The sequence below is a fragment of the Aquabacterium sp. genome (assembly GCF_041915145.1).
Lineage (GTDB): Bacteria > Pseudomonadota > Gammaproteobacteria > Burkholderiales > Burkholderiaceae_C > Aquabacterium.
Genome location: NZ_JAYSBZ010000003.1, coordinates 1 through 56270 on the forward strand (window position 1 = coordinate 1; position 56270 = coordinate 56270).

51 protein-coding genes are annotated in these 56270 nt (G+C 65.9%); 33 read left to right on the forward strand and 18 right to left on the reverse strand.

Annotated features, from left to right (window positions below; translation table 11 throughout):
• Window positions 1-597 (reverse strand): SAM-dependent methyltransferase (locus ACE3SS_RS00900; RefSeq protein ID WP_374590308.1); only part of this gene is annotated, 597 nt, incomplete at its 3' end.
• 24 nt (window positions 598-621) lie between these two features.
• On the opposite strand from ACE3SS_RS00900, the gene ACE3SS_RS00905 reads away from it, so the two are divergent.
• The 5 genes from ACE3SS_RS00905 (at window position 622) to glmU (ending at window position 4981) form a co-directional block, all read left to right on the forward strand.
• Window positions 622-1473, forward strand: coding sequence for an SDR family oxidoreductase (locus ACE3SS_RS00905; RefSeq protein ID WP_374590310.1), 852 nt, complete (start codon window positions 622-624; stop codon window positions 1471-1473).
• 11 nt (window positions 1474-1484) lie between these two features.
• Entirely contained in the window at window positions 1485-1856 is a 372-nt protein-coding gene (locus ACE3SS_RS00910; protein ID WP_374590312.1) for a dihydroneopterin aldolase, read from the forward strand.
• Between the two features lie 5 nt (window positions 1857-1861).
• Complete coding sequence (ttcA, locus tag ACE3SS_RS00915; protein WP_374590314.1) at window positions 1862-2890, forward strand: tRNA 2-thiocytidine(32) synthetase TtcA; 1029 nt, start codon at window positions 1862-1864, stop codon at window positions 2888-2890.
• A gap of 5 nt (window positions 2891-2895) precedes the next feature.
• Window positions 2896-3507, forward strand: coding sequence for a DUF4136 domain-containing protein (locus tag ACE3SS_RS00920; RefSeq protein ID WP_374590316.1), 612 nt, complete (start codon window positions 2896-2898; stop codon window positions 3505-3507).
• 76 nt (window positions 3508-3583) lie between these two features.
• The gene (gene glmU, locus ACE3SS_RS00925; protein ID WP_374590318.1) at window positions 3584-4981 is read left to right on the forward strand and encodes a bifunctional UDP-N-acetylglucosamine diphosphorylase/glucosamine-1-phosphate N-acetyltransferase GlmU; all 1398 of its coding nucleotides are present in this window, start codon (window positions 3584-3586) and stop codon (window positions 4979-4981) included.
• 18 nt (window positions 4982-4999) lie between these two features.
• On the opposite strand, the gene ACE3SS_RS00930 is transcribed toward glmU, so the two are convergent.
• The gene (locus tag ACE3SS_RS00930; protein WP_374590320.1) at window positions 5000-5500 is read right to left on the reverse strand and encodes an Lrp/AsnC family transcriptional regulator; all 501 of its coding nucleotides are present in this window, start codon (window positions 5498-5500) and stop codon (window positions 5000-5002) included.
• Between the two features lie 188 nt (window positions 5501-5688).
• Here ACE3SS_RS00930 and glmS point away from each other — a divergent pair, with 188 nt between their 5' ends.
• Window positions 5689-7569, forward strand: a complete 1881-nt coding sequence (gene glmS / locus ACE3SS_RS00935) for a glutamine--fructose-6-phosphate transaminase (isomerizing) (RefSeq protein WP_374590322.1) — start codon at window positions 5689-5691, stop codon at window positions 7567-7569.
• 342 nt (window positions 7570-7911) lie between these two features.
• On the opposite strand, the gene ACE3SS_RS00940 is transcribed toward glmS, so the two are convergent.
• The 4 genes from ACE3SS_RS00940 to ACE3SS_RS00955 form a co-directional block, all read right to left on the reverse strand.
• Window positions 7912-8508, reverse strand: coding sequence for a hypothetical protein (locus ACE3SS_RS00940; protein WP_374590324.1), 597 nt, complete (start codon window positions 8506-8508; stop codon window positions 7912-7914).
• A gap of 66 nt (window positions 8509-8574) precedes the next feature.
• Window positions 8575-9915 (reverse strand): N-6 DNA methylase, encoded by a 1341-nt coding sequence (locus tag ACE3SS_RS00945; RefSeq protein ID WP_374590326.1) that lies wholly within the window; start codon window positions 9913-9915, stop codon window positions 8575-8577.
• A gap of 144 nt (window positions 9916-10059) precedes the next feature.
• The gene (locus ACE3SS_RS00950) at window positions 10060-10554 is read right to left on the reverse strand and encodes a hypothetical protein (RefSeq protein WP_374590328.1); all 495 of its coding nucleotides are present in this window, start codon (window positions 10552-10554) and stop codon (window positions 10060-10062) included.
• A gap of 6 nt (window positions 10555-10560) precedes the next feature.
• Window positions 10561-11628, reverse strand: a complete 1068-nt coding sequence (locus tag ACE3SS_RS00955; protein ID WP_374590330.1) for an ImmA/IrrE family metallo-endopeptidase — start codon at window positions 11626-11628, stop codon at window positions 10561-10563.
• 93 nt (window positions 11629-11721) lie between these two features.
• Here ACE3SS_RS00955 and ACE3SS_RS00960 point away from each other — a divergent pair, with 93 nt between their 5' ends.
• The 10 genes from ACE3SS_RS00960 to ACE3SS_RS01005 all read left to right on the forward strand — a co-directional run bounded on the left by ACE3SS_RS00960 (window position 11722) and on the right by ACE3SS_RS01005 (window position 21652).
• Window positions 11722-11955: a DUF2188 domain-containing protein gene (locus ACE3SS_RS00960; protein ID WP_374590332.1), complete on the forward strand. Its 234-nt coding sequence runs from the start codon at window positions 11722-11724 to the stop codon at window positions 11953-11955.
• Window positions 11952-12173 carry a hypothetical protein gene (locus ACE3SS_RS00965; RefSeq protein WP_374590334.1) on the forward strand — a complete coding sequence of 74 codons (222 nt, stop codon included), beginning with the start codon at window positions 11952-11954 and terminating at the stop codon, window positions 12171-12173. Before ACE3SS_RS00960 ends, ACE3SS_RS00965 begins: the two co-directional genes overlap by 4 nt.
• A 14-nt stretch (window positions 12174-12187) precedes the next feature.
• Window positions 12188-12469, forward strand: coding sequence for a hypothetical protein (locus ACE3SS_RS00970; protein WP_374590336.1), 282 nt, complete (start codon window positions 12188-12190; stop codon window positions 12467-12469).
• Between the two features lie 31 nt (window positions 12470-12500).
• Entirely contained in the window at window positions 12501-12863 is a 363-nt protein-coding gene (locus ACE3SS_RS00975; RefSeq protein ID WP_374590338.1) for a metal-dependent hydrolase, read from the forward strand.
• Window positions 12864-12920: 57 nt separating this feature from the next.
• The gene (locus tag ACE3SS_RS00980) at window positions 12921-13766 is read left to right on the forward strand and encodes a hypothetical protein (protein WP_374590340.1); all 846 of its coding nucleotides are present in this window, start codon (window positions 12921-12923) and stop codon (window positions 13764-13766) included.
• Window positions 13763-15199 carry a Wadjet anti-phage system protein JetA family protein gene (locus tag ACE3SS_RS00985; RefSeq protein WP_374590342.1) on the forward strand — a complete coding sequence of 479 codons (1437 nt, stop codon included), beginning with the start codon at window positions 13763-13765 and terminating at the stop codon, window positions 15197-15199. The genes ACE3SS_RS00980 and ACE3SS_RS00985 overlap by 4 nt, the downstream gene beginning before the upstream one ends.
• Before the next feature lie 13 nt (window positions 15200-15212).
• Window positions 15213-15932 carry a DUF4194 domain-containing protein gene (locus tag ACE3SS_RS00990; protein ID WP_374590344.1) on the forward strand — a complete coding sequence of 240 codons (720 nt, stop codon included), beginning with the start codon at window positions 15213-15215 and terminating at the stop codon, window positions 15930-15932.
• Window positions 15929-19606 carry an SbcC/MukB-like Walker B domain-containing protein gene (locus ACE3SS_RS00995; RefSeq protein ID WP_374590346.1) on the forward strand — a complete coding sequence of 1226 codons (3678 nt, stop codon included), beginning with the start codon at window positions 15929-15931 and terminating at the stop codon, window positions 19604-19606. Before ACE3SS_RS00990 ends, ACE3SS_RS00995 begins: the two co-directional genes overlap by 4 nt.
• Before the next feature lie 55 nt (window positions 19607-19661).
• Window positions 19662-20813, forward strand: coding sequence for a hypothetical protein (locus ACE3SS_RS01000; protein ID WP_374590348.1), 1152 nt, complete (start codon window positions 19662-19664; stop codon window positions 20811-20813).
• Window positions 20814-20962: 149 nt separating this feature from the next.
• Window positions 20963-21652: a hypothetical protein gene (locus tag ACE3SS_RS01005; RefSeq protein ID WP_374590350.1), complete on the forward strand. Its 690-nt coding sequence runs from the start codon at window positions 20963-20965 to the stop codon at window positions 21650-21652.
• Between the two features lie 134 nt (window positions 21653-21786).
• Here ACE3SS_RS01005 and ACE3SS_RS01010 read toward each other — a convergent pair whose 3' ends face one another.
• Genes ACE3SS_RS01010 through ACE3SS_RS01020 form a run of 3 tightly spaced genes read right to left on the reverse strand, consistent with a single transcriptional unit; the run spans window position 21787 to window position 25223 of the window.
• Window positions 21787-22788, reverse strand: a complete 1002-nt coding sequence (locus tag ACE3SS_RS01010; protein WP_374590352.1) for an NAD-dependent epimerase/dehydratase family protein — start codon at window positions 22786-22788, stop codon at window positions 21787-21789.
• Between the two features lie 3 nt (window positions 22789-22791).
• A complete protein-coding gene (locus ACE3SS_RS01015; protein ID WP_374590354.1) occupies window positions 22792-23628 on the reverse strand; it encodes an SDR family NAD(P)-dependent oxidoreductase in 837 nt (278 codons plus the stop codon).
• Window positions 23625-25223 (reverse strand): GMC family oxidoreductase, encoded by a 1599-nt coding sequence (locus ACE3SS_RS01020; RefSeq protein WP_374590356.1) that lies wholly within the window; start codon window positions 25221-25223, stop codon window positions 23625-23627. Before ACE3SS_RS01020 ends, ACE3SS_RS01015 begins: the two co-directional genes overlap by 4 nt.
• Before the next feature lie 131 nt (window positions 25224-25354).
• On the opposite strand from ACE3SS_RS01020, the gene ACE3SS_RS01025 reads away from it, so the two are divergent.
• The gene (locus ACE3SS_RS01025; RefSeq protein WP_374590358.1) at window positions 25355-26392 is read left to right on the forward strand and encodes an AraC family transcriptional regulator; all 1038 of its coding nucleotides are present in this window, start codon (window positions 25355-25357) and stop codon (window positions 26390-26392) included.
• A gap of 33 nt (window positions 26393-26425) precedes the next feature.
• Here ACE3SS_RS01025 and ACE3SS_RS01030 read toward each other — a convergent pair whose 3' ends face one another.
• From ACE3SS_RS01030 to metE, 3 genes are all read right to left on the reverse strand, one after another.
• On the reverse strand, window positions 26426-27196 hold the full coding sequence (locus ACE3SS_RS01030; protein ID WP_374590360.1) for a crotonase/enoyl-CoA hydratase family protein: 771 nt from the start codon (window positions 27194-27196) through the stop codon (window positions 26426-26428).
• 50 nt (window positions 27197-27246) lie between these two features.
• The gene (locus tag ACE3SS_RS01035) at window positions 27247-29319 is read right to left on the reverse strand and encodes an FAD-dependent oxidoreductase (protein WP_374590362.1); all 2073 of its coding nucleotides are present in this window, start codon (window positions 29317-29319) and stop codon (window positions 27247-27249) included.
• Window positions 29320-29427: 108 nt separating this feature from the next.
• Window positions 29428-31722 carry a 5-methyltetrahydropteroyltriglutamate--homocysteine S-methyltransferase gene (metE, locus tag ACE3SS_RS01040; protein ID WP_374590364.1) on the reverse strand — a complete coding sequence of 765 codons (2295 nt, stop codon included), beginning with the start codon at window positions 31720-31722 and terminating at the stop codon, window positions 29428-29430.
• 104 nt (window positions 31723-31826) lie between these two features.
• Between metE and ACE3SS_RS01045 the strand changes: the two genes are divergently transcribed.
• Window positions 31827-32720 carry a LysR family transcriptional regulator gene (locus ACE3SS_RS01045; RefSeq protein ID WP_374590366.1) on the forward strand — a complete coding sequence of 298 codons (894 nt, stop codon included), beginning with the start codon at window positions 31827-31829 and terminating at the stop codon, window positions 32718-32720.
• Window positions 32721-32726: 6 nt separating this feature from the next.
• On the opposite strand, the gene ACE3SS_RS01050 is transcribed toward ACE3SS_RS01045, so the two are convergent.
• The 3 genes from ACE3SS_RS01050 to ACE3SS_RS01060 all read right to left on the reverse strand — a co-directional run bounded on the left by ACE3SS_RS01050 (window position 32727) and on the right by ACE3SS_RS01060 (window position 35007).
• Complete coding sequence (locus tag ACE3SS_RS01050) at window positions 32727-33143, reverse strand: hypothetical protein (RefSeq protein WP_374590368.1); 417 nt, start codon at window positions 33141-33143, stop codon at window positions 32727-32729.
• Window positions 33144-33162: 19 nt separating this feature from the next.
• Window positions 33163-33399: a hypothetical protein gene (locus tag ACE3SS_RS01055; protein ID WP_374590370.1), complete on the reverse strand. Its 237-nt coding sequence runs from the start codon at window positions 33397-33399 to the stop codon at window positions 33163-33165.
• A gap of 81 nt (window positions 33400-33480) precedes the next feature.
• The gene (locus ACE3SS_RS01060; protein WP_374590372.1) at window positions 33481-35007 is read right to left on the reverse strand and encodes a flavin-containing monooxygenase; all 1527 of its coding nucleotides are present in this window, start codon (window positions 35005-35007) and stop codon (window positions 33481-33483) included.
• A 202-nt stretch (window positions 35008-35209) separates the two neighbouring features.
• Between ACE3SS_RS01060 and ACE3SS_RS01065 the strand changes: the two genes are divergently transcribed.
• The 5 genes from ACE3SS_RS01065 (at window position 35210) to ACE3SS_RS01085 (ending at window position 40363) form a co-directional block, all read left to right on the forward strand.
• Window positions 35210-36115: a lysophospholipase gene (locus ACE3SS_RS01065; RefSeq protein ID WP_374590374.1), complete on the forward strand. Its 906-nt coding sequence runs from the start codon at window positions 35210-35212 to the stop codon at window positions 36113-36115.
• A 2-nt stretch (window positions 36116-36117) separates the two neighbouring features.
• The gene (locus tag ACE3SS_RS01070) at window positions 36118-36723 is read left to right on the forward strand and encodes a TetR/AcrR family transcriptional regulator (RefSeq protein ID WP_374590376.1); all 606 of its coding nucleotides are present in this window, start codon (window positions 36118-36120) and stop codon (window positions 36721-36723) included.
• Between the two features lie 218 nt (window positions 36724-36941).
• Window positions 36942-38234 carry an AAA family ATPase gene (locus tag ACE3SS_RS01075; RefSeq protein WP_374590377.1) on the forward strand — a complete coding sequence of 431 codons (1293 nt, stop codon included), beginning with the start codon at window positions 36942-36944 and terminating at the stop codon, window positions 38232-38234.
• On the forward strand, window positions 38227-38742 hold the full coding sequence (locus tag ACE3SS_RS01080; RefSeq protein ID WP_374590379.1) for a hypothetical protein: 516 nt from the start codon (window positions 38227-38229) through the stop codon (window positions 38740-38742). The genes ACE3SS_RS01075 and ACE3SS_RS01080 overlap by 8 nt, the downstream gene beginning before the upstream one ends.
• Window positions 38743-39178: 436 nt before the next feature.
• On the forward strand, window positions 39179-40363 hold the full coding sequence (locus tag ACE3SS_RS01085; protein WP_374590381.1) for an MFS transporter: 1185 nt from the start codon (window positions 39179-39181) through the stop codon (window positions 40361-40363).
• Here the strand turns inward: ACE3SS_RS01085 and ACE3SS_RS01090 are convergent.
• Entirely contained in the window at window positions 40302-41189 is an 888-nt protein-coding gene (locus tag ACE3SS_RS01090) for a class I SAM-dependent methyltransferase (protein ID WP_374590383.1), read from the reverse strand. The genes ACE3SS_RS01085 and ACE3SS_RS01090 overlap by 62 nt on opposite strands.
• A gap of 46 nt (window positions 41190-41235) precedes the next feature.
• On the reverse strand, window positions 41236-42519 hold the full coding sequence (locus ACE3SS_RS01095; RefSeq protein WP_374590385.1) for an O-acetylhomoserine aminocarboxypropyltransferase/cysteine synthase family protein: 1284 nt from the start codon (window positions 42517-42519) through the stop codon (window positions 41236-41238).
• A gap of 299 nt (window positions 42520-42818) precedes the next feature.
• Between ACE3SS_RS01095 and ACE3SS_RS01100 the strand changes: the two genes are divergently transcribed.
• Window positions 42819-43484 (forward strand): carbonic anhydrase, encoded by a 666-nt coding sequence (locus ACE3SS_RS01100; protein ID WP_374590387.1) that lies wholly within the window; start codon window positions 42819-42821, stop codon window positions 43482-43484.
• Between the two features lie 112 nt (window positions 43485-43596).
• Window positions 43597-44724 (forward strand): PQQ-binding-like beta-propeller repeat protein, encoded by a 1128-nt coding sequence (locus ACE3SS_RS01105; RefSeq protein WP_374590389.1) that lies wholly within the window; start codon window positions 43597-43599, stop codon window positions 44722-44724.
• Window positions 44725-44739: 15 nt separating this feature from the next.
• Here the strand turns inward: ACE3SS_RS01105 and ACE3SS_RS01110 are convergent, their stop codons facing one another.
• The gene (locus tag ACE3SS_RS01110; protein ID WP_374590391.1) at window positions 44740-46125 is read right to left on the reverse strand and encodes a DUF3422 family protein; all 1386 of its coding nucleotides are present in this window, start codon (window positions 46123-46125) and stop codon (window positions 44740-44742) included.
• A gap of 147 nt (window positions 46126-46272) precedes the next feature.
• On the opposite strand from ACE3SS_RS01110, the gene ACE3SS_RS01115 reads away from it, so the two are divergent.
• The 8 genes from ACE3SS_RS01115 (at window position 46273) to ACE3SS_RS01150 (ending at window position 56109) form a co-directional block, all read left to right on the forward strand.
• Complete coding sequence (locus ACE3SS_RS01115) at window positions 46273-46749, forward strand: hypothetical protein (RefSeq protein WP_374590393.1); 477 nt, start codon at window positions 46273-46275, stop codon at window positions 46747-46749.
• A gap of 18 nt (window positions 46750-46767) precedes the next feature.
• Window positions 46768-47886: a M14 family zinc carboxypeptidase gene (locus ACE3SS_RS01120; protein WP_374590395.1), complete on the forward strand. Its 1119-nt coding sequence runs from the start codon at window positions 46768-46770 to the stop codon at window positions 47884-47886.
• Between the two features lie 51 nt (window positions 47887-47937).
• Window positions 47938-48930: a recombination-associated protein RdgC gene (locus ACE3SS_RS01125; protein ID WP_374590397.1), complete on the forward strand. Its 993-nt coding sequence runs from the start codon at window positions 47938-47940 to the stop codon at window positions 48928-48930.
• 85 nt (window positions 48931-49015) lie between these two features.
• Entirely contained in the window at window positions 49016-51049 is a 2034-nt protein-coding gene (locus ACE3SS_RS01130; protein ID WP_374590399.1) for a type IV pili methyl-accepting chemotaxis transducer N-terminal domain-containing protein, read from the forward strand.
• A 213-nt stretch (window positions 51050-51262) separates the two neighbouring features.
• Window positions 51263-51700, forward strand: a complete 438-nt coding sequence (locus tag ACE3SS_RS01135; RefSeq protein ID WP_374590401.1) for a cytochrome c — start codon at window positions 51263-51265, stop codon at window positions 51698-51700.
• 10 nt (window positions 51701-51710) lie between these two features.
• Window positions 51711-53171, forward strand: coding sequence for a cbb3-type cytochrome c oxidase subunit I (locus ACE3SS_RS01140; RefSeq protein WP_374590403.1), 1461 nt, complete (start codon window positions 51711-51713; stop codon window positions 53169-53171).
• Between the two features lie 217 nt (window positions 53172-53388).
• The gene (locus tag ACE3SS_RS01145) at window positions 53389-54228 is read left to right on the forward strand and encodes a CbbQ/NirQ/NorQ/GpvN family protein (RefSeq protein WP_374590405.1); all 840 of its coding nucleotides are present in this window, start codon (window positions 53389-53391) and stop codon (window positions 54226-54228) included.
• Between the two features lie 30 nt (window positions 54229-54258).
• Window positions 54259-56109 carry a nitric oxide reductase activation protein NorD gene (locus tag ACE3SS_RS01150; protein WP_374590407.1) on the forward strand — a complete coding sequence of 617 codons (1851 nt, stop codon included), beginning with the start codon at window positions 54259-54261 and terminating at the stop codon, window positions 56107-56109.
• The last annotated feature ends 161 nt before the right edge of the window (window positions 56110-56270 follow it).

A 56270-nucleotide genomic window follows, 5' to 3' on the forward strand; every position in this document is an offset into this window, starting at 1 on the left:
GGCCACGCCGCGCTCCTGCCACGTCTGCCCGTCGAACGTGATCAATTTCACGGGCATGGCGTCGAGCACCTCGTTGCCGACGACCACCCCGCTGAGATCATCGGGCAGACGGTCGGCCCAGACCACGCGGTCGGCCCATTGCGGCACCTTCGCCTGCAGCGTCTGCCGCTGACGCTCGCGCAGCGTGCCGGACACATCGACGATGGTGTAGCGGCGCGGTGGCTGCCCCAGCTCGCCCAGCGTCGCCAGCAGTTGCGCGGCCAGGATGCCGGAGCCGGCGCCGAACTCCCACACCTCGTCGGTGCCGGTGACGCTCAGCGCCTGGGCCACCTGCCGGGCCAGCGCGCGACCGAACAAGGGGCTGAGCTCGGGGGCAGTGATGAAGTCGCTGCCGTCTTCGGGGCGGGCGCCAAACTGCTGGCTGCCCCGGCTGTAATAGCCCAGGCCCGGGGCGTAGAGCGCCAGGCTCATGAAGCGGTCGAACGGCATCCAACCACCGGCGGCCTGCATCTCTGCACGAATCAGGGCCCCCAGGCGTTCGCCCAGGGGGCTGCGCGGGTGGGGGGTGGGCACTAAACTGGAGGGCTGTTTGTTCACCCCCCGGATTGTAGGAACCCCGCCATGCCGGCCTCTGCCGACCTCACCACCGCTGCGGAGCCCGACACCGCCGTGCAGACCGCCCCGCAGGCCGCTGCCCGGTTGCCGCGCCGCGTGGCCCTGGTGACGGGCGCGGCCAAGCGCCTGGGCCGCGAGATCGCGCTCGACCTGGCCCGCCACGGCTGGAGCATCGCCCTGCACTACCGCCACTCGGCCGCCGACGCCCACGACACCGCCGCCGAGCTGCGCGAGCTGGGCGTGCACGTGCACCTGCTGCAAGCCGACCTGGCCGACGAGGCCGCCTGCCGCGCGCTGTTGCCGCTGGCCGTGGCCGCGCTCGACCAGGTGGACGCGGTAGTGAACAGCGCCTCAACCTTCGAGTACGACAACGCCGCGCGCTTCAGCTACGACCAGCTCGACAAGCACATGCGCGCCAACACGGCCCCAGCCATCGTGCTGGCGCAAGCCCTGGCCGAGCATGTGCAGGGGCGTGCGTCCGCCAACTCAGCGCGCGGCGTGGTGGTCAACCTGCTCGACCAGAAGCTCTGGAACCCCAACCCCGACTTTCTGAGCTACACGCTCTCGAAGGCCGCGCTCGAAGCCGCCACCACGCTGCTGGCGCAATCGCTGGCGCCGCATGTGCGCGTGGCGGGCGTGGCGCCGGGCCTCACGCTCACCAGCGAGTGGCTGCAGGGTGCGGCCTTTGATGCCGCGCACCAGCTGTCGCCGCTGGGCCAGTCGTCCACCGCGGCGGACGTGGCGCGCAGCGTGCGCTTCGTGATCGAGACCGAGTCGATCACCGGCACCACGCTGCTGGTCGATGGCGGCCAGCACCTGCTGCGCCTGCCGCGCGATTTTTCGATGATGAAACCCTGAAGGCGCGACACATGTCGGTCACCAAAGGCAACCAGATCCTCACCCTCACGGGCCTGCGCTTCAACGCCAACCTCGGCGTGCTCGACCACGAGAAAGACGCGCCGCAACCCATCGAAGTCGATGCCGAGCTGAACCTCGGCACGCAGCCCCTGCTGCCGCGCGACGACGATCTCTTTCACGTGCTCGACTACCGTCGCGTGCGCACCATCATCATTGAAGAATGCACGGCCGAGCACGTGAACCTGCTCGAAAGCCTGATCGGCAAGGTCGCCAAGCGCCTGCTCGATCTGCCGGGCGTGCTGGGCGTGCGCGTGCGCATCGCCAAGCTCGAGATTTTTGACGACTGCGAAGTGGCCATTCGCGTCGAGACTGGACAGTGGTAACCAAGATGAACGCCCCCGAACTCAACCCCGTGATCGACGCCGCCCAGGCTCTACAAGCCGGCGAAGCCGCCAACGAAGCGCCCGCGCGCGCGCAGAAAGAAAAGCCGTCGCTTGAAATTCGCAAGCTCGAAAAGCGCCTGTGCCGCCAGGTGGGCCAGGCCATCGCCGACTTCAACATGATCAGCGAGGGCGACAAGGTGATGGTGTGCATGTCGGGCGGCAAGGACAGCTACGGCCTGCTCGACATCCTGCTCAAGCTGCAGCAGCGCGCGCCGGTGCGCTTCGAGATCGTGGCGGTCAACCTCGACCAGAAGCAGCCGGGCTTCCCCGAGCACATCCTGCCCGACTACCTCAAGAGCCGCGGCGTGCCCTTTCACATCGAAGAGCAAGACACGTATTCGATCGTGAAGAGCAAGATCCCCGAGGGCAAGACGATGTGCAGCCTGTGCTCGCGTCTGCGCCGGGGCATCTTGTATCGCGTGGCACGCGAGCTGGGTGCGACCAAGATCGCGCTGGGCCACCACCGCGACGACATGCTGCAAACCTTGTTCCTCAACCTGTTCTTCGCCGGCAAGCTCAAGGGCATGCCACCCAAGCTGGTGAGCGACAACGGCGAGTTCATGATCATCCGCCCGCTGGCCCACGTGGCCGAGGTCGACCTGGAACGCTGGGCCAAGCACCGCCAGTTCCCGATCATCCCGTGCTCGCTGTGCGGCAGCCAAGAGAACCTGCAGCGCGTGCAGATGAAGAAGATGCTGCGCGACTGGGAAAAGAACTTCCCGGGCCGCATCGACAGCCTCACCTCAGCCATCCAGAACGTGATCCCGACACACTTGATGGACCGCCAGCTGCACGACTTCGTCAACCTGCAGGTGACCGGCCAGCCCAACCCGGGCGGCGACATCGCGTTCGACGAGGACGAAGGCTGCGGCAGCCCCACCGACGGCACCACGGCCGAGCCCATCTCGGTGATCTCGATCAACTCGCCACGGCGCGACGCAGCAACCGAATCGCCGTGGACGGCCGAGGAGTGACCTTCATGACCACCACCCGCGCGTTGGCATCGGCCTTGGCAACCACGCTGGCACTGGCCGGCGCTGCCCTGCTCGGCGGTTGCGCCAACCTGCACAACGTCACCGCCGACGTGTCGAGCTACGGCACCTGGCCGGCCAGCCGCAAGCCCGGCACCTACGCCTTCGAGCGCCTGCCCTCGCAAAAGAGCAACCCGCTGGAACAAGACGCGCTCGAGCAAGCCGCCATGCCGGCGCTCGAAGCTGCCGGCTTCAAGCCGGAGGCTGCGGCCAAGGCCGACGTGCTGGTGCAGGTGTCGGCCCAGACGCAGGCACGCCCCTCGCCGTTCTCCGACCCCGTGGGCCCGCGCTGGGGCGTGGGCTGGGGCTGGGGCTGGGGCGGACCGCGCGGCAGCATGGGCCTGGGCATGTCGATGGAGCCGCCGTGGTGGCAGCTGCAGGTCGACGTGCTGATCCGCGACCGCGCCAGTCACGAGGTGCTCTACGAGGCCCATGCGCGGCATGAACGCGCCGGCAGCGTCGAAGGCCTGGCGGAGCCGCTGTTCCGCGCCGCGCTGATCGACTTCCCGATCCCGGCGGTCAGCCCGCGCCCGGTCACCGTCGAACTGCCCAAGCGGTGAGCGGGTTCGTCACACGCGCCGCACCTGTCCACTTCATCACCCTGATCAATTGATCCGACCCAAGAAAGCAGCATCCATGTCGCTCGACATCGTCATCATGGCCGCGGGCAAAGGCACCCGCATGAAGTCCCGGCACCCCAAAGTGCTGCACAAGCTCGCCGGCCGGGCGCTGCTGTCGCACGTGGTGCAGACCTGCGCGGGCCTGGGTGCCGAGCGCATCCTCGTCATCACCGGCCATGGCGCAGACCGAGTCGAAGCAGCCACGCAGGCGAGCTTCCCGCAACTGCCGCTGGCCTTCGTGCGGCAAGAGCCGCAGCTGGGCACCGGCCACGCCGTGCAGCAGGCCGAGCCGCAGCTGGCTGATGAGGGCACCACGCTGATCCTCAATGGCGACGTGCCCCTGATTCGCGCCGAGACCGCGCAAGCGCTGATCGACGCCTGCGGCGGCAAGCAGCTGGCCCTGCTCACCATCGAGCTGCACGACCCCACCGGCTACGGCCGCATCGTGCGCAGCGGCGACGGCCACGGCGGCCACGTGGTCGGCATCGTCGAGCACAAGGACGCCACGCCCGCGCAGCGCCAGATCCGCGAGGTCTACACCGGCATGATGGCCGCGCCCACCGCGCTGCTGCGCAAGTGGCTGGCCCGGCTCGACAACAACAACGCGCAAGGCGAGTACTACCTGACCGACGTGGTGGCCATGGCCAAGCGCGACCAGGTGCCCGTGGTGGCCACGCACGCCGCCAGCGAGATCGAGGTGCTGGGCGTCAACAGCCCGCTGCAACTGGCCGACCTGGAGCGACGCTACCAGCGCCACCAGGCCGAGACGCTGATGGAGCAAGGCGTGCGCCTGGCCGACCCGGCGCGCTTCGATTTGCGCGGCGAGCTGCTGGCCGGGCAGGACGTGGAGATCGACGTCAACAATGTGTTCGAGGGCCGCGTGGAGCTGGGCGACAACGTGCGCGTCGGCCCCAACTGCGTCATCAAGAACGCCCGCATCGGCTCGGGCACGGTCATCCAGGCCTTCACGCACATCGAGGGTGACGCAGCCGGCGTGGACGTGGGCGCGAGCGCCATCATCGGCCCGTTCGCGCGCCTGCGCCCCGGCGCCGTGCTAGGCAACGAGGTGCACATCGGCAACTTCGTCGAGGTGAAGAACTCGACGCTGGCCCACGGCGCCAAGGCCAATCACCTGGCCTACCTGGGCGACGCCACGGTGGGCGAGCGCGTGAACTACGGCGCCGGCAGCATCACCGCCAACTACGACGGCGCCAACAAGCACCGCACCGTGATCGGCAACGACGTGCACGTGGGCTCGAACTGCGTGCTCATCGCGCCCATCACCGTGGGCGACGGCGCCACCATCGGCGGCGGCAGCACCGTGAGCAAGGAAGTGCCCGCCGGCCACCTGTGCGTGGCGCGCGCCAAGCAGATCAGCCTGGCAGGCTGGCAGCGACCGCAAAAGAAGAAGTAAGCCCGCCGCCGCGCCGATTCAACGGGCCGGCTGCAGCGGCAGCTCGGCCCCGAATTTGGCGCGCTTCACCGCGAAGAACGCGCGCACCTGACGCACGTTGGCGTCTTCGCTGAACAGGCGCTTGGTGAGCGCCTGGTAGTCGTCCATATTCGGCACGCACACCACCAGCACGAAGTCCGGCCCCGGCGACACCCGCCACACCTGCTGCACGGCCGGCTCGGCCACGGCGCGGGCCTCGAAGGCATCGAGCCGCTCGGTGGCCTGCACGTCGAGCGTCACCTCCACCAGCGCCTGCAGGCCCTGCCCCAGCGCCGCCCCCAAAGCCTTGGTGGACAGCACCGCCACCTGGCGCTCGATCACGCCCAGGTCAACCATGCGCTTCACCCGCCGCAGGCAGGTGGGCGGCGACAGATGAACGGCGTGCGCCAACGCCTGGTTCGACAGCGATGCATCGCGCTGCATCTGGGCCAGGATGCGCAGGTCTGCCTCATCGGGCACCCAAACAGGGGGCTCACTCATGCAATTTCATTTCACTTATTGATGATTTTTTGCGTGAATTTGTCACACAAATTGATCGATGAATGATTATTTCATTCACATCAAAATTATGTAGACATATTTCTTTTCTGCACACCTAGTATCCGCCCCTGACTCTTGGTGTTTCCCCCACTCCCTGCGGCTCGTCACGCGACTTTTGGAGACCTCTCATGTGCGGCATCGTTGGCGCTCTCGGCAACTCGAACATCGTCCCCATCCTCACCCAGGGCCTGCAGCGGCTTGAATACCGGGGCTACGACTCCTGCGGCGTGGCCGTGCACGATGGCAAGGGCCTGCGCCGCTCGCGCAGCACGGCTCGCGTCACCGAGCTTGAGGCGCAGATCCGCGCCGAAGAAATCGGCGCCACGCTGGGCATCGCCCACACGCGCTGGGCCACCCACGGCGCCCCGGCGGTGCACAACGCCCACCCGCACTTCAGCAACGGCCCGGGCGCCGACTACGCGAGCCGCCCCGGCCGCATCGCGCTCGTGCACAACGGCATCATCGAAAACCACGACGAGCTGCGCGCCGAATTGCAGGCCAAGGGCTACGTCTTCACCAGCCAGACCGACACCGAGGTCATCGCGCATCTCGTCGATCGCCTGTACGACGGCGACATCTTCGCCGCCGTCAAGGCCGCCACCGCGCAGCTCCGGGGCGCCTACGCCATCGCCGTGTTCTGTCGCGACGAGCCGCAGCGCATCATCGGCGCGCGCCAGGGTTCGCCGCTGATCCTGGGCGTGGGCACGGGCGAGCGCGAGGGCGAACGCTTCTTGGCATCCGACGCCATGGCCCTGGCCGGCGTGACCGACCAGATCGTCTACCTCGAAGAAGGCGACGTGGTCGATCTGCACGGCGGCCGCCACTGGATCGAAGCGCCCGACGCCAACGGCCAGTTCCAGCGCCTCACCGATGCCCAGCGCCCGGTGCGTACCGTGCACGCCCACAGCGGCGCGGCCGACCTCGGCCCCTATCGCCACTACATGCAAAAAGAGATCTTCGAGCAGCCGCGCGCCATCGCCGACACGCTTGAAGGCGTCGAGGGCATCACGCCCGCGCTGTTTGGCGACCAGGCCGGGCGCGTGTTCAACACGGTCGATCGCGTGTTGATCCTGGCCTGCGGCACCAGCTACTACGCGGGCGTCACCGCCAAGTACTGGCTGGAGTCGATCGCCAAGATCCCCACCAGCGTCGAGATCGCCAGCGAATACCGCTACCGCGACAGCGTGCCCGACCCGCGCACCCTGGTCGTCACCATCAGCCAGTCGGGCGAAACCGCCGACACGCTGGCCGCGCTCAAGCACGCGCGCAGCCTGGGTATGACGCACAGCCTCACCATCTGCAACGTGAGCACCAGCGCGATGGTGCGCGAGTGCGAGCTGGCCTACATCACGCGCGCCGGCGTCGAGATCGGCGTGGCCTCGACCAAGGCCTTCACCACGCAATTGGCCGCCTTGTTCCTGCTCACGCTCGCGCTGGCCAAGCAACGCGGCCACCTCTCGCCCGAAGCAGAAAGCCAGCACATCAAAGCCATGCGCCACCTGCCCGTGGCCCTGCAAGCCGTGCTCGCGCTGGAGCCGCAAATCATCGCCTGGGCCGAGTCATTCGTGCGCAAAGAGAACGCGCTCTTCCTCGGTCGTGGCCTGCACTACCCCATCGCCCTCGAAGGCGCGCTCAAGCTCAAGGAGATCAGCTACATCCACGCCGAGGCCTACCCGGCCGGCGAACTCAAGCACGGCCCGCTGGCGCTGGTGACCGCCGAGATGCCCGTGGTGGTGGTGGCGCCCAACGACGTGCTGCTTGAAAAGCTCAAGAGCAACATGCAAGAGGTCAAGGCCCGTGGCGGCGAGCTCTACGTGTGCGCCGACGCCGACACCCACATCCAGGCCGAGCCCGGCATTCACGTGATCCGGCTACCCGAGCACTACGGCGAACTCTCGCCCATCCTGCACACGCTGCCGCTGCAATTGCTGGCCTATCACACGGCTTGCGCGCGCGGCACCGATGTCGATAAACCGCGCAACCTGGCCAAGAGCGTGACGGTGGAGTGAGATCGCGCCCCGTCAGTCAGGATGTTCCTTGCCAATAAAGTCGTAGACAGCGCAATATAGAGTCGTATACGCCGCAATTAAGTCGTAGACACGGACAGTGCCTCAACCCGCGCCGAAACTTGCTGGTAGCCTACTGCAGAGGGACATCAAAGGTTGGATGCACGGGGCGACCGCTTGGCAGCGAAAGAGGGCCTCCCTGAGCCGCACTGCGAAAGTCGGTCGCCCTCGGAGGCTGATATCGAGCGTACTAGAGCCGCGACGCGAACCTTTTGACAGCACACATGAGCCATTACCGGAGAGCGAGAAACCGCTCAACTGAATGGTTTGCTCGGAGATCGCCGCTCAGTGATGTGGTGGGCTAATAACGGCGCCGTAATCCTCCGGCAGAGGAGGAGGCACAAGGCGCGCTTCGCTCTGCGCTCGCGCCGTTTTTTCGGCGGCCTCGCGCTTGGCTGTAGCTACTACTAGGTCAGCCCGTAGATGATGCAGCGACAGCATGCCCTCGAAGAGTCCGACCATCTTCACTAGGACGAAGGTCACGCTACCCGCGATGAAAAAGGTAACTATCGCCGACCAGCTGACGTTGATGAACCAGCGATGCATGAACAGCGGCTTAGCGTCAATCACCACAGATTTGAGCGCGGAACCAACGATTACGACCACCAAGGCCCCGATGGTTACCCAAAGTAGACCCATCCAGTAGCGCTGCTGGCGGGTGAGCGATTTGGTGAGGCGTTCGGCTTCGTTGACGGTCAACTTGTCCGACTGAAGGAAGTTTGCCGTGATCGGCATAACTTGCACCAGCGCAGCCGCCAGGAACCCCAAGAAGGCAATGAGACCTTCTTTCATGTCCGACCAGAACGACAAGGGCGTCCAATTGGCCGCGGCGACGCCAAGCAGCAGCGGAGCGATTACTCCCATTAGCTTCATTGGCTTCATTGGTGGCTCCTTGTCGATTTCGCTCGTTCGCAGTCATGATGTCTCATGACTGGCTCGCAGTGTGAGCTACTGGGCGACCTCTTGAATTTTCCCATTTCCAACGAATGTGCTGTAGGCCTCAAACATGGCTCGAAGCACGTCCGTGGGGTCGAGCAGCGAGCCCACGATTTGGCTGTCACCTTCTTGTGCACGCAACAGGCGGATATCCGCATCTCGCCCAATCTCCTTGATGCGCGACTTCACTTCCTTGTCGTTGATCTTGTCGAAGCCAGCGAACACGGCATCGTCACCGCTGTGCTCTTCTTCCAGCTCGGTCATCGCTGCCAGCGTGCTTTCCAGCTCGGCATTCAGCCGGTCCAGCTCGGCCTGCTCGGCGGCGAAGTGGTGTTGCACCAGCAGCGCCTTGGGCACCAGGTCGCAGGCCCAGCCTTTGTCCACGGTCTTGCCGGGTGAGCCGTCCTTGTTCTTCTTGGTCTCCAGCACGCGGTAGGGCGTGGCCCTCCAGCCGTCTTCGGCGATCAGGTAAGTGTCGTCCTGCATCGTCTCGGCCCAGTAGTCCATCAGGTGCTGGTAGATGGCGTAGGGATCGATCAGCTTCTCAGCGGTGGGCTGGTGCTCGTAGTGGGCCAGCAGGCCCTCGGCACCTTTGATCAGGTCTTTCGGCTGGAAGCTGCCCTTGTCCAGCGACTTCAGGCGCTCCACGGCTGACGCGCGCCATTGGTCGAAGTGCGCGTTCATGGCCTCTGTGAAGGCCTGGAACTCTGGGTGCTGGTGGATGGTGGGCTTGATGGCCGCCGGCGCGACGGCCAAGTCCAGATAGCCCGGCCGACGAGGCTTGAAAAGGGCCGCTCGCAACTGCGGGCACACCGCCCAGTAGCGGGCCAGTGCCTGCACGTCCGCCTCCGGGATGCCACCGTTCAGGTGGGCGTCGATGTCCTGCTGGTCTTCCGGCGTGCTGCTGTCGATGTAGCGCGGCAGGTTCAGGTTGAAGTCGTTCTTTTCGATCTCTTCCAGCCCCACCATACGGGCGTAGCGCGGGTCGCTGCCGTCCAGCGTCGTGAAGGCATCGACGATGCGGTGGATGTCGCGCTCGCGCAGCCGGTTCTTGGGGCCGTCCTTCATGAAGCCTTGCGCGGCATCTATCATGAAGATGCCCTTGCGGGCGGCAGCGCCGGCCTTGTCGATGACGAGGATGCAGGCCGGGATGCCGGTGCCGTAGAACAGGTTGGCCGGTAGGCCGATGATGGCCTGGATGAGGCCACGCCGCACCAGGCTCTTGCGGATCTCGGCCTCGGCATTGCCACGGAACAGCACGCCGTGCGGCAGGATGCAGGCAGCCCGGCCGGTGCTCTTGAGCGAGCGGACAATGTGCAGCAGGTACCAGAGCCATGCTCGTCGCGGATGCACTGGGCTACGAGTGAAGACAAGTGCTGCGTATCGATGGACTTGATGACTGCTGCTTCGGCTTGGGGGACATTCAGAGTACCCATCGTTTCAACTCCTGTTCGCTGCGCTTTGATCTTTCGAGTCCGTCTGGTCAGAGCCAGGATTTCAGCCAGGAGACCACCGCTGAAGGCGGGCCATCACCTCTGCGCGCGGCAATCGCCGTCGTGGGTGGTTCCATATGCGCGAGAGACCCTCATGCAACGTGGCCACGCCAACCGCGCCGGAGGCTTCCATCTGATCGAGGATCCACAGCAGCCCATAGACCGTGCAATGGCGGGCTTGCGCCTCATTGCGCAGAAGCATGTCCCCTGAAACCAGCGCATGATCCTGACGTCGGGCGCAACTGAGGGCGAAGCAGTCCGGCAACGACAAGCCTGGCCGCTGCTTGCGAACCTGTTGGGCGTAGTCCACCTCATCCGGGTTGAGAGCCACTACGCCCAGGCCAAGTCGCCGCAGCAGGGGGCCGTTCTCGGATTCAAGCTCGCGCTGATACAGCAGGTCTGGAACAACCATCGTCAGACCGCATGCGAAGGCCTGCTCCAGGAGCCCGCCTCGCTCCAGGTCGATCAAGACAGAGGTGTCTGAGACCAGGATGATCATGATCGGTCAGGCGAATTGACCCATCAGCCGACGATCCAGCTCGCGAACGCTGATGTTCAGTAGCTCTGCAGCTCGTGCCTCCGAAATCGCGCCCTCGGCAACGGCTCGCATGCAAAGGCGCTCCATCCGTAGTGGTACCTCCGCCTTGAGCGTGCCCGGTTCATTGGACGCTTGACTGTTCCACCCCATGTCCTTGATCTGCGCCCACAGGCGCCCGTACACCGCTTTGGTGATGATCCCAAGCTGGGCGCATCGCACAACCAGCGATGCAATGCTGACCTTGAACAGCTTCTTCAGCTCGGCCAGCTCGCCGATGGAAATGGAGGTACGGTGGGGCCCGAGCAGCCGGAGAACCATATCCTTGGCCATCAAGAAGGCCCCAGCAAACCGATCGGCGGCCTTCTCTTGCTCGGCGTCGGTAAGACCACTGAAGCGAAGCACCAAGTGGGCAAGCTCGTGGGCCAGCGTAAACCGTTGGCGCTCCCCGTTGTGCCCTTGGTTTACTACGATCACTGGCACGTCTTGGCGTTCAGGGCGTTGAACGAAGGCCTTGGATCCGGACACGTTTTCCGGCAGGTCTAAGGCGATCACCTTGACGCCCTTGTCCTCAAGCAACTCGGCCATGAACGGGATCGGGTCAATGCCAAGCTTCCATAGCCGGCGCAAGGCGTCGGCTGCCTGCTCGGCGTCCTCGATGCTGCCAATTTCGAAAGCTTGGTTGTCCGGCGCAACCCAGAGCTGTTCCACACCGGGCAGTAGCTCCTCCAGCTCCAAGTAGCGCTCGACCTGGTCCAGTACGGATGCTTCCACGGCACGCTCCTCCTTGGCGCCGGCATGGGGCGCCTTCCGAAAGTCCACGCCCGTCAGCTCGATCTCGCGCTCACTCAACAGGTACTCAGGCGACACCTGCAAGGCCTTGGCCATCGCCAGCAGGATGGTGGAGCTCGGCATCATTTCGTCGCGCTCATACTTGCCGATGGCCTGAGCCGAGACCTGCCCCTGGATGGCGGCCTCCAGTTCGCGCAGCGACAACCCGAGGGCCTCTCGCGCCCTCTTAAGTCGGTTTCCGATCATGGTGCTCTCCGCGGTGTTTGGTTTACAACTTGACGGCTCCAATTGTAGTTTGTAAACTTCCTCCCGTCAACTTCTTCGAACTGGAGGTTCGTGATGGCCAACCGGAAAAACGTTCACATCGTTCAGCGCGAAAACGGCTGGGGCGCCCTCCGCGAGGGTGGGCAGCGCGCGACCCAGGTGTACGACACCCAGGCGCAGGCGATCCAGGCTGGCCGGCAGATGGCACGCCAGGGTCAGGGCGAGCTGCTGATCCACGGCCAGGACGGGCGCATCCGGGCGCGTGACTCCTACGGAAACGACCCCTGCCCTCCGAAGGACAGCAAATGATCAAGTTCGACATCAAGATGCCCAGCGCTGCCGATCTCATGCGCGCGGCAATGGCAGAGGTTGAGAGCGACATCACCAAGAGGGCCCAAAGCGCGGCGGAACCGCACGGCGGCGTGACGGTGAGGTTCGAACGAAGTGCTGAGGGTGCAATCAGCGCCGTCAACTTCCAAGGGTCCGAGGCTGCCGTCGAGGCAGCCAGGGCTGCGATCGCCGACTGAAGCGGGCGCAGGAAATGAGCGGCTGGCTTGAAGAGTTCTGGATAGTGCTCTGCCACTCAAGTAGGACACAGCTTGCGATCGCCTCCGGCCTGTTCTTCTTTGTCGGCATCTTGCTGATGGGGCAGGTTTTCGTCGGCAGTCTTGAGTTGCATGGTCCTTTGGCGGCACTCACCGGCGTTGTCCGGGAGAAGCTCATGCACCGTTACGACAAGGCGGCCTGGGCAGCGCTTGCCAGTTTCGGGCTGCTTGCCGTCAAGACTTACCGCAAGGATCGCCGCCACCTTCTCGGGGCCTGACAACCAGCAAACAATCACAAAGGGAGATCTCATGGCCTGCGCAGCTGAACACGCCGCCTTCAATTTCGTCGCGGTTATGGCCGCAACCGCCGCTGTGCAACAGCACAACGGGCGCCCCGTCGAGGGGTCTGCACTTGCCATGGGGGCGGCAGCAGCGCTGCTGCCCTCACTTCCTGATGTCTTGGAGCCTGCGATCCATCCGAATCACCGCCGGTTCTTTCACAGTTTGACGTTCGCCATTGCAGTCGGATATGGCCTCCACAGGGCGTATAAGTGGGAGGCGCAGGAGCCGTGGGAGCAGTTGGCTAGGATGGTAGCGCTGGTGGCCGGCGCTGCGTATCTGGCGCATCTGGCGCGCGATGCATTCACCGCCCGTTCCTTGCCATTGGTTTGATCGTTGCTGACCTTCAGGAAAGTTGGCGGCTGCTTCTGACCCAAATAGGAAGTGATCATGGAGTTTGGCACGTCTTCCATTTCGTTTGTCCGTCGCGGGTTTCGTTGGATTTACGGCGTGGTCGAAAAGATCATGTGCCAGCGGGCCTACGAGATCTCCACGCTCTATCACGACCATCGTGAACTGGTTGAGACAAAGCCGCGTCCATTGGGTGAGCATGTCGGCTACCGACTCTACTGGCAGGAGTTTCTCCAGGGACAGCGGCAACTGGCACCGACGATCGAAGTGTGCGCCATAGGCAAATCACGGCTCTCCAAGGTCGTCATCGCGGTCACAGCGTCGAATGACATGGTTTGCTTTCAGAATGAGGTGGTGATGCGGCATGTGGACACACGGCGGCATCGCGCGCCACTCTCGTCAATACCCTTCCGGCGACCGAGAATCGATGGCGGACTGGTCTATACGCCCTACGATGAATTTCATATCGAACTCATTGAGGTACTCGACGAACGCGGTGGGTGCATAACACCAAGATGGTCGACAAAAGATGTAATCCACCCGATGGACCGACTTGAGGTCGCGCTCGGGCAAGAGCGTGATTTCGTCGAAAAATGGGGGCAAACCTACAACCTGAGCTTCCTTGAGATGGAAATTCGGGAAGAGGCTGTTCGAATGTTTGCCTGGTCTTTCCGCAAATCCCATGTCCTGCGCCTGCTCCTGCGTCCTCTTCAGAGCCACACTATGGCGAAGGCCATCTTTTGGAGTAGGAACGCACTGCGTGCAGCCCCGCTTGAACGCGCATTCATTCGTCACATCGAAGAGTACAGAGACTATCTGGCGCGACAAGCTGATCGCAGCATGACGCCTCTCGCTGAAACCGTGGCTGAAACGAATATGTCATGACCACGGCATTCTTCATCGGTAAGCGGGAACAATTTTTCCGACCGCTGACCCATGGCGACCGCGAGTGTTGCGCTGCCGTTCTGCGCAGTCTGTACGACCGCGTGCAAGGCCCGAATGCGGACTACTCCGAGGCGCTGACCCGTGATCTGGTGTTGACCATCGTCTTTCAGGTCCTGGCTGATCCATCCCTGAGAGCTGTCGTGTTCGAGCCAGGTCGCACGGTATCGGCCGAGGATGAGCGGACCTATGCGGGTGAACTGTTACGCAAGCTGAAGGAGCATGGCTGGATCGAGGACTACAAGGACCCGATCGACCTCAAGCCCACGCTGAAGATGACGCGGGCCGGCAAGGAGGTGTCCGAGGTCCTGTCTAACCTCGACAACTCCCGGGCCCGCACCCGCCAGAGGAACATGCGGTCCGCGAAGAAGGCTCTCGCCGCGTTCGTCGCCAGCCAGGACGTGGACGAACTGCTCGATGGCTACGACTTTGCCGCGCGGGTGGTGCAAGACCTGCAGGACGACATCGAGTACTTCCGCCTGCTCATCCAAAGCCTGACGCGCGAGGCCCTGGAACAGAAGGTCGCGTGGAGCGAATTCAACGAGTTCATCGAGAAGCGCTTTGCCAAGGAATATGCGGTCCGCCTCGTGGCCGACTCTGCGGAGCGGCACCGCGGACAGATCGTGGAGCTGCTGGACCAGATCCGGTTGATGCCGGAGGCGGCACGCCTGGGCGTGGATGCCAACCTGCTGCAGCGCGCGTCGTGGCTGGAGGCGCAGGTGCAGTCTCGCAGCCCCACCCTGTGGCTGTGTGATCGTATGGAAAGCATGGTCGAAGCCGCTTGCAACCTGAAGTTGCCCATGCTGCGGTCCGAGATGAACAACTATGTCCGGCGGTTCACCAGCTTGCTGCGGCAGGCGCTTTCCCTGGACTACAGCGCGACATCACCGCTGGGTCGGGCGATGAGCTTGCTGAAAGAACAGCCGCAACCGGAGCGCGAAGATTTCCTGGATGCCCTGGCGGCCCGATTGGGGACGGCAGAGCTGAGACTGCCCGGCGCCGCGTTGCGTTGGACGGTGCGCGACCGCGAGGCCGAACACGGCCCGCTTGCTCCCCTGATCGTGGACGAGGCCAGTCGTATCGAGGCAGCCATGCGCCGGGCCGAAGCCGAAGCCTTTGCCTTCAGCGACCAGGAAGTGCTGGCTGGATTGCTGCCCCATCTGCGCGACGGACGGGTGTCCCTGGACCAACTGCCCATCAACAATGCAGTCGAGGCGGTGCGTGTCATGCATGCCGTGGGTGCTGCTCGCTCCAGCGAGGGGAAGCGTTTCCTGAAGGCCCGCAAGAAGGCAGAGGTGTTCGATACGCCGTACTTCTCCGCAGACAACTTCGAGCTGGAAGCCGATCTGTCGGCGCTGGCCCGTGGTGACACTTGATTGGCCGATCCACATGCTGCTATCTCTCCAACAGGTCATCGAAGAGCGGCTGAAGACCGAAGGCGCAGGCAACGTCAAGTCGGACCGGTTCGCCGAGCTCGCGGGGCGGCTGATGGCCTCGGGTGTCTTGTGGCGAGACTATTCCCGCCCCGAGTCTGAGCTGTATGACGACGCCGCACAGTGCGAGCAACTGCTGCGCGAGTACTTCTCAACGATCGGCTTCGTCCTGACGCACGATGCCGACGCGACGATATTCCGCCTGTATCCGCCCGGCGAAGGGGGTGACGGCGACGAGGACGGCGTGAAGCGGCTGAAGGCGCGGCTGTCGCGTGACTTTGTGGCCGCGGCCATTGCCCTGCGCTTCCTGTACACCGAGGCGCTGACCGGCAAGCGTGAGCTGATCAATGAAGTGCTGGTGATCAGTCTGGAGGAGCTTTCCCAGTCGGTCGTATCGCTGTTGGCGCACCAGCTTCCGTCTTCGGTGGCCGACCGCCTCTCGCTGCTGAGAGACCTGCGCAAGCACCGCATCGTGCGCTTCAACGATGGTGAAGGTGCCGGCGGCATGGAGATGCTTCTGAGCGTTCTTCGGCCCGTGATGAGCTACGTGAGCGACGAGGCGCTGGAGGATGCGCTCGCGCTGGCCGCGCAAGCCGTTGCGGGGCGCGCGAAACGTGGACAGTCCGCGGAGACCCGGACTGACGCACCCGAGGTGCCGGCGGAGGAGAGCCGATGAAGATCTCCAAGCTCATCACCTGGCAATGGGGTTCGCTGGAGGCCAGGGAGTGGCCATTTGCCGACACGGTGTTGCTGACGGGCGAGTCGGGATCGGGCAAGTCGACCTTGCTGGACTCGATCCAGACGCTGCTCACAGCGGCGCACCACCACCTGGTGCAGTTCAACATCGGCCAGGACGAATCCACGCAAAGCCGGCGTGGTGGCAAGGAGCCTCGAACCTTAGCTGCCTACGCACTCGGTCAACAAGCTGACGGCGTCTTCCTGCGCAAGCGTTCGACGAGTTACGTGGCGCTGGTGTTCGAAGCCTCGGAAGGCGCGGGCGAAGAGGCGCAAGCCCTGACGGCCCTGATTGGCGTTGAGGCACACGAAGACGCTGCCAAGGCGGTGTTGTCACGCAGTCTCTTCTTCATCGTGCGCCGTGCGCTCGACCTGCAGCAGCTTCTACTGCGCACCGCAGACGGAATGCAGCCCGTTCCTGTGCCGGTCAAGGATCTCTACCTGCATCTGCAACACCAACTGCGGGTTGGCCCCGAGGTCGTGCAGCGCTTCGAGGACAAGAGCAGCTACCTCACGCACCTGTACGGCGCCATGATGGGCAAGACGGCGGTATCGGAGCCTGAAGCCTTCCGTGCCGCGAAGTCGATCGTGAAGGCCATGGCCTACAAGGAGCTCGGAAACGTCAACGACCTGGTTCGAGACGAGATCCTGGATGCGCACGACTTCAGTCGCGACCTGGACAAGATGCGCGAACTGATGCGATCGATGGCCAGTCTCAAGGCTGAGGCCGAGCGCTTGCAGCAGAACATCGAGCGACTGGAATCCGTCGAGGCCGCAGCCACACGTGTCATCGACGATGCTCGCCGCTATGTCGTGCACTGCATCGCCCACTCGATCCGGGCATTGGACGAGGCTGAGACCGATCTGGAGTCCGTGCGTCGGCAGATGAAGTTCCAGCACAAGCGCAATCAGTTGCTGGAAGAGCGGCTGCAGGGCTTGCGCGAGGGCCAGGCGCAGCTGAATGAACAGTTGGACGGCATCAAGGCCAAACTCGCCGCCAGCGACGTGGCACAACGCAAGTCGGCGTTGGAGAGCGAGGTACGCACACTCCAGGACCAGTTCCGTCGTCACTGGGCAGCCATAGGTCAAGCCGCCAAAGGTCTGGCCAGCATGGTGGCCCAGATGGAGCGCCTGCTCGGCTTGGATCTTGCGGAAGCGCCGGCGCTGGAGGCTGCAGTGGCGGCGCTCCGACCGGCGGCCCAGGCCGTTCTGAAGCCGTGGCCTGAACTGTTTGCCATGTGCAGCCAGGAGGCCAGGCTGGACGCCGTGTTCCCGGCCTTTGACCTGGAAAGCTTCGACGGAGACCTCGGCCGGCTGGAACATGGGATCCGTGGCCATGACGAGGCGCTGGCCGGCGCGGTCGTCATGGCCTTGACGACCGCGGGTCAGCAACTGGCCACCCTGGCGGACGACAAGGCGCAGCGCGACGCTGAATTGCGCCAGCTGCAGGCTGGCAAACCTCCTGCGCCTCCGGATGTGCGCACGGCTCTCGACCTGATCGAGCGAGAGCTGCCGCAGGCGCGGCCGCACATCCTGTCCCAACTCGTCGAACCCAAGGAGGGCAGCAGCTGGCAGAACGCGATCGAGGGCTACATGGGCGGCGACCGCTTTGCCTTGATCGTGGAGGCGGGATTCGAAGCGCCTTGCACACGCCTGGTGAAACGCCGGTTTCCTGTCCGCTCACCGAAGGTCGTGCAAGGAAGCAAGGCGATCGAAGACACGCGAGGTCGCTCGCTGGATGCGCGAGCGGTGCTGAACGAGTTGGTCTGCCCGCACCCGGTGGCCAAGGCCTTCCTGCTTGCTCAGTACGGCAGGGTGCGCAAAGTGGACTCCGAGGACGAGCTCGCACGAACACCCCAAGGTTTGATGGAGGAAGGCATCGGCAGCCGGGGCTACGGCATGTTCTCTTGCCGGGCATCCGACCACGACCTAGCTTTCGGCGAGGCAACGCGAAAGCGGCGTCTGGCCTGGTGCGAGCAGGAGTTGTCGCGCCTGACCGTGGAGATCCGCAAGATCGAGCATCTCCAGAGCTCGTTGAACCTGGTCCTGCGCATGTTCAACGGTGCTGCATTCACAGCCTTGGCGCCCTTGATGGAGGCTGTCCTCAGCAGCCAGCTGCAGTATTCCCATGCCGCACAGGCGCTTGCAGCGTTGGATCTGTCAGCGATCGAAGACCTGGAGGCGCAGCGGCGCCAGATCGAGGCCAGCATCGGTGAGTCCAAGAAGGCGTACGACACGGAAATTCTGCAGGTCGGCGAGAACAACAAGACCCTGAAGGACATGGGGGGGCGCGAGAAGATCCTGGTGGACCGAATTCCAGCCCTGCAGTTGGAACGCACCAATGCCATGGTCTGGGCCAGCCGCTTCGTCCAGGGCGCGCCGGAACTTGCGACCGAGTCGCAGTTGATCGATGAGGCCAGAGACCTCGCCGACAGTGCCGAGGTGACACTCGACGCGCTGCGTCATCGGGTCAGCGTTCTCGTTGAACGATTGCCCACATCGTTGCGCGAGCTGTCTTCTTGCGTCCAGACCTACCTGGTCGGCGTTCGAAATGACCAAGAGCGGTTCCTGTACACCGACCCGCCCAAGAGTTTCGACCGCATCGAGGCACTGCTGCCGCCCGTGATCGGGCTGCGACAGGTCGTGACCGAGCAGACACGTCGTCAACGGTCCATCGGCCTGGCCGAGAACCTGACGAAACTGAGAGAGGCGGAGTCCAGCTTCAACGCGGTGTTCACCACCAGCTTCTGCTTCAAGGTGCGCGATGAAGTTCGCCAGGGGGCATCCACGCTGCAGAAGCTCAACCGGGAGTTGAAGAACATCCGATTCGGCACCGACACCTTCGAGCTGGAATGGGCTTGGGTGCCGCGGCTGCAAAAGGTGTTCGAGTTCTTCGAGGCCATGGAAGGATTGGTGGACAGTCTGGAGAAGGACAGCGGATCCATCTTCGACTCACCCAGGCTGAGTGACGAGCACCGGCTGACGGCACAGGACATCCGTCGCTTGTTGCTGGCCAATGACCAAGGCGCCTCGGAGCGTGCCCTGAAGGAACTTGCTGACTATCGCAACTACCGCCGCTATGACATCATCCGGCACAGCCCTGTCGGGCAGACCAAGTTGTCCACCTGGGGCACCGGATCGGGTGGCGAGCTGGAAACACCGTTCTACGTCATCCGCTCAGCCGTGTTGGCACACGCGCTCGGGCACTTCGGCCGTGATCGCCGCGGCGCGCCGGCCCTGCGCCTGATGTTGTCAGACGAGGCGTTCTCCAAGATGGATGAGTCTCGGTCCCGCAGCGTGCTTCAGTTCTTGTCGCGGAGCCTGGGCTTGCAGCTGGTGGTGGCCATGCCGACTTCAAAGTCCGGGGCCGTCAAGCCGGAGTTCGACAAGGAGTTCACCTTCTCCAAGGTGCTGGCTTCCCGTGATGGCGCCGAGCTGTTCGTCAGCGAGGTTCAGGAGAAGACGCTCAAGCGTGAGCCCTTGGCCAGGCTCTGGGCAGCCCACGCGGAGCAAGCCCGGGAATCCGGGCGACTGGCTCACGAAGCCATGCAACGAGGGAACGCGCCGTCTGAAATTTCGGACATGCCGAGACCGGTGACAGGCGGAGATGACTGAGGCCTGGTTCCAACCGACGGGATCACCCGGTGACCTTGGTCCGCCACGCGATCCGATGCTCTTGCGTGTCGCCTCCCGGCTGCTCGCCAAGGCCGAGCGTTCAAACGACCCGCGCAGCACGCGGCTGAGGCTGGATCAGCGCGAGTTGCCCGAATTGCACGGGCAAGTCCATGCAGAGGCCGTCGGCCGCGTGGAATTGCTGCTGCGGGAGTTGTGCGGCACGGGGTGGGTCCGGTTGATCCTGGCCCCAGAGCGGGAGTTTGCCGGCTTCGTCGATCGCAAGCCACAGCTGGAGTTGATGGATTTCGATGCCCTGGCGGCATGGGCTGGCTACGCTCGTCGGGCGGACCACTGGCAGCGCCGTCTCGCCGCGCATCTCGAACAACACTGGGTAGATTCCGACGATGGTGCGAAGCGGTCGCTGATCGACTACCTGAACCGCAGCCCTCTCTCTGCGCTGTCGACGGTTTCCACCGAGGAGGCCGCGCGCTGCCTTCACGACCTCCGAGAGCTGTGCCTGTCCGGGGCGGCCATGCCGTTGCGCGAGGCATCGGCGCGTGTGTTCCACGGCAGATCGAAGGTGCTCGACACCAGAGACGAACTGCTGCGGCTCCTGGGTGCGACACCCGGGCAGTTTTGGGAGGCGCCCATACAGTTGCTGATCGATGTTCCTGCCTTCTTCGACGAGGCGCTGTTCATCGAGAACCTGGTGACCTTTGAACGGATGGCGGACGCGAGAGCGCCCGAATGGCAGCACAGCCTCCTGGTCTATGCCGCCGGCTTCAAGGGGAGTGCGAAGCGTCTTCGACATCGCGGTGGTTGTCGGGTTTACCTCCGGACGGCGATGACCGGTGCGCTGTCGGTGGACCCGCCCTCGGCACGAGGTCTGGCTGTTGTCAGCGATTGGCTGTTTGATCGCGCAGATCTTCCTGTACGGTTCTTCGGCGACCTGGACTACGCCGGCATGCAGATCCTTGCCAGCCTGAGAGAGGTGTTTCCCGATGCGATGGCTTGGCAGCCGGGCTATGCAGACCTCCTGGCGGTCCTTGCTTCAGGCGGAGGGCATATCCCGGAGACGGCGAACAAGGAGCGGCAGGCAGACCCTGAAACCACGGGGTGTGCTTACGCAGACGAAGTTCTTCTGACCGCACTTCGCGGTGCTGGGCGGTTCGTTGACCAGGAGGCGTTCGGGGCGGATCGGCAGTGATTTTCGGTCGCTGCTGACGAACCGGTCGGTGATGCCTCCGCATTGAACGTGGCGAAGCGCGACCGTCTCCGGCCGCTTCGCTGTTTGTGTGGGGCATCAGCCAGCGCATCCATGCGCCAGGGCTGAGCCATCTCGTCGAGAGGTGCGCCATGGCAGCAAGCGGTGTGACGTTCAAGCGCTTCCTGGATTCACGACGGAAGGACTTGCGCCGCATCGCCGCGCAGACCTGCGGCGAGTGCATGATCGACGACGTCTGCTCCGAGGCCTGGCTGGTCGCCGACGAGATTTCCAGGAAGCGCGGCTTCGCAGTCGACTTTCTGAACACGGACGACCAGGAGCAGTTGCTGTCCTGGCTTTATGTTCGCCTGGTGCGCTACGCGGACAAGAGCGTTCGCTACGCAGTCAAGCTGGATCGGGATTGGGACTCTGAAGATGCGGACTCTGCCGCTGGGGCGCTCGCCCGCCTGTTGACGGCCCCCGAGCAATTCGATCCGCTGAAGCGGCTCATTGAGGAGGAAAACCGGTTCGACCCGATGGCGCTGATCCAGTACAGCTACTCCCAGGCCTCTGCGTACGTGATCCTCCTGCATCGGTTCGATTGGGACTTGGCAAACCTGGCCGATCATCTGCGCGTCGTGGTGGCGACGCTCAGAACCAAAGTCTGTGCGAGCGGTGCCTGGATGGCCAACCAGCCATCGCTTTTCGACCGGATCAACACCGTCGAGTTGGACTTCTCGCCGAGGCTGGCCAAGCGCTACGCACCGGGCAAGAATGTTGAATCCAGCCAAGCCCAACTGGCTTGGTGTACGCCGGACTGGACCCCAGCCATCGAGGCGTAGCGATTGGGCTTGTCTACGACATCCCTGCTGATCGGGCCTCAGGCCCTCGAGCGCGTCGTGGACTGTCTACGACTTCGCTGTTGATGGCCCACCCGAAACGCTGTGTCGCTTACCTGGCGGAGCTGTCTACGACTCTATTGGCAACGAACATCAGGAGCAATCAAGCCGCCGGCCCGTAGCCAGTCTTCCGTGCGGGCCATGCCGACAGCCAGATCGATCGCCGGCCGGTAGCCCAGCACGGATCGCGCCTTGTCGATGCTGTAGCCCGCCTCTCGAGCCAGCATGGCCAAGGACGACGCGCTGACTTCTGTCTGCCGTCTGCAAACGTCGTGCAACCACCACTCGGTCAGGCGCGTCAGGCCTTGGGCCAGCGGCGTGGCCAATTTGACGGGCCCCCTGCGACGACGCAGCCAGCGGTGGTGATGGGCAAAGAACTGCTCGCAAGGCGTGTCGGTTCCGTCGGTCAGATTGAATATCTGGCCCGCGGCGCGCGCGCTCGCGGCGGCCGCCACGATGCCGTCGAGCAGGTTGTCGATGTAGACCGGGCTGAACACGCCGCGACCGTGGCGCGGGAGCAGGAACAGGTTCTTGCGAATCAGCTCCAGCGGGATCAGCACCCAGGGGCGAGAGCCCGGCCCGTAGACGTCGCCCGGGCGGATGATCGTGCAATCGATTTCGCCCGCGGCGTGCGCGGCCAGCACGGCGTGTTCGCTCGCCGCCTTGGCGTCGCAGTAGGGGTGGCCGCTCAGGGTGACGATCGGCGACGATTCGTTGCGCGTCGTGGTGAAGTCCAGACCATACGCCGCGATGGACGAGATGTGCACGAAGCGCGAGGCGCCGCCTTGCATGGCCGCGTCCAGCACGTGGCGCACGCTGCCGACGCTGACGCTTTGATAGAGATGCGCGGGCGCGCTGTTGGACACCACGGCCGCCGCATGCACGACCAAGTCGCAGCCGCGCGCCTGCCGCTGCCACGACCCCGGCTGCGCGACGTTCCCGGCGCACACCTGGCGTGACGGGTCGGCATGGAGATCGATGCCGCAGACCTCGCTGCCCAGCAACTGATAGCGCACCATCAGCGCGCGCCCGATGAAGCCGTTGGCTCCGGTGATGCAGATTTTTCGGGGAGCGCTCATGGGTCAGCGTGCGATGGCGCGGTCAACCACGAAGTCGCTGATCTTGCGGAGTGCGCCGGGCATGTGGCGGGCGAACCAGGCCGACAGGCGGGGCATCAGGCCGGGCACGATCATGAAACGGCGGCGCGCCATGCCCGCCAGCATTTCGGCGCAGGCGGCTTCTAGCGGCATGGTGCCCACGAAGTCCTTCAGGGCGGCGGCGGCCGGGTGCAGGGTCTTGCGTTCCTCGGTCACCATGGGGGTGGGCAGTTCGGCCGGGCAGCACACGCTGATGTCGATGCCGCGCAAGCGCTGCTCGATGCGCAACACCTCGGCCAGCCCGACCACGCCGAACTTGGAGGCCCCGTAGGCCGCGTACGCGAAGCTGCCGACCAGGCCGGCCATCGAGGCGATCAGCGTCAGATGCGAGCCGCGCCGCATGTGGCGCAGCACGGCCGACGCGAAGTGGCGCGCGCCGATCAGGTTGACGCCGATCACGCGGGTGAAGGTGGCGCCGTCGAGCTCCTCGAACGGCGCCGCGGCCAACACGCCCGCCGAATGGATGCACAGGTCGGGCGAGCCGAGATCGGCCACCGCGCGCTCCACGGCGCTGGCGATGGCGGCCTCGTCGGATACGTCGGCCGCGTAGCAGCGAATGCGCTGGTCCGGCCGGATGGCGTGCGCCCGAATGGCCGCGACGGCGCCCGGCGCCAGCGAGCGGTTGAAGATGGCCACGTCGGCTCCGCAACGCGCCAGCAGGATGCCCAGCTCGCGGCCGATGCCGCTGCTGCCGCCGCTGATGAACACGCAGCGCGGCACGCCGTGGGCCCAGGCGCGCGGTGAGGGCGCAGCGAACGTCATGCGCCGGCCTCTTGCAGGATCAGGTCGGCGGCTTTCTCGGCGATCATGATCGTCGGCGCGTTGGTGTTGCCGCCGATCAACGTGGGCATGACGGATGCATCCACCACCCGCAGCCCGGTCAGGCCGTGCACGCGCAGCCGGGCATCCACCACCGCCATCGGATCCGAGCCCATCTTGCAGGTGCCCACCGGGTGGTAGATGGTTTCCGCGTGCGAGCGGATGTAGGCCGCGATGGCGTCGTCATCTCGCCGCCGGGCGCCGGGCAGAAGCTCCTCGCCGCGATGCGGGCGCAGCGCCGGCATCGACAGGACTTCGCGGCACAGGCGCACGCCGGCGATCATCACCGGCAGATCGCGCGGGTCGCTCAGGTAACGGGGCTGGATGGCTGGCGCCTGGGTGGCGTCCGGCGAGACCAGGCGGATGTGCCCGTGGCTCCAGGGGCGCAGCTGGCACATGTGCAGGGTGTAGCCGTAGCCCAGAACCTGCCGCGCGCCGTGGTCGCGCATGATGGCCGGGATGAACTGCAGCTGCACATCGGGCCGCGGCAACTCGGGCGATGTCTTGAGAAACCCGCCGACTTCGACCGGGCCATTGCAGATGATGCCGCGGCGGCGCAGGTTGTAGTCCCACAGCGCCTTGATGCCGCGCGGCACCATGGCCAGCCCCAGCCCGTGGGTGCGTTTGGAGACGCAGCGGTGCTGCACCATCACGTCGAGATGGTCGAGCAGATGCTTGCCCACCCCGGGCAGCTCGTGGGCCGGCGCCACGCCAGCCTCGCGCAGCTCGGCCCCCGCCCCGATGCCCGAGAGCATCAGCAACTGCGGCGAGCCGATCGCGCCACCGCTGACGATGACCTCGCGGCGAGCGCGCAGGCTCAGGCGTTGCCCCTCGTGGACGAGATCGACGCCGGTGGCGCGGCGCCCTTGCAGCTCGATGCGCGTGGTCAGCGCCTTGACGAAGACCCGCAGGTTGGGCCGGTCGCGCGCGGGCTCCAGAAAGGCCCGGGCCGCGCTGCAGCGCTGGCCGTGGCGACGCGTCATCTGATACCAGCCCCAGCCCTCCTGCTCGGGCCCGTTGAAATCGTCGGTCGGCGCGTGCCCGGCCTGCAACCCTGCTTCGAGCGCGGCCCGACTCACGTCGTTCACGTCGCCCAGATCGCTGACCGTCAACGGGCCGCTGTCGCCGTGTTGCGCGTCGGCGCCGCGCAGTTGCCCTTCGGAGCGCCTGAAGTACGGCAGCACTTCGGCGTGGGACCACCCTTCGTTGCCCAAGGCGGCCCAGTCGTCGTAGTCGGTCGGGTGGCCGCGCGTGTAGAGCATCGCGTTGATCGAGCTGCTGCCGCCGAGCGCCTTGCCGCGCGGCCAGAAGAGGCGCCGCCCGCCCAGCTCGGCTTGCGGCTCGGTGTGGAAATGCCAGTTGTAGGTCCGCCCGGGCACGAGCAGGGCCAGCCCGAGCGGCGCGCGGATCAGCGGCGAGTCGTCGGGCCCACCGGCCTCGACCAGCGCCACGCGGCATCGCGGGTCGGCGCTGAGACGGTTGGCCAGCACGCACCCGGCTGATCCGGCCCCGACGATGACGTAATCGAAATCCAGCAAAGAAGCGCTCCTGGGCAGTCCATGATCCGCGTCCGGCTCGACCGCGATCGACACGAACACGGCCGCAACCTTATGGGCTTCGGGTACGCGTCGTCTTGACCTTTTTGACGGCGAATTTGACAATTTCGACCATGAAGCCGAGCGAACTCCAGCGTCTGCAAAGGCGCGATGTCGTCCATGGCCGCGTCCCGCTGACCTTCGTCCATTTGCTGGCGGCCTACCTGCACGAGCGCGGGGTTGCGCTCGACCGCGTGCTCGACAGCCCCTACCGCCAGGCCGCGATCGGCGACCTGGAGCAGTGCCCCGCCGAGGGCTTCTGCCAGATGCTGCTGCGGGCCGCGGTGCAGCTCGACGACCCCTTGCTGGGGCTGCATCTGGGCCAGAGCGCCCGCATCGCGCAGTTCGGCGCGCTGGGCTACGTGATGCAGTCGTGCGAGAACCTGGGGCAGGCCTTGATCCGCCTGGAGAAATACCACCGGCTGATCCACGACATCAACCCGATCGAGCACCGCGTCGAGGGGCCGAACGTCGAGGTGTGCTGGGGCATCGCCCACGGCAGGCCCGGAGCGCTGTTCGACGAGGCCGGCATCGCGGCCATCGTCAAGCTGTCGCGCGATCTGTGCGGGCAGGCGCCGCCGCTGGTGCGCGTCGATTTCGTCAACCCGCGGCCCAGCCAGATCCGCCCCTATCAGACCTTCTTCGGCTGCCCCTTGCGTTTCGACCAGCCCGTGTCGCGCCTGATCTTGCCGCTCGACAGCCTGGGCATGCCGCTGGCCAAGCCAGACCCGATGCTGCGCAAGCTCATGGAAGACCAGGTCGACTCGGCGCTGTCGCATCTGCCCGAGGCGGGCGATCTGGTCGAGGTGACGCGTCGCCTGGTCGCCAATCTGGCCAAGGACGGCATGCCCGAGCTGGATCAGGTCGCTCGCGCCATGCGTCTGGGCCCGCGCATGCTGTATCGCCGGCTGGCCGAGCAAGGGCTGAGTTTCAGGAGCCTGCGCGAAGCGGTGCTGCGGCAGATGGCCGAGCAATACCTGCGCGACCCCAACCTCTCGTTTGCCGACATGGCGCAGCTGCTGGGTTATTCGGACCAGACCGCTTTCACGCGGGCCGTCAGGCGCTGGACGGGAACCACCCCCACGCGCTGGAGGGCGCTCGGCGGCCGGTGACGCCAACTCGACGACCCGGCCGCGCGCCCGCGCTCAGGCTGCGGGCTTGCGCGAGCCCTTGTCCGCCAGCATGGCCCGCACGCCATGGCGAACGGCGTAGGCCAGATCGAGCGGAATCGACCATCGAATGCGGCGGATGACGCTGGCGCGCACGGCACGCTTGGTCGCGGCATGGGCGCGCATGTCGAGCTTGCCCAGCTGCCGCGCGAGTTGATACGCCCGGGGCAGCAGATCGGGCGCATCGACCAGCTCGTCGAAGAACCCGGCCGCCAGCGCTTCTTCGGTGGAGAAACACTTGGCCAGGTTGACCGCCGACTGGAACGCGTGGGGCGCCAGACGCTGCCGCAGCACGGCCGCCCCCACGCGAGGCATGTTCATGCCGAGCTCCACCTCGTTGGCCGAGATGCGGCCGTCGCCGCGCGTGCCGATCACGTAGTCGCCCGACACCATCAAGAAGACCCCCATGGCCAGCGAGTGCCCGTTGCACGCCATCACCACCGGGTAGGGGTGCGCCAGCAGCCGCGCCGTCAACGAATACCCGGCGACGAGCATTCCCAGCCCGCGCCACCCGCCGGCCTTGACGATCTTCAGGTCGTATCCCGCCGAGAACGTCCCCTCGCGGCCCGTGATCACCACCGGCACCCGATCGGCCAAGGCGCGATCCAGCGCGGCGTTCAGCCCGGCCAGACGCTCGGGCGGCAACGCGTTGCGCTTGCCGTCGTCCATCTGGATGACCGCCACGCCGTCTTGCAGCGAGTAAGACACGCAGGTATTGCTTTGATTCGCCATGGTTTCCTCAGTCATGCCTCATGTTGCTTGATTCTTGTCTCTGGTCTTTGCGTCGCGCGACGCCATCAGAGCGCTGCCGCCAGCCGCGCCGCCTGATCGATGGCCTTCTTGGCGTCCAGCTCGCCGGCCTCGAAGGCGCCGCCGATGACGTGCACCGAACGCCCTTGCGCCGCCAGCGCGTCGGCCAGCTCGCGCAACGGCACCTGGCCCGCGCACAGCACCACGTTGTCGCAGGCGATCCAGGTCGGCCTCTCGCGCTGCTCGCCGAAGCTCACGAGCAAGCCTTCGTCGGCGATGCGCTCGTAGTTCACCCCGCCAATCATCTCGACGTGCTTCATCTTCAGCGCGGCGCGGTGAATCCAGCCCGTGGTCTTGCCCAGGCCGCCGCCCAGCTTGCCCTTCTTGCGCTGCAGCAGCACCACCTCGCGCGCGGCGGGCACGGGCCTGGGGCCCTCGGGGCGCAAGCCGCCCGGGGCGTCGGCCGGGTCGGTGACGCCCCACTCTTGCATCCATGCCGCGAGGTCCAGCGCGGGCGACGGGTGTCCGCGGTCGTGCACCAGGTATTCGGCGACGTCGAAGCCGATGCCTCCCGCGCCGATGATGGCCACCTTGCGGCCCACCGGCTTCTTGTGGCGCAGCACGTCGAGGTAGCTCAGCACCTTGGGGTGGTCCTGACCGGGGATCCTCGGGTCGCGCGGCGTCACGCCCGTGGCCACGATGATCTCGTCGAAGCCGTCCAGCGCGGCGGCGTCCACACGAGTGTTCAGGCGCAGGTGCACGCCGGTGATCTCGATGCGCTTGCGAAAGTGCCGCAGCATCTCGTCGAACTCTTCCTTGCCCGGCACCTGGCGCGCCATGTTGAGCTGACCGCCCACCTCGGCGGCGGCATCGAACAACTCGACGTGGTGCCCCCGCTCGGCCAGATGCGTGGCGGCAGTGATGCCGGCGGGGCCGGCGCCCACCACGGCGATGCGCCTGGCCCTCGCTGCCGGCAAGAAGTTCAGCGTCGTCTCGTTGCAGGCGCGCGGGTTGACCAGGCAACTCGAGACCTGGTTCTTGAAGGCGTGATCGAGGCAAGCCTGATTGCAGGCGATGCAGGTGTTGATCTCGTCGGCGCGACCAGCCGCGGCCTTGGCCACGAAATGCGAATCGGCCAGCAGCGGCCGAGCCATCGAGACCATGTCCGCATCGCCGCGCGCCAGCACGGCCTCGGCGGTGTCGGGCGTGTTGATGCGGTTCGACGTGACCAGCGGCACGGCCACGCCCGCCGCCTCGAATTCGCGCTTGAGCTTGGCCGTGAGCCAGGTGAAGGCCGCGCGCGGCACGCTGGTGGCGATGGTCGGCACGCGCGCCTCATGCCAGCCGATGCCGGTGTTGATGAGCGTGGCCCCGGCGCGCGCCACCGCGAACCCCAGTTGGCGGACTTCGTCCCAGGTGCTGCCGCCGGGCACGCAGTCGATCATCGACAGCCGATAGATCACGATGAAATCGGGCCCCACCGCCTCGCGCGTGCGGGCCACGATCTCGACCGGCAGACGCATGCGATGGCTGAAGTCGCCGCCCCATGCGTCGTGACGCTGGTTGGTGTGCCGCGCCAGGAACTGGTTGATGAAGTAGCCCTCGGAGCCCATGATCTCGATGCCGTCGTACCCCGCCTCGCGGGCCCGCTCGGCGCTGCGCACGAAGGCCCGTATCTGCCGCTCCACGCCGGCGGACGACAACTCGAACGGCGTGAACATCGAGATGGGCGACTTGATGCGCGACGGCGCCACGGCCAACGGGTGATAGCCATAGCGACCCGCGTGCAGGATCTGCATGGCGATCTTGCCCCCGGCCTCGTGCACGGCACGCGTCACCACCTGATGGCGGCGCGCCGACGAGGCGCTGCTCATGCGGCCGGCCAGCGGCTTCACCCAGCCCGCGATGTTCGGCGAGAACCCGCCGGTCACCATCAGACCCACGCCCCCCTCGGCCCGCTCGCCGAAGTAGGCGGCCAGCTTGCCGAGGTCGCGGCCGTCTTCGAGGCCCGTGTGCATCGACCCCATCAGCACGCGGTTCTTCAGCGTGGTGAACCCCAGATCCAGCGGCTGGAGCAGGTGGGGATACGGTGACGGGCTTGGCTGCGAGGAGTGCGGCATGATGATCGCGTTCAGGACGCCGTAAACGGCAAACGGGAATCCTATCCTTGTTGGACAGATTCGAGCCGCTTCGCCACGCGGGCGTGCCGGCCGGCGTCCCGCGCGAAATCAAGCCGCCTGACGCAAGGCGCGGGCCGCCGCCACCATGTTCGCCAAGGCCGGGATCACCTCGGCCCACTGACGGGTCTTCAAGCCGCAGTCGGGATTGACCCACAAGCGTTCGGCCGGGATGCGCTCGGCGGCCTTCTTCATCAGGTGCACGATGTGCTCTTGCGTCGGGATGTTCGGCGAGTGGATGTCGTACACGCCCGGGCCGATCTCGTTGGGGTAGTTGAAGTGGTCGAACGCATCGAGCAGCTCCATGTCGGAGCGCGAGGTCTCGATGGTGATCACGTCGGCATCCATGTCGGCGATGGCCTGGATGATGTCGTTGAACTCCGAGTAGCACATGTGGGTGTGGATCTGCGTCTCGTCGGCCACGCCGTTGGCGGCGATGCGAAACGACGCCACGGCCCAGTCCAGATACACAGGCCATTGAGCCTTGCGCAAGGGCAGGCCTTCGCGCAGCGCGGCCTCGTCGATCTGGATCACGCGCACGCCAGCCTTTTCGAGATCCAGCACCTCTTCTCGAATGGCCAGGGCCAGTTGGTAGCACGACACCGAACGCGGTTGGTCGTCACGCACGAACGACCAATTCAAGATCGTGACCGGGCCGGTCAGCATGCCCTTCATCGGACGCGAGGTGAGCGACTGCGCATACCGGCTCCAGACAACAGTCATCGGCTGGGGGCGGCTGATGTCGCCGAACAAGATGGGCGGCTTCACGCAGCGCGAACCGTAAGACTGCACCCAGCCGAACTGGCTGAAGGCATAGCCGTCGAGCTGCTCGCCGAAGTACTCGACCATGTCGTTGCGTTCGGCTTCGCCGTGCACCAGCACGTCCAGCCCCAGCGCCTCTTGCTCGCGCACGCTGCGCGCGATCTCGGCTTGCATCGCGGTTTGGTAGCCGGCTTCGTCAAGCCGCCCCGCCTTGTACTCGCTGCGCGCATGCCGAATCTCTGCCGTTTGCGGGAACGAGCCGATGGTGGTGGTCGGGTAGGCCGGCAGCTTCAGCCAGGCGGCCTGCTTGGCGGCGCGTTGGGCGTGGGGGCTCTTGCGCTGGCCCAGCTCGGCAGTCAGCTGGGCCACCACCGCCTGGACCGCCGGGTTGTGCACGCGCCGCGAGTTGCGGCGAGCCTGAATCGCGGCCTGGTTGGCGTCGAGCTCGGTCTGCACCGCCGAGCGGCCGAGCTTCAGGGCGGTGGCCAGCACCTGCAGCTCGTCCAACTTCTGCACGGCGAAAGCGAGCCACGACTTCACGTCGGCGTCCATCAGCTGCTCGCTGTTCAGATCGACCGGCACATGCAGCAGCGAACACGACGGCGCCATCCACAAGCGCTCGCCCAGGCGCGCGGCCAGGGGTTCCAGCCAACCGAGTGTCGCGATGAGATCGGTCTTCCAGATGTTGCGCCCGTTGATCACCCCCAACGACAACACCTTGTGCGTGGGCAGCAGGTTGAGCAAGGGCAGGACGTCGTCGCGCCCGCTGATCGCGTCCAGGTGCAGGCCCGCCACGGGCAGGTTGGCGGCCAGATAGAGGTTCTCGGCCAGCGGGCCGAAGTACGTAGTCAGCAGCAGCTTGACGCGGCAGCTCTTGAGGTGGTGATAGGCCAGGTTGAAGGCGTGTTGCCACTCGGCAGCCAGCTCGGTCACCAGGATGGGCTCGTCCACCTGCACCCACTCCACGCCCTGCGCGGCCAGCGCGTCCAGCAGCTCCGCGTAAACGGGCAGCAGCCGCTCCAGCAAGGCCAGCTTGTCAGACGCGTCCTTGGCCTTGCCCAGCGCCAGATACGTCACCGGGCCGATGATCACGGGCTTGGCGTTCAAGCCTTGCTGCCGCGCCTCGGCCAGTTGGCTCAGCAGACGCGAGGCATCGAGCTGAAAGGTGGTTGTCGCCGAGAACTCGGGGACGATGTAGTGGTAGTTGGTGTCGAACCACTTGGTCATCTCACCCGCTGCGACCCCGCCGCCACAACAGCCGGCATGGGCTTCGGCCGTTTGAGCCGACCGACCGCGCGCGACGCGAAAGTAGTTGTCGAGCACGTCGCCATGAAAGCCCCGCACACGCTCAGGCAGGTTGCCCAGCGTGAAACTCATGTCGAGCATCTGGTCGTAGAACGAAAAGTCGCCTACCGGTGTGAGATCGAGTCCGGCCTGATCGGCCCAGTGGCGTTGGCGCAGCCGCGCCCCCAAGAGCAGCAAGTCATCACGGGTGGACGCGCCTTTCCAGTAGGACTCCAGCGCGAACTTCAATTCACGCTGCGCGCCAATGCGAGGGAAGCCGAGGTTGTGTGTCGTGGTCATGAGCAATGCGATAGCTGTTTCAACAATGAACGCAAGGCTACGCACGCACACCCATGAAGTAAAATGGTATTAATTCAACAATCAATGAAATCCACTCATTCATCATGTTGGAGCGCATGCACCTGGCCATCGTGCAAGAGGTCGAAAAGCAAGGCTCGTTGACCGCCGCCGCCGAGGTGTTGTGCCTCACGCAGTCGGCGCTCAGCCACTCGATGAAGAAGCTTGAGCAGCAATTGGGCATCGACATCTGGTTGCGCGAAGGCCGCAGCCTGCGGCTGACGCAGGCGGGGCAATACGTGCTGGCGGTGGCCAACCGGGTGCTGCCGCAACTGGCTCTGGCCGAAGAACGCCTGCACCAGTTCGCGCAGGGCGAACGCGGCACGCTGCGCATCGGCATGGAATGCCACCCTTGCTACCAGTGGCTGCTGAAGATCGTCTCGCCATACCTTGCAGCGTGGCCCGACGTCGATGTGGACGTGAAGCAGAAGTTTCAGTTCGGCGGCATCGGCGCGCTGTTCGGCTATGAGATCGACCTGCTGGTGACGCCCGACCCGCTGCACAAGCCGGGGCTGCACTTCGAGCCGGTGTTCGACTACGAGCAGGTGCTGGTGGTGAACCGCGACCATCCCCTGGCCGACGCGGGCTACATCAAACCGAGGCAGTTGACTGGCGAGGTGCTCATCACGTATCCCGTGCCCACCGACCGGCTCGACATCTACACCCGGTTCCTGATGCCAGCCGGCATCTCACCCCGGCGGCACAAGGCCATCGAGACCACCGACATCATGTTGCAGATGGTCGCCAGCGGCCGGGGCGTGGCCGCGCTGCCGCGCTGGCTGGTGCAGGAATACGCCAAGAAGATGGGCCTCGTGGCCGTTCGCCTGGGGCCGCGCGGCATAGGCAAGCAAATACACCTGGGCGCCCGCGAGGCGGATCTCGACATCGACTACCTCCAGGCCTTCATCGACCTGGCGCGACGCTCGGCCCGGCAGCCTTAGCCTGGTCTACCGACACCCCTCGTCCGTCGCAGTCAGTTGCGGCCCGATGAGCGGGTAGCGCCACATCTGACCAGCCATCGCCTTGGCCAGCGCGAACATGCCGCACAGCACCAACGCGCCGTGGATGCAGACGAAATAGGTGAGCACGACCACCCATGTCCACGGCCAATGCAGCCCACCGAGGGCAACCAGGCCGGCCGACAGGCACACGATCAACCCGCCGCCGACCACGCTGACGTAGGTGGCCTGACGCAAATGCTGACGCGCCAGCGGCGGCGCGGCGTCCTTGTGCCTGAACCACAGCCAGACCAGCGCCGCGAAGGCGATGCCGGGCGCCAGCAACAGATTGGCGAGGTACAGCGCTTCGGCAATCACCGCCAAACGCTGACCGTCGGGTTCGGCTGCCCCAGCCATGGCATTCATGCGTTTGAACGCCAGCGCCTCAGCACCGACCCGAGCGCCGGCTGCGCGGCTGCAGCTTGTCGAGCTCGGCCAGTTGCTGCCTGAGCAGGATCAGCAAGGTGCGCGCGTCGTCCACCGGCAGCGACAGGCAACTGGTGACGCCATCGTCGTCTCGCGCCGAACGCGGCTGCACCAGCACGTCCACGCCGAGCTCGATCAGGCCCTTGAAATGCCTGGCTGATTTCAGGCGCTGGATTTCGATGTCGTAAGTCTTCATGTGCGTTCTCTCGCGTCGCTAGCCACACAGGATTGTCGGCGCAACACCTGCCAGCCGGCAACGCAACCTGCCAACGCACGATCAACTGCCCATCGCCATCCGCGCCGCGCCCATTCGGGCAACCATGGCGGGCGCAGCCGGCTCGAAGCGCAGACAGGGGTCTTCGACCGGGCCGTCGCGCAGGATCTTGATGTCGTTGAGGTAGTGCATCTGCATGATCCAGGGCGCGCCCTCGGTGCCCTGGCGCGGCAGGTGGTCGAGCATGCGCTGCACGTAGCCGGCGCCGAAGTTCAGCAGGGGTTGGGTCGGCATGTCGGACGTGGGCAGCTGCGGCGTGCAGACCGCGTGGCCGCGCTGATCCATGTGCGCCAGCAGGCGGCAGAAGTGCTCGCCCACCAGGCCCACCTTGAGCGTCCACGACGAGTTGGTGTAGCCGATCATGAAGGCGAAGTTGGGCAGGCCCGACAGCATCATCCCCTTGAAGGCCACGCACTTCGACATGTCCACCGGCTTGCCGTCGAGCGAGATCTCGATGCCGCCGAACACCTGCAGGTTGAAGCCGGTGGCCGGCACCACGATGTCAGCCGGCAGCTCCTGGCCCGACTTCAGGCGGATGCCCGTTTCGGTGAAGGTCTCGATGTGGTCGGTCACCACCGAAGCCTTGCCCTGTTTGATGGCCTTGAACATGTCGCCATCGGGCACGGCGCACAGGCGCTGATCCCACGGGTTGTAGGGCGGCTTGAAGTGCGTGTCGACCGGGTAGCCATCAGGCAGCATCTTCTTGTTGCCCAGCCGGATCAGCCAGCGCATGAAGTTCGGATAGGTCTGGCACAGGTGATACGACACGCGCTGGATGCGGATGTTCTTGTAGCGCGTGGCGGCGTACGCCCACTTGGCAGGCAGCACCTTGTTGAACAGGTTGGCGATGGGGTCGGCCCCCGGCAACGACACCACATAGGTCGGCGTGCGCTGCAGCATGGTCACGTGCTGCGCCTGCTCGGCCAGCGCGGGCAGCAGCGTGACCGCAGTGGCGCCGCTGCCGATGATCACGACGCGCTTGTTGCGGTAGTCGAGCTGCTCGGGCCACTGCTGCGGGTGCACGACCGGCCCCTTGAAGCGCTCGAGGCCCGGGAACGCCGGCATGTAGCCCTGGTCGTAACGGTAGTAGCCCGACGCGGCAAAGAGCCACGCGCAGGTCAGCTTTTTGCGCTCGCCGTCTTGCAATTCGACCTCGACCGTCCAGCGCGCGTCTGGGCTCGACCACGCGGCGCTGCGCACCTTGTGGCCGTAGCGGATCTTGCGGTCAATGCCGTCCTCGGCAGCCGCCTCGCGCAGGTACGCCATGATCTCGTCGCCCCCGGCAATGGCCCGACGGCTGCGCCAGGGCTTGAACTCGAAGGCGTAGGTGTGCAGATCGGAATCGGAGCGGATGCCGGGGTAGCGGAACAGGTCCCACGTGCCGCCCAGCGACTGCCGGGATTCGAGGATCGCGTAACGCTTGCCGGGCAACTGCTTCTGCAGATAGTGCGCGAGGCCGATGCCGGAGATGCCGGCGCCGACGATCAGCACGTCGACATGTTCTGCGGATTCAATGGGATGCACTGCCACGTGAAGATCCTCCAAACGCGCAAGAGCCGCGACAACTGCAGCTTGGCGCACCATTACGCACCATTACGCACCAAAACCGCCCCGGCTCACGGGCACGCGCGCCCCGGAATTTCCCTAGCCGCCCCGGCGTCACACCCGCTTTGCGCAGGCGGCGGCCCAACCGGCCCGCCCCGCCAAAACCGTGCCCTAAACTTGCCGGCACATGAAGAGCAAGCCCAACGCTGCCGCTCCAGCGCGCGGCGCCACCTCAGCCGATCACGCACCCCCCGCCGCGCTGCGCGCCCACGACGACACCCGGCTGCACGTGCATCACTGGCCCGTCGATCGCCCCAAGGGCACGGTGCAGCTGATCCATGGCATGGGCGAACATGCCGGGCGCTTCGACGAACTGGCCCGCTTGTTGAACCAGGCCGGCTGGGCCGCCGCCGCCATCGACCACCGCGGACACGGCCGCTCCGAAGGCCCACGCGGCGCGCTCAAGCATGCACACGATCTGCTGCACGACCAGGCCTTGCTCTACGACGCCATCGCCCGCGCCTACCCCGACCGGCCGCGCGTCGTGCTCGGGTCGAGCATGGGGGGCGCCGTTGCGGCCCGCCTGAGTTGCTCGCTGTCAGCGGCCGAGGCGGGCGAACCGTGGGCGCGCCCGTTGCACGGCGCGATCCTGGCCGCACCGGCGCTGCAGCCCACCATGAGCATCACCCAGCGCGCGCTGCTGTCGTCGCTCGGTCGCCTGGTGCCGGACCTGGCCGTGCCGGCGGGCTTTCGCCACGAATGGATCACGACCAACCCCGACGTGCTGCACGAGATCGCAACCGACCCGCTGCTGCATGAGCAACTCACGCCGCGCCTCGCGCAATTTCTGCTCGACTCGGGCGAAGCGGTGTTTGCACGCGCCAAACAATGGACGGTGCCCACGCTGATGCTCTATTCCACCGCCGACCGGCTCGTGATGGCGGCGGGCTGCGAGCGCTTCGTCCGCCAGGCCCCCGCCAGCCTGGTGCGCGCGCACGTCTACGACCATCTGGCCCACGACCTACTGCACGAGCCCGACCGCCAGCGCGTGTTCGCCCACCTGCTGGGCTGGCTCGCCGCGCTGAAGGTATAGACATGGTGCAGCAACCCCACGAGACGCCGACCACGCGCACGCTCTTGCTGCAAGCCGCGGCGGCCGAGTTCATCGAATTCGGCTTTGGCGCCACCGACACCAACCGCATCGCCCGGCGCGCGGGCTTTGCCCCGCAAACCTTCTATCGCTGGTTTACCGACAAGGCCGAGATCTTCATCGAGGTGCTCGGCATCTGGGAAGAAGCCGAGCACGCCATCCTCGAAACCATCTTTCTGCAGCCGCCGCTGCCCAGCGAAGAACTGGCCGAAGCCTGCGTCGAAAGCACGCGGTCCTTCTTGATCTTCCGGCGCAACCTGCGCGCCTTGTCGATCGACCACCCGCAGATCCGCCAAGCCCGCGCCGCCGGCCGCAAACGGCTGCTGCGCCAGCTCAGCCAGTGGAACCCTCACATCGACGCCGAAGAGCTCGCCTCGCTGCTGATTCAGTTCGAGCGGCTCTGCGAAGCCTTGGCCGAAGGCGAGTTCGAAGACCTGGGCCTGAGCGGCCGCGCCTCGCTTAAGGCGCTGGCCCGCATCATCGATGCGATGCGGCATGCGCCAGATGGGCCGAAGAAGAAGCGGGTGGCGGCCAAGAGGGTGCCGCGCTGAGGGGATTGGCTGCTGATGCGACAGAGCGGCTGGGGCTGCTGTCAAAAGCAGACACATCTTGGCAATCACTATCAGGCCTCACATCACGCAACCGTCGAGACGACGCCCGAATCTAAAGATTACATAGCGCGGCCCGCTGCTAAGGACGACGTTGGCTCACATAATTAAAGTAGCAGCGGAGTCTGCTGACCTCGTGAAAAAACCTGAAGGCCCAAAACATGATCACGACCCTACTGCTTGATGACTGGAAGAGTTATGCAAGCTCTAGATTGCAGATCGACGCAATAACTGTGGTCATTGGAACCAACGCAAGCGGTAAGTCCAATGCTTTAGATGCGTTAGCTTTCCTGAATCGCCTATCGACAGGTGCCCTCTTGAGTTATGCGCTGCAAGGTGACAGCAACCTAGCACCGTTGCGAGGTGGCGTTGAGTGGGCGGCTCGTAGGCCTGCTAATTCCTTCAGTGTGGGCGTTGTCTGTCAGGCCGATGATCGGCTGACCGAGTTTCACTACGTACTTGGCTGCTCGGTACACGATGGTCGATGCGATGTCCTGTCCGAGGAACTTACCAGACGCCGCTTCAAGTTGACCAAGGGTGAGCGGAAAGTTGAAACCGGTAAGGTGCGTTTGCTCTGGACTGATCCATGCGAGTTGCGCTCGCCCACGATTGTCGTTCGCCTATATAACGGCAAGAGTGGTACGAAGCGGGATTTGGCGAGAGCGCAGCCGGCGCTATTTCAGTTGTACGGTCAGAAACTTCCTCAGGACACCGATGTGGGCGTCAATGAGGTCATCAGGTCCCTACGAGATATCTTCGTTTTGGACCCCATCCCGTCTCATATGAGAACCTACTCTCCGCTCGCAGACAAGCTCGACTCCGACGCGCGCAACATTGCCGGAGTCATCGCGGCAATGCCTGCATCGCAAAAGGCCGAAATTGAGCGAGTACTGAGCCAGTACGCTGCGAAGCTTCCCGAGCGTGACATCAAGCGGGTCTATGCCGATCCAGTAGGCAAGTTCGGTTCGGACGCGATGTTGTATTGCGAAGAAGAATGGGGGGGAACCGAGAACCCTCCAACTGTAGATGCGCGAGGAATGTCGGACGGCACGTTGCGCTTCCTGGCCATCCTGACGGCACTCCTGACGCGCCCCAAAGGTAGTCTGCTGGTCATTGAGGAGGTGGACAACGGGTTGCACCCATCTCGAGCGAGCATGCTGCTACAAATGCTCAAGGACGTAGGAGCGACCAGGGAAGTAGACGTTCTCGCAACCACCCACAACCCAGCACTCCTGGACGCTATGGGCAGTCGCATGGTTCCATTCATCACAGTTGCACACCGCGACCCGACCAACGGGCACAGTGTTCTAACTCCCCTGGAAGACTTGGCAGACCTTCCTCGGTTGCTTGCGCAAGGGTCGATAGGCCGCCTCTCTAGCCGGGGTTTGATTGAGCGCAGCCTTCAGGAGCAGCTTCCCCTTGAGTTCGCTGATGGCGTGGCAGCTCATGAGTAAACGTGTTCTGATCATCGACACATCGGTGCTTTGCTGCTGGTTGAAAGTACCTGGCAAGGACACCGCGGGGCCAGATGGGGACACGTGGACCTACGAGCGAAGCGAACAAGTTCTGAGTCAAGCTATCAAAGACGGGGCTACTCTTGTACTGCCGTTGGCCGCGCTTATCGAGACGGGAAACCACATCGCACAATGCAACGGTGACCGCTACCTCCTTGCCGGGCAACTTTCCAGACTACTAACTGAATCGGTAAACGGCAGAAATCCTTGGGTGCCGTTCTCCGGGCAGGAAGAACTATGGGGCCGTGAAGCGCTTCTAAGGCTCGCCGATTCATGGCCTGCGCTTGCCGCAGGGGGCACCAGCATCGCTGATGCGACGATCAAAGACGTTGCAGAGTTTTATGCTGAAACAGGGCTCCACGTTGAGATCGTTACTGGCGACCAAGGATTGCGTGCATATACCCCCGCTGCGCCTGTCGTTCGTCCCCGTCGGCGTGGTGGAATGTAGCCATGAGAGTCGACCCCGATGTGCTGAGGCTTCTTGCCCTCTGCTGGCACGAGTGCATGGACGAGACTTCGAACACAACTCATTCATCAGGCACCAGAAAATGGGCGCCATGACTTAAAGAGTGAAAGGCGGATTGGGGACTTTGGGGCGAAAGAGCAAGCCCCACAACCCCATCCATGAGCACTCCCGCCCGGATCGCGCAGCCCCTCATGCCTGTTCGTCAACTTCCCCATCCCGTCAGCCCTCGCCGACCAACAGCGACCTGATCAATCACCACAGTGCGTGCTGCGCAAGAGCGATGCGGTGCCCCACAAGGTCTTGCCCGAGCAACCCGGCAAGGCCCAAGCAGACTCGGCACAATCGAAGCCCGTTTGACTTCGACTCGAAAGACCCGGCGATAAACCCGCTGCGCGAGGTTTGGGCCCAACGGCCGTTTGTGCGTTTCTGGCTGTCGCGTCTGGCCGGTATCACGGCCAATCAGATGCTGATGGTGGCGGTGGGTTGGCACATGTACGACCTCACGTCGAGCGCCTGGGACCTGGGCCTGGTCGGGCTGTTTCAGTTCGTGCCGGCCCTGGTGATGACGCTGCCCGCCGGGCACGTGGCCGATCGCCACCACCGGGCCCGCATCTTCGCCATCAGCCTGTTTGCCCAGGCCTGCGTGGCCGGGCTGCTGCTGTGGGCCACCGAGACGGGGCACGCGTCGCGCACCTTGATCCTGGCCCTCTCGGTGGTGCTCGGCTTGGCACGGTCATTCCAGATGCCCGCGCAGCAGGCCTTGACGCCGCTGCTGGTGCCCAGCCGCTTGCTGCAACAGGCGATTGCGCTGAGCTCCAGCGGCATGGAGATCGCCGTCATCTGCGGCCCGGCCCTGGGCGGCTTGCTCTACACCCTGGGCGCCGCGGCGGTGTACCTGACCTGCGCCACCTTGCTGACCGTGGCGGCCGCGCTGGCCTTGACGGTGCGCTATGCCTTCGCGCCCGGCACCCACTCGCGCTCCTGGCGCGACATCTTTGCCGGACTGCATTTCGTGTGGGAGCGCAAGGTGCTGCTGGGCGCGACCACGCTCGATCTGTTCGCCGTGCTGCTCGGCGGCGCCACCGCCCTGCTGCCGATCTTTGCTCGCGACATCCTGCACACCGGCCCCGTCGGGCTGGGCCTGCTGCGCGCCGCGCCTGCGGTGGGCGCCTTGTCGATGTCGCTGGTGCTGACGCGCTGGCCGCTGGAGCGCCGCGTGGGCCCGCGCCTGCTGGCTGCCGTGGCGGTGTTCGGGCTGGCCACGCTGGTGTTCGGCCTGTCGTCGAGCTTCTGGTTGTCGATGCTGGCCCTGGCCGCCACGGGCGCGGCCGACAACATCAGCGTCGTCACGCGCCTGACGCTCACGCAGCTCGAAACGCCCGACGACATGCGTGGCCGCGTCGCCGCCGTCAACTCGATCTTCATCGGCGCGTCGAACCAACTCGGCGAGTTCGAATCGGGCTTCACCGCCGCCCTGTTTGGCGCGGTCGGCTCGGTGGTGCTGGGCGGCGTGGGGTCGATGCTGATCGCCGCGCTGTGGGTCAGGTTGTTCCCGAGCCTGGCTCGACGCGATCGCATGAGCCACGACGCACCCGCGCCGTAACCACCCGCACCAGGCCCGCCCCGGCCGGGTCGGCCAGCGGCTGGCCCTGCAACACGCGGCGCGGGTCGAGCAGCTCGGCCCGGTCGAACCCTGCCTGATGCAGCGCCGCCGTCGCGGCCGGCGCGGTGTCGAAGTGCCACTGCACGCGGCCCCGCACCACCGCCTGCAGCACGACGCGAAACGGCCTGATCAGCCAGCTGTGGTCCAACTCGTTGAGGTGCAGGTCTGACAGGTACACCCCGCTCTCGAAGGTCTGCAAGACCTGCGCGAAGCGGGCCCACAAGTCGAGCACCGCCGGTTTGTTGAGGTACATCAGCAGGCCCTCGGTGATGATGGCCACGCCGATGCGCGGGTCGAGCCGGCTGACCACGGCCGACAGCGAGAGCGGGCCCGACGCGGCCGTGGCGTCGAAGGGCAGCACCTCGTGGCCGGCGGCCAGCAGGCCGGCGCCGCGCAACAAGTCGAGCTTGAGCGCGGCCATGTGCGGCAGGTCGGCTTCGACGTAGCGCAGGCGGTCGCCGTAACGCTGCTTGAAGCGCCAGCCGCGCGGGCTGAGCCCGGACGCCACCTCGATCACCTGCCCGACCTCGCCACGCGCGATGGCACGGTCGAGCTCGAGATCGATGGCGCGGTGCCGCGCCAGCAGCAGGCCCTCGACCGATGGCGAGCCCACGCGACGCGCCAGTGCGTCGATCGGACGCATCAGCGCGACCAGGCGGCGTCCGCGCGGCGTGGCAAAGGCCGGGTGCGACAGCCCGTTGTGAAACCACGTGTAGCCGGTGTAGTGCGCGGTCAGGCCGATCTGCGCGCCGTTGTGCTGGGTCATGTGCCTCCTTTGGCCCGCGAGCGCGGCGGGCCGTTGAGCGTGCGGCTCAGCCCGCCAGGGCCTGGTCGAGATCGGCCAGCAGGTCGTCGATGTGCTCGATGCCGATCGACAGGCGCACCGAGTCCTCGCCCACGCCGGCCTTGGCCAGTTCCTCGGGCGACAGCTGGCGATGGGTGGTCGAGGCCGGGTGCGTGGCCAGCGAGCGCACGTCGCCGATGTTGACCAGGCGAGTGAAGAGCTGCAGCTTGTCGAGAAAGCGCGCCCCCGCCTCGCGGCCGCCCTTGATGCCGAAGGTGACCAGGCCCGAAGCCTTGCCCTTCAGGTATTTGCGGGCCAGCGCGTGGTCGGGGTGATCTTCGAGGCCGGCGTAGTTGACCCACGCCACCTGCGGCCGGCTCTTGAGGTGCTGGGCCACCTTGAGCGCGTTGTCGTTGATGCGGTCCATGCGCAGCGGCAGCGTTTCGATGCCTTGCAGGATCTGGAAGGCGTTGAACGGCGAGATGGCCGCGCCCATGTTGCGCAGCGGCACCACGCGGGCACGACCGATGTAGGCGGCCGGGCCGAGCGCCTCGGTGTAGACCACGCCGTGGTAGCTCACGTCGGGCTCGTTGAGGCGCTTGAAGCGCTCTTTGTGCTGCGCCCACGGGAACTTGCCGCTGTCCACGATGGCGCCGCCCAGCGAGGTGCCGTGGCCGCCGAGGTATTTGGTCAGCGAGTGCACGACGATGTCGGCCCCGTGCTCGAACGGACGGCACAGGTAGGGCGACGGCACGGTGTTGTCGACGATCAGCGGCACGCCGTGACGATGCGCGATCTCGGCGATCTTGGCGATGTCGGTCACGTTGCCGGCCGGGTTGCCCAGCGACTCGACGAACACGGCCTTGGTGCGCGCATCGATCAGCGACTCGAAGCTGTCGGGGTTGCGGTGATCGGCAAAGCGCGTGGTGATGCCGAACTGCGGCAGCGTGTGCGCAAAGAGGTTGTAGGTGCCGCCGTACAGCGCGGTCGAGGCGACGATGTTGTCGCCTGCCTCGGCGATGGTCTGGATGGCATACGTCACCGCCACCTGGCCCGAAGCGAGCGCCAGCGCGGCGATGCCGCCTTCGAGCGCCGCGACGCGCTTTTCGAGCACGTCCTGCGTGGGGTTCATGATGCGGGTGTAGATGTTGCCCGGCACCTTGAGGTCGAACAGATCGGCACCGTGCTGCGCGCTGTCGAAGGCGTAGGCCACCGTCTGGTAGATCGGTACCGCGACCGCCTTGGTGGTCGGGTCCGGCTCGTATCCGGCATGCACCGAGAGGGTTTCAAACTTGAACGAAGGGGTCGTCATGACGCGCGCTCCTGGTGTGGTTTGGTGAGGTTGCGAATGTAAGCCCGGGCTTCAACGCCGACGGCGCGCGGTCATGCGAGCCGCATGAGTGAAATCCCTCATCCGACCTGGCTCAACCGGTTGGGGCGGGCCGAAAATTGGAATACGCTGCGCACCGGTCTTGGTTCGCCTCCGTTGCCTGTTTTTCAACCGTGCTCGATCTCGCTCATTCGATGCCTCGCCATCTCGCTTGCCCATCGACAAACCCACAGCGGCGACGCGTCTGGCGCGGCGTCGCGCGGGGTGCGGTCTGGCTCGCGATGGCGGGGCCGTTGGCGGCCGCCGCCACACCGGCCACCGGGTTGTGCGAAAGCGGACAGCGGCAGTCGCCCATCGACATCACGCTCACCCAGCCCCAGGCGCTGCCGGCCCTGCAGACGCTCTACCCGCCGCCCGGCCCGCGCTCGCCGCTGCGGGTGGTGAACGACGGCCACACGGTGCGCGTGCGCTTCGCACCGGGCAGCCACCTGCTGATCGGGCGCGAGGCGCTGACGCTGCAGCAATTTCACTTCCACACGCCGGGCGGCGACCAGCTTCGCGGCGAGTCCTTCCCGATGGCCATGCATTGGCTGCACAAGCGCGCGTCGGGCCAACTGGTGTCGATGGTCGTGCTGTTTCGGCTGGGCGCCGACAACGCCGCGCTGGCCGAGCTGCTGCCGCATCTGCCGGCGGCGGGCGAGCCCGAACGGCCGCTCGCGCTCGGCACCGCGTTCGACCCCACCCGCTTGCTGCCCGCCCACCGGGGCTACTACGCGTATGAAGGTTCGCTCACCGCGCCGCCCTGCACCGAGGGCGTGCAGTGGCTGGTGCTAAAAGAGCCGCTGAGCCTGTCGGCGACCCAGTTGCAGCGCCTGCACACGCTGTTTGCCGACAACGCGCGGCCCGTGCAGCCACTGCATGGCCGGGTGGTGCGCGAGAGCCGCTGAAGCGCCGCGTCGCATCAACTGAGGCGCCTCTTGCGTCCCGTCAAGGCTGGCGCGCACCCATTGCGGCATCGTGCGGCCTCGGCCGAAACCCGGCCCATGAGAGGAACAAGACATGAAGACATTGCACAAGATCGCCTTGGCGGGCCTGATGACGGGCGCCGCTGCAGCCGCGTTGGCGGCAGGCGGCCCGGCCAAGGAACCCGGCATCGCCGTCGAGGTGACGCCCGAGATGACCGGCGCCGGCCAGGTGTCGAGCGGCGTGGCGCTGCCTTCGCCGCCCCCGGTAACCGGCAACCGCCAGCGCCCGGTGGCCTCGTGGGGCAAACCGCTGCCCTACCCGATCGTGATCGCCGATCGGCGCAACAACCGCCTGATCGAAATCGCGCCCGACAAGCGCATCGTCTGGGAATTCCCGTCGCCCAACCTCACGCTGTATCGCGGCAATGAAGACGTGAACTTCTCGCAAGACGGCCGCCAGCTGGCCGTGAGCGAAGAAGACAACTACGACGCGCACATCGTCGATTACGAGCAACGCGCCATCACCTACACCTACGGCATCCCCAACCGGCGCGGCCGCACGGGCACGCTGCTCAACTTCCCCGACGACGCGCACCTGCTGGCCGACGGCAAGTTCATGGTGGCCGACATCCGCAACTGCCGCATCCTGATCGTCAACCCGAAAGACAGCCACATCGACACGCAATGGGGCCAGCCCGGGCAATGCCGCCACAACCCGCCGCACCAGCTGGCCTTCCCGAACGGCGCGACGCCCACCGAGAACGGCGACATCATCGTCAGCGAGATCAGCGGCTCGTGGGTGTCGCGCATCACGCGCGCCGGCAAGGTGCTCTGGAGCATGCCGGCGCCGCACGTGCGCTACCCGTCCGACACCTTTCCCACCGTGGACGGCAAGCAGATGATCGTGGCCGACTTCAACAAGCCGGGGCGCGTGGTGATCTTCGACCCCGCCACCAAGAAGGCCACGTGGGAATACTTCTTCACCGAGGGCGACAAGATGCTCGATCACCCCTCGATCGCCCGCGAGCTGCCTGATACCGGCGACGTGCTGATCGTCGATGACCTGCACGACCGCGTGATCGTGGTCGATCGCCAGACGAAGGAGATCATCTGGCAATACGGCGTGCTGGGCACCAAGGGCCACGCGCCGGGCTACCTCAACTACCCGGACGGCATCGATCTCGACGTGTTCCGCGACTGGAAGGCCGCCTTGAAGAAGTGACGCGCCCCGCGACGCTCAGTGCGGCGGGCGGGCCATGCCCGCAGCGGCCGCCGCGGCGTCGTGGTGCAGCTTCTTGTGGATGCGCTGCGTGGCCCAGGCGATGGCCAGCAGCACCACCGGGATGAGCGCCCCGGCCAGCACCTCGGGGTTGACGTGCAGGCCCGCCCCCTTGGCCGCCTTGCCGGCGTAGAGGATGAGGCTGACGACGTAGTAGGCGATGGCGGCGATCGACAGGCCTTCCACGGTGGACTGCAGACGCAGCTGCAGCTCTTGGCCGCGCGTGAGCTTTTCGAGCAGCATCTGGTTTTGCGCCTCGGTGGCAATGTCGACCCGCGTGCGCAGCAAGGCGCTGGCGCGCTCGATGCGCTGCGACAGGCTCGTCAAGCGCTGCGCGGTCGCCTGCACCGTGGCCATGGCCGGTGACAGCCGCCGCTGCAAGAACTCGCCCACCATCTGCGTGCCCGGAATGGCCGCTTCGCTCAGCTGCTCGATGCGCTGCTGCACCAGCCCGTAGTAAGCCTGCGTGGCCGAGAAGCGGTACATGTGCGTGGCCGTGGCGCGCTCCACCCCGGCGGCCAGCGCGATCAGTTGGCCGAGCAAAGCCTGGTCCGTTGCTTCGGCGTTTTCGAGGCCCGCCGTGATATCGGCCAGGCCCGACTCGGCGGCGGCCAGCATCGGCCCCAGCTCCTTGGCCACGGGCAGGCCGCGCAGCGCCATCAGGCGGTAGGTTTCGAGCTCGAGCAGACGCTGCGAGATGCGGCCGGCGCGCGGCTCGGTGGTGCCCGGCGGCGAGATCACCAGCAGGCGCTCGAAGCCGCTGTCGCGCAGGCGAAAGTCGGTCATCACGCACGAGCGGCGAATGCCCAGCCACGAGGCCAGCGTCACGCGGCCCTCGAACCACGCGTCGGCCTGACGGCGCATGGCCTCGGGGTCGTCCACCTCGCCGTCCACCATGGCCATCATGATGGCCGCCACGGTGCGCCCCGGCGTCGCCGCCAACCAGGCCACGTCCACGGTCAGCTGGCGAATCAGCTCGGCTTCGTCCTGCCCCTGCAAGGCGCCGTCGGGCAAGCCCTGCACGATCGAGTAGCGGGTGAATTCGGTGTGCCGCTCCCACTTCAGCGTGTGGTCGGCAAAGCGCAGCCGCAAGAAGTTGCCCGACAACTGCGCCAGCGTCAGCCCGCCCTGCCCAGGCAGCTTGCGCAGGTGCGCCAGCTCGGCCTCGCGCGAGATGCCATCGTTGAGCACGGCCACGTAGACCACCAAAGCCGGCAGCCGAATGCGCGCCGGCGGGCGGGCGTGCACCTCGTTGTGCAACTCGGCGCGCAGGCGGTCGTCGGCGGGCAACACGGCAAACCGCGTCTCGGCGGGGTCGAGGGAGGGCGCGTCGGAAGGCGGCATAGTCGAATCGATGGGCATAGCTCTGAAAACAACCAATATGCGCTCAATCGTACCCACCTCGGCCGCGAGGCGTTCGCACCCTTTGACGGACGAACGATTTATATCGTATAAATCGTTTACACCCATTTTTTTGAAGGACGCATCTCGATGAACGCAGTTGTCACCCCCGCCCCCAAGGTGGCCGCCAAGAAGGCCGCATCTCAAAAGGCCAGCCTGCCGGCAGCCAAGGCTCCGGCCACCACCAAGACGGCTCGGGCCCTCGCCAAGCCCGCAGCCAAGCCTGCGGCCAAGCCCGCAACCAGGCCCGCCCCGCAAGCCGCCGCCAAATCGGCCAAGGCCAGCAAACCGGCAAAGGCAGCCAAGCCAGTCGCCGCTGCGGCTGCAGCGCCCGCCAGCAACGGCAAGCAGAAGCTGGTGCGCGACAGCTTCACCATGCCCAGTCACGACTTCGGCCTGATCCACACCCTGAAAGAGCGCTCCCTGGGCTTTCGCCGCCCGACCAAGAAGAGCGAGTTGCTGCGCGCCGGCCTGCACGCGCTGACCGCGCTGGGCGACACCCAGTTGCGCGCCGTGCTCGATGGCCTGACCCCGCTCAAGTCAGGCCGGCCCAAGAAGGCCAGCTGAGCACGCCGAGCACGCCCCATGTCCCGCCTGCTCGACCTCTACCGCCGCGGCTTCGCACCGTCACCCGAGGCGCCGGGGGTGCAAGGCGGGGCGGGTGTCTCACCGTACTGGGCCTTGCCGCAGTGCCCGCCCGAGTTGCGCGCCTTGCGCGAGGCGCTCGACGCCGCGCCGCCCGAGGCCGAGATACGCCAGCTCTGCGAGGTGCAGGCCGGGCCGCAGCGCTTTCCGGTGGTGTCGGTCGCGCTGGGCAACCCCAGTCCGCAGGTGCCCGCCGTGGGCTTCTTTGGCGGCGTGCACGGGCTGGAGCGCATCGGCGCCTGCGTGGTCACGGCCTACCTGAGCAGCCTGCTGGCGCGCTTGAGGTGGGACGCCCTGCTGCACCGCCAGCTCGAATCGGTGCGCCTGGTCTTCATGCCCATGGTCAACCCCGGCGGGGTCTGGATGGGCACGCGAGCCAACCCCAACGGCGTCGACCTGATGCGCAACGCGCCGGTCGAGTCGGCCGAGCAGGTGCCGTTCATGTTGGGCGGACAGCGCATCAGCCGCTGGCTGCCGTGGTTTCGCGGCCCCCGTGGCGCGGCGATGGAGCCGGAGAGCCAGGCGCTGTGCGCGGTGGTGGAGCAAGAACTGCTGAGCCGCGCATTCAGCATCGCCATCGACTGCCACTCCGGCTTCGGCAGCGCCGATCGGATCTGGTTTCCGCACGCGCACACGCCGCGCCCCATCGAGCACCTGCCCGAACTGGCCGCGCTCACCGAGATCTACGAGCAGGCCCACCCGCACCACCGCTACATCATCGAGCCGCAAAGCGGCCACTACCTGACGCACGGTGATCTGTGGGATCACCTCTATCTGCGCGCCTGCGCCCAGCCGGGCCGCACGCTGCTGCCGCTCACCCTCGAAATGGGCTCTTGGTTGTGGGTCAAGAAGAACCCGCGACAGCTCCTCTCTCGGCAAGGGCTGTTCAACCCCATCGCCTCGCACCGCCAGAAGCGCGTACTGCGACGGCATCTGCCGTGGCTCGATTTCATGACGCATGCCGCCAGCAGCCACCAAAGCTGGCGCGTGAGCGGCGCCGGCCGCGAAGCCTTGCGGCAGCGCGCCCTCGACCGCTGGTACCGCCACCCGCCCACCTGATGCCCGGCCGCGGCGCCTCGTAAAATCCGCGCCCCAACTCCCTTGCCGATCATGTTCAAAAGCGCGCTCATCTACCGCATCGACCAGTGGGACCGCCCCGCTCTCGCCGACATCGAAACCCGCCTCGACGCGGCCCGCTTCACCGAGTGCGGCGCCACGCAGCCGGAGTCGTCGGGCTGGGTCGAGCCCCGCAATGAAAAGCACGCCGCGCTGGTCGAGAACATCGGCGGCCAGCTCATCTTGAAGCTCTGCACCGAAACCAAGGCCGTGCCGGGCTCGGTCATCAAGACCCGGCTCGACGAGCGGCTCGACAAGATCGCCGAGGAAACCGGCCGCCGCCCCAAGGGCAAGGCCGCCAAGGAGCTGAAAGAAGAGATCGTGCACGACCTGCTGCCGCGCGCCTTCCCCAAGCGCTCGACGACGCTGGTCTGGCTCGACCCCGAGGCGCGCTACGTGGTGATCGGCGCGGGCAGCGCCAAGAAGGCCGATGGCGTCGCCACCCGCCTGATCGAGCTGCTCGGCGGCGGCCTGGCGCTGAGCCTCGTCAACACCGAGCTCTCGCCCGCCACCGCCATGGCGCACTGGCTGGCCACCAAGGAGGCGCCGTCCGGCTTCAGCGTCGATCGCGAGTGCGAGCTCAAGCAGCCCGACAGCGAAAAGTCCACCGTGCGCTACGCCCGCCACACCCTCGAGATCGACGAGGTGGGCGAGCACATCAAGCAGGGCAAGCTGCCCACGCAGCTCGCCCTCACCTGGGCCGGCCGCGTGTCGTTCGTGCTCACCGAGGGTCTGGCGCTCAAGAAGATCAAGCTGCTCGACGTGGTGCTCGAAAGCGCGAGCCAGCAGTCCACGCAAGACGACAACAACTTCGACACCGACGTGGCCATCACCACCGGCGAACTGCGCCAGCTCATCCCGGATCTGATCGACGCGCTCGGCGGCCTGCTGGACCGCAACCGGTTGATGGCCCCCACCGTGGCGCCAGCCGAACCCGCCGCCACCGCAGACGCCTCGCTCCCGCCCTGGGAAGCCGAAGCGGCCTGAGCCGTCGTCGTTCAAACTGCACTTGCAACCCAACCCCGCCGTCCGACGACATTTGCCAGAATGACGGCATCGCCCGGCATCGGGCATGCTGCTTCATTCGCCCATGGCCGACGACGCCCCTGCCCTGCCCCTCACGCCGCCCGATCCGCGCAACGCCGCAGCCCCTCTCGACGCCGCCACCGGCAGTGAATGGCGCAATGGCGTGAGCGAACGCGTGGCGCGCGCCGGGCTGGCATCCAAGCTGCTGACGGTGGGCTGCGTGTTCCTGCTGCTGGCGCTGGCCGCCATCGGCCTCACGCTGTGGGTGACGTGGCAGATGGAAGGCGGCGCCGCCGCCGTCAACGAAGCCGGCCGCATGCGCATGCGCAGCTACATGCTGACCCTGACGCTGCAGAGCGCCCCACAGGACGGGCGACCATCGGCCGAGCAGGTTGATCGACAGTTGAAGTCCTTCGACGAAAGCCTCGAGTTGCTGCGCACCGGCGACCCCGCCCGCCCGCTCACCGTGCCGTGGGACGCCGACACCACCGCGCGCTTTCGCGCCGTCGCCCAAGACTGGGCGGTGCTGCGCCGCCAGGCTCGCGATATCGCGGCGGGGCACGCCGCCCCCCTCGACCTCACCGCGCGGGTGGACGCCTTCGTCGCGCGCATCGACGCCTTCGTGTCGGCCATCGAAAGCCATCTCTCGCGCTTCACCACGCTGCTGCGCTCGTACCAGCTCGCGATGATGGCGCTGGCCGTGTTGAGCGCCATGGCCTTTCTGTACGTGGGCCACGTGATGGTGCTCGACCCCGTCTCGCGGCTGCAGCGCGGCCTGCGTCGCGTGGAAGAAGGCGACTTTGGCGCGCGTGTGCAGGTCGAGTCCGGCGACGAGATCGGCATGCTGGCGCGCGGCTTCAACCGCATGGCCGAGAAGCTGCAGGCGCTGTATGGCAACCTGGAGTCGAAGGTGCAGCTCAAGACCGCCGACCTCGAAACCCAGCAGCAGCGGCTGAGCGCGCTGTACGAGGTAGCCGCCTTCGCCGCTCGCGCCGACACGCTCGACGAGCTGGCGCGCGGCTTTGCCCGGCAGATTCGCCGCATTGCCCAGGCCGACTCGGCGGTCATCCGCTGGTCCGACGAGACCAACGAGCGCTACGTGCTGCTGGCCAGCGACTGCCTGCCCCACGCCATGGCCGAGGAAGAGCAGTGCATTCACAGCGGCGACTGCCACTGCGGCGCCGTGGTGGGGCCAGTGGACGCATCGCGCCTGCGCGTCATCCCGATCCTCGAAGCCTCGTCGCCGGCGACCCGCGCGGCCGTGCTCGAACATTGCGTGCGCGAGGGCTACGCCACGCTGGTGTCGGTGCCCGTGAAGCTGCACCAGCGGGTGCTGGGCGAAGTCGACCTGTTCTACCGCGGCAGGCCCGAACTCAGCGAAGACGAACGCGGGCTGTTCGAGGCCCTGGCCAGCCACCTCGCCGGCGCCATGGAAAGCCTGCGCGCCGCGGCGCTCGACCGCGAAGCCGCCGTGGCGGCCGAGCGGCAGCTGCTGGCGCAGGAGCTGCACGACTCGATCGCCCAATCGCTGGCCTTCCTGAAGATTCAGATGCAGTTGCTGCGCGACGCCATGGCCAGGCAGAGCCCACAAGCCGTCGCGACCGCCATGGACGAGCTCGATACCGGCCTGCGCGAGAGCTACAGCGACGTGCGCGAATTGCTGCTGCACTTCAGGGTGCGTACCTGCGCCGAGGACATGGAGCCCGCCTTGCGCGAAACGCTGTCGAAGTTCGAGCTCCAGACCGACGTGTCGGCGCAGCTCGACTTCAACGGCCAAGGCCTGCCACTGCCGGCCGACGTGCAGATCCAGGTGCTGCACATCGTGCAAGAGGCGCTGTCCAACGTGCGCAAGCACGCCCACGCACGCCACGTCTGGGTCGAGGTGCAGACCCAGCCCGAATGGCGGGTCGTGGTGCGCGACGACGGCCGCGGTTTCGATACGCAAGACGACCAGCTCGACGACACCCACGTCGGCCTGAGCATCATGCAGGAACGGGCCGCCCGCATCGGCGCCACCGTGAGCGTGCACTCGTCGCCAGAAGGCACCACGGTCGAGCTGCGCCTGCCGCGTCCGCACTGAGCTGCGCGACGGGTCGCCGAGCCGAGACAACCGGCCCCAAAGACCCCAAAAGATTCCAGGCAAATTGCGGCAACTCAAATTTGTGCACTGCGTCAGCCCATCCTTAAACCGCTTCAAGGATTAGGACTTTTTACCCTCGGACACTCGCGCCAGCTCATTTTGGGAAGCATCTGCGGGTAGCGGGTGCGGTGAGCATGACCTGAGGAGGTTTTCATGAGCCAGGGTGCCAGTGGTGGCTTCACCAAACAGATGGCGCGCAATATGTTCTACGGGGGGGCGGCATTCTTCGCCTTCCTGTTCGCAGCCATCGTCTTTCACAGCGAGCAGCAAACGCCAGAGCGCTCGCATGCCCAGAACATCACGCCTGCCGTGGTTGAAGGCAAACGCATCTGGGAAACACGCAACTGCATCGGTTGCCACACGCTGCTGGGCGAAGGCGCCTACTTTGCTCCCGAGCTGGGCAACGTCTACAAGCGCCGCGGCCCCGATTTCATCAAGGCCTGGCTCAAGGCCCAGCCCACGCATGCACCGGGCCGCCGCCAGATGCCGCAATTCAACCTGAACGACGAGCAGCTCGACAACCTCGTCGAGTTCCTGAAGTGGACCAGCGAGGTGAACACCGAAAACTGGCCGCCGAACATCGAGGGTTGAGGAGAAAAACATGAGCGTACTCAAATACCAATCGCAATCGGTCGCCAAGCTGTACTTCATCGGCGCGATCGCCCTCTTCGTCGGCCAGATCGTGTTCGGTCTGTGCCTGGGCCTGCAATACGTGGTCGGCGACTTCCTGTTCCCGGCCATCCCGTTCAACCAGGCGCGCATGGTGCACACCAACCTGCTGATCGTCTGGTTGCTGATGGGCTTCATGGGCTCGGCCTACTACCTGATCCCCGAAGAAGCCGAAACCGAGCTCTACAGCCCGAAACTGGCCATCGCGCTGTTCTGGATCTTCCTGATCGCGGGCGCGCTGACCATCGTCGGCTACCTCGCCGTGCCCTATGCCACGCTGGCCAAGATGACCGGCAACGAGCTGCTTGAGACCATGGGCCGCGAGTTCCTCGAACAGCCGCTGCCCACCAAGCTGGGCATCGTGGCGGTGGCGCTGGGCTTCCTGTTCAACATCTCGATGACGCTGCTCAAGGGCCGCAAGACCAGCATCTCGCTGGTGCTGCTGATGGGCCTGTGGGGCTTGGCGCTGTTCTTCCTGTTCAGCTTCGTCAACCCGCACAACTTGGTGCGCGACAAGATGTACTGGTGGTTCGTGGTTCACCTCTGGGTGGAAGGCGTGTGGGAGCTGATCCTCGGCGCGCTGCTGGCCTTCGTGCTGGTCAAGACCACGGGCGTGGACCGCGAAGTGATCGACAAGTGGCTGTACGTGATCATCGCCTTTGCGCTGATGACCGGCATCCTCGGCACCGGCCACCACTTCTACTTCATCGGCCTGCCCGGCTACTGGCAGTGGATCGGCAGCGTGTTCTCGGCCATGGAGCCCATCCCGTTCTTCATGATGACGATGTTCGCCTTCAACATGGTGCAACGCCGTCGCCGTGAACACCCGAACCAGGCCGCCGTGCTGTGGGCCGTGGGCACCTCGGTGCTGGGCTTCCTGGGCGCCGGTCTGTGGGGCTTCATCCACACGCTGAGCCCGGTCAACTACTACACCCACGGCACGCAGATCACCGCCGCTCACGGTCACCTGGCCTTCTACGGCGCCTACGTGCTGGTCGTGATCTCGATGATCTCGTATGCCATGCCCACGCTGCGCGGCCGCCTGGCCAACAGCCAGAAGGCACAAAGCGTCGAAATGTGGGCGTTCTGGATCATGACCATCGGCATGGCCACCATGGTGCTGGCGCTCACCGGCGCGGGCATCCTGCAGGTGTGGCTGCAACGCCTGTCGACCAACCCCACCGGCTACATGGCCACGCAAGACCAGTTGACCTTCTTCTACTGGATCCGCGAAGGTGGTGGCGTGGTGCTGCTGATCGGCTTGCTCGCTTACCTGGCCAGCTTCTTCATCGGCGGCGAGCCGGTGACCGAAGCCAGCTTGGCACGCGAACGCGCCGAGCGCCTGGGCAACGGCGCCGGCTACCAGGCTTCGCCAGCCCGCCGTGCACACTGAAGCCGGTGACGTCAATCTGACCGACACCCTTCAATAACAGAAGCGGCTCGCCCCACGCGGGCCCTTGCACCCAGCGAATCGGCTCGCTCGCAGCGGCCGCTTCGGCTGGGTTTTTTTATCCCCCGAACCACATCGAGGTTTCACCGGATTCCGATGGCATGATGGGCCTCGATTCGGTCGAATTTTTGATGTGCGATCAATCTGTTCGGAGCCCATCTTGACGGACCTGAAGACCCTCGCGCAGCCCGACGAGCGCGGCGCCGCCTCCACCGACATCCCCTTCTATGCCCCGCAGGCTCACGAGTGCGAGCTGTTCGAGCGCGCGTGGTCGCACCAGTTGCCGCTGCTCATCAAGGGCCCCACCGGCTGCGGCAAGACGCGCTTCGTCGAGCACATGGCGGCCAAGCTCGGCCGCCCGCTGTTCACCGTGTCGTGCCACGACGACCTGAGCGCCGCCGACCTCGTCGGCCGCCACCTCATTGGTGACGGCAACACCGTCTGGTGCGACGGCCCGCTGACCCGCGCGGTGCGCGCCGGCGGCATCTGCTACCTCGACGAGGTGGTCGAGGCGCGCAAGGACACCACCGTGGTCGTGCACCCGCTGGCCGACGATCGCCGCGTGCTGCCCATCGAGCGCACCGGCGAGCTGCTGCAGGCGCCGCCCGAGTTCATGCTGGTGGTGAGCTTCAACCCCGGCTACCAGAACCTGCTCAAGAGCCTCAAGCCCAGCACGCGCCAACGCTTCGTGGCCCTCACGTTCGACTACCCCGAGCCAGCCGTCGAGCAAGCCGTGGTGCAACGCGAGGCGGGCGTGTCGTCGGACGTCGCAAAGACCATGGTGAAGCTCGGCCAGGCCCTGCGCCGCCTGAAGAACCAGGATCTCGAAGAAAGCGTCAGCACGCGGCTGCTGGTGTACGCCGCCAAGCTGATCCATGCCGGTTTCACGCCGGCCCAGGCCTGTCGCGCCGCCATCGTCGAAGCCCTGACCGACGACCGCGAAACAGCCGACGCGCTGTTCGAGGTCGTGCTCGCCGTGTGGGGCGAGAGCGAACGGTAAGCCGGCGAGAGCACGACACGCGAGCACCCCATGGAAGAACTCGTCGGCCGCGTCTGGCACAAATTGATCACCCGCGTATCGGGCAGCGAGTTCGACGCCGCGCGCGTTTCGCTCGACGAGATGCGCCGCCCCATCGAAATGATGTTCCGCGCCGGCGGCGGCTCGCCGCTGCTGCGCCTGCGCGAAGCCGCCAACCAGAATCGCGGCGGCCCACGTGGCTGGCTGCAACGAATTGCCGGCTCCGGCACCGAAGCCGCGCTACCCCAGCTCGACGCCGACAGCCTCGCCCTGCCCGCGTCGCTGGCGGTGTTCGACACCCGCGAGCTCAACCGGGCGCTCTACTTGTGGCTGGCCGCGCTGGCCGCTTTTCATGACACGGCCGAGGGCTGGCTGGCCGACAACATCCGGGCCACGCGCGACGCGCTTGCCGCCTTCCCCGGCTTGCGGTCGCGCTACCGGCGCCTGTGCGCGGCTCACGTGGCCCAGCGTCCCGACCCCGGCGCCCTGACCGGCCCCGCCGCGCGCGCCGAGCAAACGGTGCGCGCAGCCTTGAGCGAGCCGGACAACGACGCCTGGATAGACCCGGACGCGGCGCTGCAGCTGGCCGACGTCGCCCCGGTGTGGCTGTGGCTGAGCCCCAGCGCTGCCGAGCGCACCAGCGCGCAGGCCCGCTCGTCGAGCGACGCGCAAGCCGCCGCGCCCGACACGAACCAGTCTCAAAAGGACAACAAGCGCCGCCACGCCACCGAGACAGACGACCTGCAAAATCGCGCGCCCTTGGTAATGTTTTTCAAGGCCGAGTCGATTCTGTCGTGGAGCGAATACGTGCGCGTCAACCGCGACACCGACGACGACGACGATGGCATGGCGTTGACCGCCGCCAACGACATGCAGACGCTGGCCATTGCGCCCGACGGCCGAACCAGCGCGGCACGCGTCAAGTTCGACCTCGACCTGCCCTCGGCGGCGCAAGACGACATCCCGGTGGTCACGGGCATCCGCCTGCCCGAATGGAACTGGAAGAAGCAGACGCTGGAGCCCGACCGTTGCAGCGCGCAGTTGCAAGTGGTGCGCAGCGCCGCGCCCTACGTCGCCGCCCCCGAATTGCGCGCCACGGCCCGGCGCGTGCGGCGTCAGCTCGAAGCGCTGCGAGCCTTGCCCCGCCGCAGTCACGGCGAAACCAGCGGTGACGAGCTCGACCTGGATGCCTGGGTGCGCCACATCACCAGCGAGCGGGCCGCGCCGCATCGCAACACCGAGGCGCCGGTCTTCAGCCGCCTGCACGACACCGAGCGCAGCCTCGCCTGCCTGCTGCTGGCCGACCTGTCGCTGTCCACCGCCTCGTGGGCCAACAACGACGCGCAGATCATCGACGTGATCCGCGACGCGCTCTACGTGTTCGGCGAAGCCCTCACCGGCCTGGGCGACCCTTTCGCCATGCTGGGCTTCAGTTCGGTCAAGCGACACAACATCCGCATGCAGTTGCTCAAGGGCTTCAACGAGCCCTGGAACGATTCCGTGCGTTCGCGCGTGGGTGCCATCAAACCGGGCTACTACACCCGCATGGGCGCGGCGCTGCGTTTCGCCACGATGGAAATGAAGTTGCGCCCCGAGCGACAGCGCCTCGTGCTGCTGCTCACCGATGGCAAGCCCAACGATCTCGACGTCTACGAAGGCCGCTGGGGCCTTGAAGACACCCGCGCCGCCGTCATCGAAGCCCGCGCCGCCGGCCTGCTGCCCTATTGCGTCACCATCGACCGCGAGGGGCACGACTACCTGCCGCACCTGTTCGGCCCGAAGGGCTACGCGATCGTGCACCACCCGGCCGATCTGGTGTCGAAGCTGAGCACCGTCTACGTCAATCTGGCCACATCCAAATAGCGTTGCGTGCGCGCACCATCTGGGTTCAGGCCGATTGTCCAAGGCGATACGTCGGCCATTCAACAAAATTGGCCCACACCGCTATTTAGACCGAAACTCTTGCGACACCCCCTAATCCTTGATATCAATCAAGTCTGATGTGGCGGCGCTTTTAAAATGCA

Excerpts from the sequence above, each read along its gene's own strand:
- ACE3SS_RS01055 (WP_374590370.1), bottom strand. The coding sequence starts at position 33,399 with ATGAAGACTTACGACATCGAAATCCAGCGCCTGAAATCAGCCAGGCAT.
- ACE3SS_RS00905 (WP_374590310.1), top strand. The coding sequence starts at position 622 with ATGCCGGCCTCTGCCGACCTCACCACCGCTGCGGAGCCCGACACCGCC.
- ACE3SS_RS00960 (WP_374590332.1), top strand. The coding sequence starts at position 11,722 with ATGGCCAACCGGAAAAACGTTCACATCGTTCAGCGCGAAAACGGCTGG.
- ACE3SS_RS01000 (WP_374590348.1), top strand. The coding sequence starts at position 19,662 with ATGCTCTTGCGTGTCGCCTCCCGGCTGCTCGCCAAGGCCGAGCGTTCA.
- ACE3SS_RS01125 (WP_374590397.1), top strand. The coding sequence starts at position 47,938 with ATGTTCAAAAGCGCGCTCATCTACCGCATCGACCAGTGGGACCGCCCC.
- ACE3SS_RS00990 (WP_374590344.1), top strand. The coding sequence starts at position 15,213 with ATGCTGCTATCTCTCCAACAGGTCATCGAAGAGCGGCTGAAGACCGAA.
- ACE3SS_RS00965 (WP_374590334.1), top strand. The coding sequence starts at position 11,952 with ATGATCAAGTTCGACATCAAGATGCCCAGCGCTGCCGATCTCATGCGC.
- ACE3SS_RS01075 (WP_374590377.1), top strand. The coding sequence starts at position 36,942 with ATGATCACGACCCTACTGCTTGATGACTGGAAGAGTTATGCAAGCTCT.
- ACE3SS_RS00955 (WP_374590330.1), bottom strand. The coding sequence starts at position 11,628 with ATGATCGGAAACCGACTTAAGAGGGCGCGAGAGGCCCTCGGGTTGTCG.
- ACE3SS_RS01140 (WP_374590403.1), top strand. The coding sequence starts at position 51,711 with ATGAGCGTACTCAAATACCAATCGCAATCGGTCGCCAAGCTGTACTTC.
- metE (WP_374590364.1), bottom strand. The coding sequence starts at position 31,722 with ATGACCACGACACACAACCTCGGCTTCCCTCGCATTGGCGCGCAGCGT.
- ACE3SS_RS01150 (WP_374590407.1), top strand. The coding sequence starts at position 54,259 with ATGGAAGAACTCGTCGGCCGCGTCTGGCACAAATTGATCACCCGCGTA.
- ACE3SS_RS01090 (WP_374590383.1), bottom strand. The coding sequence starts at position 41,189 with ATGACCCAGCACAACGGCGCGCAGATCGGCCTGACCGCGCACTACACC.
- ACE3SS_RS01130 (WP_374590399.1), top strand. The coding sequence starts at position 49,016 with ATGCTGCTTCATTCGCCCATGGCCGACGACGCCCCTGCCCTGCCCCTC.
- ACE3SS_RS00975 (WP_374590338.1), top strand. The coding sequence starts at position 12,501 with ATGGCCTGCGCAGCTGAACACGCCGCCTTCAATTTCGTCGCGGTTATG.
- ACE3SS_RS01115 (WP_374590393.1), top strand. The coding sequence starts at position 46,273 with ATGAACGCAGTTGTCACCCCCGCCCCCAAGGTGGCCGCCAAGAAGGCC.
- ACE3SS_RS01035 (WP_374590362.1), bottom strand. The coding sequence starts at position 29,319 with ATGCCGCACTCCTCGCAGCCAAGCCCGTCACCGTATCCCCACCTGCTC.
- ACE3SS_RS01050 (WP_374590368.1), bottom strand. The coding sequence starts at position 33,143 with ATGAATGCCATGGCTGGGGCAGCCGAACCCGACGGTCAGCGTTTGGCG.
- ACE3SS_RS01015 (WP_374590354.1), bottom strand. The coding sequence starts at position 23,628 with ATGACGTTCGCTGCGCCCTCACCGCGCGCCTGGGCCCACGGCGTGCCG.
- ACE3SS_RS00985 (WP_374590342.1), top strand. The coding sequence starts at position 13,763 with ATGACCACGGCATTCTTCATCGGTAAGCGGGAACAATTTTTCCGACCG.
- ACE3SS_RS01070 (WP_374590376.1), top strand. The coding sequence starts at position 36,118 with ATGGTGCAGCAACCCCACGAGACGCCGACCACGCGCACGCTCTTGCTG.
- ttcA (WP_374590314.1), top strand. The coding sequence starts at position 1,862 with ATGAACGCCCCCGAACTCAACCCCGTGATCGACGCCGCCCAGGCTCTA.
- ACE3SS_RS01005 (WP_374590350.1), top strand. The coding sequence starts at position 20,963 with ATGGCAGCAAGCGGTGTGACGTTCAAGCGCTTCCTGGATTCACGACGG.
- glmU (WP_374590318.1), top strand. The coding sequence starts at position 3,584 with ATGTCGCTCGACATCGTCATCATGGCCGCGGGCAAAGGCACCCGCATG.
- ACE3SS_RS01010 (WP_374590352.1), bottom strand. The coding sequence starts at position 22,788 with ATGAGCGCTCCCCGAAAAATCTGCATCACCGGAGCCAACGGCTTCATC.
- ACE3SS_RS01030 (WP_374590360.1), bottom strand. The coding sequence starts at position 27,196 with ATGACTGAGGAAACCATGGCGAATCAAAGCAATACCTGCGTGTCTTAC.
- ACE3SS_RS01045 (WP_374590366.1), top strand. The coding sequence starts at position 31,827 with ATGTTGGAGCGCATGCACCTGGCCATCGTGCAAGAGGTCGAAAAGCAA.
- ACE3SS_RS00940 (WP_374590324.1), bottom strand. The coding sequence starts at position 8,508 with ATGAAGCCAATGAAGCTAATGGGAGTAATCGCTCCGCTGCTGCTTGGC.
- ACE3SS_RS00930 (WP_374590320.1), bottom strand. The coding sequence starts at position 5,500 with ATGAGTGAGCCCCCTGTTTGGGTGCCCGATGAGGCAGACCTGCGCATC.
- ACE3SS_RS01120 (WP_374590395.1), top strand. The coding sequence starts at position 46,768 with ATGTCCCGCCTGCTCGACCTCTACCGCCGCGGCTTCGCACCGTCACCC.
- ACE3SS_RS00980 (WP_374590340.1), top strand. The coding sequence starts at position 12,921 with ATGGAGTTTGGCACGTCTTCCATTTCGTTTGTCCGTCGCGGGTTTCGT.
- glmS (WP_374590322.1), top strand. The coding sequence starts at position 5,689 with ATGTGCGGCATCGTTGGCGCTCTCGGCAACTCGAACATCGTCCCCATC.
- ACE3SS_RS01135 (WP_374590401.1), top strand. The coding sequence starts at position 51,263 with ATGAGCCAGGGTGCCAGTGGTGGCTTCACCAAACAGATGGCGCGCAAT.
- ACE3SS_RS00970 (WP_374590336.1), top strand. The coding sequence starts at position 12,188 with ATGAGCGGCTGGCTTGAAGAGTTCTGGATAGTGCTCTGCCACTCAAGT.
- ACE3SS_RS01105 (WP_374590389.1), top strand. The coding sequence starts at position 43,597 with ATGAAGACATTGCACAAGATCGCCTTGGCGGGCCTGATGACGGGCGCC.
- ACE3SS_RS00920 (WP_374590316.1), top strand. The coding sequence starts at position 2,896 with ATGACCACCACCCGCGCGTTGGCATCGGCCTTGGCAACCACGCTGGCA.
- ACE3SS_RS00995 (WP_374590346.1), top strand. The coding sequence starts at position 15,929 with ATGAAGATCTCCAAGCTCATCACCTGGCAATGGGGTTCGCTGGAGGCC.
- ACE3SS_RS01100 (WP_374590387.1), top strand. The coding sequence starts at position 42,819 with ATGGCGGGGCCGTTGGCGGCCGCCGCCACACCGGCCACCGGGTTGTGC.
- ACE3SS_RS01095 (WP_374590385.1), bottom strand. The coding sequence starts at position 42,519 with ATGACGACCCCTTCGTTCAAGTTTGAAACCCTCTCGGTGCATGCCGGA.
- ACE3SS_RS00910 (WP_374590312.1), top strand. The coding sequence starts at position 1,485 with ATGTCGGTCACCAAAGGCAACCAGATCCTCACCCTCACGGGCCTGCGC.
- ACE3SS_RS01110 (WP_374590391.1), bottom strand. The coding sequence starts at position 46,125 with ATGCCGCCTTCCGACGCGCCCTCCCTCGACCCCGCCGAGACGCGGTTT.
- ACE3SS_RS00950 (WP_374590328.1), bottom strand. The coding sequence starts at position 10,554 with ATGATCATCCTGGTCTCAGACACCTCTGTCTTGATCGACCTGGAGCGA.
- ACE3SS_RS01080 (WP_374590379.1), top strand. The coding sequence starts at position 38,227 with ATGAGTAAACGTGTTCTGATCATCGACACATCGGTGCTTTGCTGCTGG.
- ACE3SS_RS01065 (WP_374590374.1), top strand. The coding sequence starts at position 35,210 with ATGAAGAGCAAGCCCAACGCTGCCGCTCCAGCGCGCGGCGCCACCTCA.
- ACE3SS_RS01025 (WP_374590358.1), top strand. The coding sequence starts at position 25,355 with ATGAAGCCGAGCGAACTCCAGCGTCTGCAAAGGCGCGATGTCGTCCAT.